Origin of the sequence: Legionella sp. 16cNR16C (genome assembly GCF_021297775.1) — a bacterium.
GTDB classification, from domain to species: domain Bacteria; phylum Pseudomonadota; class Gammaproteobacteria; order Legionellales; family Legionellaceae; genus Legionella_C; species Legionella_C quinlivanii_A.
The window spans coordinates 1,209,574-1,267,244 of the sequence record NZ_JAJTMX010000003.1 but is presented as its reverse complement, the minus strand read 5'-3'; the positions used below and the strand labels follow the sequence as shown (position 1 = coordinate 1,267,244).

Genomic DNA, 57,671 nt, shown 5'->3' with positions numbered 1-57,671 from the left:
GGCGGGCTGGAATAGGCACCGATAACATTCCTGTAGATAAGCTCACCAGACTTGGGATCCCGGTATTTTTTGCTCCTGGTGCCAATTCAAACGCAGTCAAGGAACTGGTACTTGCCGCCCTCTTAATCAGCTATCGAAATCTCGAACAAAGCCACTCCTTTCTAAGCAGCCTGGCAAATGATCGGCAAAGCGATATGCACCAGGAAATTGAATCACGCAAAAAGCAGTTTGTTGGCCGGGAAATCTACGGAAAAGCACTGGGCGTAGTAGGGTTAGGCAATATCGGTGTCAAAGTAGCTAATGCGGCACTTGCTTTAGGGATGAAAGTCATTGCCTACGATCCCTTTATCACCGTGAATAATGCACTTGCTTTAATGCCGGGTGTCGCTATCGTCAGAAGTTTGCCCGAATTGCTGGGCGCTGCCGATATTGTGACTTTACATGTTCCTTTAATGAGTAATACGACTTATTTAATCAATGAAAGCAATATTCATCTATTCAAAAAAAGCGCGATGCTGATGAATTTTTCGCGCGAAAAAGTGGTTTGCGAACAGGCGATTCTCAAACAATTGAATAATGATTTATTAATGAGCTATGTTACTGATTTTCCTACTGTAGAGCTGGCAAATCACCCGCGGGTTCTTTGCTTCCCGCATCTGGGAGCAAGCACCGTGGAGGCAGAAGAAAACTCTGCCAGCATGGTGGTTCAGAGTGTTAAACATTATCTTGAACAGGGTATTATTGAAAATGCGGTAAATTTTCCTCCCACCGTTATGCCTTCACTGGGACAAGCCGGGATTAAACGCATCTTAATTATTAATCGAAATATCAAAGGGATTATTGCCGAAGTCACCAATGTATTGTCAACCGATGGCTATAACATCGAACAGATGGTCAATACGTCCATGGGGGAGACCGCGGTTAATCTCATCGATGTGTCCTGTCAAAATGGCATGGACGGCCATCTTCATAATAAAATTCAGGCGATTGAGGATGTGATTAAAGTTCGAGTGATGTGATTATTCATGTCATTCTCTCGCGGCTTTGTTACAACTGAAAACAAATAGACCAAACCGACGTCTTTGCGAACAAAGTGAAGCAATCCAGACCAAACCTCAGGCAAAGTTAGGAGGCGGATTGCTTCGCTGACGCTCGCAAAGACTTTTTTGTGCACCTATATGTATGCAACAACGCCTTCCAGCTCAAAAATGACAGTCTTTATGCAATAAATTCCCCCCGACAAACAGATTAATTATTGCACACCGTGACCAAATAGTGGTATTATATTCACAGTTTGTTTATCAGTGAGACTTTATGAAAGCTGAATTACTTCAAATAGTCAAAAAATACAATTTTGTTCACTTTGATTTAATGGGAAAATTGTCGATTATCGTTCCAGTAACCGGTTCGGCTCAAATTTCAGAAAACTTCACAGGAGACAACGACAATCCAGTTGCACTCCACCTGTTTGGAGATAATACCTGCCAATCCGATATAGAACGCCAGAACTTTTTTGGGGGGCCAATCGATGCAAGAACAGGTACTCACATTAAGGAGCTTTCGTTTGTACAGCAGTGTAAAAAACTGATTGATGAATTACAGCCACTCAAAGAAAAGATACAGAAAGAGATCGAGTCCCACCAGGTTCTTACCACGCTTCTCAGACAAATCTTTGATGAAGTACAGCCTAGTTCGATTGAAGAGGAGAAAAAGAATGAGCTTGTTTATCTTAATCTCATAGAAGCCAGCCTTAAAGAAGCGAAAGAAAAAGCACTGAAATTCCAAGCCTCTAATCCTGGCATCGAAAACATACGAAGAGACCTGCTGCTCGGACAAAAACATTTTGCATCCAAGGGCGAATTTGTTGTTAACCAAAATCCCGACACGGTAAGATATTTTGACCTCCCTAATATCATGGCCCTGTCGAATCCAACCGCCGGCACCCTGGAGAAGATTTTAGCCTCTAATGCCATCTCAGAGCGCCTCGGTACTATTCCCTTTACCAAGGGTGACCCTGTGCAAGGGCTGGTTTCAGAGGCTGTTCGCCTTTATACCGCTCCCCATAATCCCCCAGAAATTACCCATAACCTCTCAGAAATAACTAGCAATACCCAAGCTTTCTTCCAAGGCATTTACTCAACAATCCTTGAAAGACATCCTGAGGTAATACACGAGGAAATTGACTTTGCAGCCTTGGCAGAAACTTTTAAATTAGGGTATCCGGAGGAGGACTATCCTGCTGATGGATGGGAGCTTGAGGGTATCGACTCGCCGACGTATGCTCTATTAAAGGATTTTATTAAAATCGGAGAGCAGCCGGTCACTAATTTTTTAAATCTTTTTCAGCGTTGTATGGAGCAATATATCAAGGAAGAACCTAGATATGAGACATATCAAAGGAAAACTTCTACTTATCAATTATTCATTTTGCAAACTTTTCTTTATTTGTGTAGCGTTCAGTTGCATTTGAAGGATACAGAACAGGCAAAACAGTTCCTCAATTTCATACGCTCTCAAAACAATCTGAGCGCATTGGTTGAAGCCTTATGTGAAGGCAAAACCTCAGACGAAATCCCTGAACTCCCCCTTTCACTAGTTGAATGGGACTCAGTGGTTGATGCGGCCTATAAGATTTCGCTCTATCATATTCATGCTGACCATTATGATGAATTGCGCACCGCCTGCATGCCGCAACAACCGGAAAACTCGCATTACTTCGTCATGGGTGGGCGCCTTTGCTGGAGTACAAGTCCCATCACTGAATCAGGTAATATCAATACTTTGCAGGGACAGAAACAGGCTTCAGAAGAACATTTTGAGATTTTTTATAATAATCTCGAAACACTTCGTCTACAAGACTCAATACTATCCGCAATTAATGATCTTTTGAAAAAGCCTGGTGTTGAAGAGGCTTCAATATTTGAGTGCCTTAATCAGAATTGGGAAAATTTGACTCCTGATCAACGCTCAAGCCTTTTCCCAAAAATGATTGAAAAAGGCTTTTTGCAATGTGCCCAGTATATAATTATAAATACCCCTCTTAACATAGCGCACTTGCAGCTTGCACTAAATCAAAGACCTCGCAAGATAGAAGTTATTAATCAATTTCTAGATATTAATGATCCCTACATAGACTCGATGATCCTAAGACAACTTCAAACTGCAATAGATGCTAACGATACCGAGCTTTTAGCATTGCTAATACCAAAACTACACAAGCCAGAGGTACTTAAACATTTAGATGGCAATCTTTTAATCAAATCGGTTCAAAAAGGAAATTTAAACCTCGTCGAGTTTATTGTCTCCCATCGACCTTATCTCCTTGAGTATAAGGGAGATTATGAACAGACATCTTTTCTTTGGGCTTGTGCTGCAGGTCATCCAGAAATTGTGAAATACTTAATGGATGCTGGCGCCAATATCCATGTGAAAACACGTCTACCAGAGAACCATTCATTCCACGCCCATCAAAATAGAACCGCAAGACAGTGGGCAGAAGCTAAACTGCTCACAGAGTTACATGAATCCGCAGTAGCCATATTGGCATTATTCGATAATTATTACTCGCGCCTGGAAGAAAATTTCAGAACCAATCCTTCCTATAAAGACCAATTTACTATTGATCATATCAGGCAGGCTAGTGAAAACAGGGATTTACGATTAGTTAATCTTATCTTGAATAACCATCCAGACTTAAATGCGAGCCTGGATGAAACGAATTTTCCCGGTATTAGTGAGCTTCGCGACGCATTGGAAAGAGAGCGCCTTGAACGATTGGAGCGCGAACGCCAGGAGCAGCTGGAGCGCGAGCGCCAGGCGGAGCTTGAACGCCTACGTCTGGAGCAGGAGGAACGCGAACGTCAGGAACGACTTGCTCGTGAACGTCAGGTACAGCTTGCCCTTCAACGCCAGCAACAGCTTGATCAGGAACGTCAGCAACAGCTTGACTGGGAGCAGCCGATTCTAAATGCAATTGAGCAGCGTGCAGAAGAAAGACGACAAGCTGAGCTGCGGGAACGGCAGGAACAAGAGGCAAAAAGAAGAGAAGAACAAGCGAGAATAGAAGAAGCCCAGAGAAGACAAGAGCTGGAAAGACAGCAGCAGCAAATGGTATTGCGAAGGAATATACTACCGCACTTTTCTACCTTTGATAGATTGTTAGCAGATTTTGCGGCAGAAATTAAACAAAATATGGGCAATACATCGAAAGATATTTCTTACAGCCGATGCACCATGAACCTGTTGCGCGATTTGAGAGATGCGAAACAAGAGTTTCTTAATCCCCAAAGAGAGATTAGCACCATATCTTTTGAACATTTTCAAATTAAATGTAATACAGCGATTCGCAATTCAAAAACCCTGTTAGCCGAACATCGCGGCTGGCATACCAATTCTCTTTTCTGGCGGCGAATTGCAGGTGTTCTGGCAGCGATATCGGTAATCCCGGCATTGATTGTGAAAGCAAAATCACAAAACGGCTATTATGGAACCTTCTTCGCCAGGAAAGAGGATATTAAAACCAACTCGTTAATAGCGCTGGAAAAACTGAAGGATAATTTACCGATAACTGAATTAAAGCAATCAATACCGATACGAGTAAATTAGGCAATTATAATCGCCCGGGTTAATCTTCTTTGCAGCTTGGGCGACGCGATTCAAAAGGCTAAGCGTCAATGTGTATTCCCATCTCAAGTAAATACTGAGTAGACTTTAAAATAAATTTGCATTTAAATACAATGTGCTTTTTAACTTAATCGCAATTGACCAGCCGCCTCACAGGAGTGATTAAACAATATGCTGTGCACCAGAAAGAATTTGTTTAACACTTCCCTGTCGTTATTGCTTCTTCTTATATCATTAGTAATGCCAGGCTGCGTCAACTATTCAGGGATCCGTAATAAACAGACACTGGCCACTCCAGCTACATTTCAAACAAAAAAATCACTGCCTGAAAAAAATGGCCAATGGCCTGATTTATGTTGGGCCAGGCAGTTTGGCGACCCACAACTGCCGTTACTAATTGCCGAAGCTTTAAGAGATAACCCTCAGATTCAGGCGGCTGGCGCCCGGGTGGATAAGGCACGTGCTTTGGCGTCGGGCCAAAACTCAAGCCTGTTGCCGCATGTGGACTTTCTGGGAGTCCCTGCCCTTGAGCGATTCAGCGCCAACAGCTATTTTCCGCCACCATTTGGAGGCAGATGGTTTAGTCAGGGGCAAGTGCAATTCAACTTCTCTTATGATTTGGATTTCTGGGGCAAAAATCTTTCACTGCTCTCGCAAGCCTTATCTCAGGAAAAAGCCAGCGAGGCTGCCCTGCAAGCCTCTCGTCTGATGATCGCTACGTCGGTGGCAACCACTTATAATGAGCTCGCCTATGAATTTGCATTGAGAGATGTGCTGCTTCGAACCGTACAACAACGAAAATCCTTAACTGCAGTCACCCGCAGGCGAGTGGATAATGGTCTTGATACCGATACGCAGCTCTTTCAGGCACAAACCCAGGAAGCAACAGCCAGAACGCTGCTGGTGAATGTTGACGGTCAATTATTGATTACAAGACAGCAATTAGGCATTCTGCTGGGAGCAGGTCCGGATCGCGGTTTAAGCATTACGCGTCCGCAATTAAAAGCCTCGGTTGCTCCAAAGCTTCCCAGCAATTTACCGCTGGGATTGCTCGGCAGGAGGCCGGATATTGTAGCCGCACGCTGGCAGGCAGAAGCCGCCTTATACGGTGTAAAGCATGTCAAAGCCAAATTTTATCCGGATGTGAATTTGCTTGCCAATTATGGCTATCTGTCTTTGGGATTAGACAAGTTATTCAGTAACGCCAGTAAAGCGGTTCTGGTGCAAGCGGCAATCAGCCTGCCTGTTTTTGATGCGGGTGCTTTACGCGCTGAGTTGCGCGAACAATATGCCAGTCTCGATGAATCGATCGCTAATTATAATGATACCTTAAATCAGGCGTTTGGCGATGTCGCCAAACAATTGGCTTCCATAAACTATATTGAAAAACAACTCCATGAACAACAGCTTGCATTAATTTCGGCAGAAAAAGCCTATACTCTTTCCCGCAAACAGTATAGCGTAGGTTTAACCTCGCAACTGGTTGTTTTAGATACGGAAACCCGTTATCTGCAGGAACAACAGCAGCGATTGCAATTGGCTCGTACGCGCCGCGATTTGCAAATTGCCCTGATCAAAGCCCTCGGGGGAGGATTCAATGAATGTTATTTAAGCACTCCAAGAACCACTGCTACCCCTCACTGTCATTTAAATAAGGTGTTACATGGATAAGAACGACAATCCGTTATCTGATATTGATCCGGTGCCTCCTTCAAAAACCAGGCAGAAACGCTTGCTCATTTCGCTGACAAGCCTGTTTGTCCTGCTTGCAGTCGCCTACCTGATTTATTGGTGGGTCGATTTACGCTTTTTTGTTTACACCGATAATGCCTACGTCAGTGGTAACATCATTCCCGTCACTTCACAGATCGCGGGTAACGTCATGGACGTGAATGTTGATAACACTGAACTCGTGAAAGTCAATCAGCCCATCATTGTACTGGACCCCACCGACACCTGGCTTGCTTTGCAGGCAGCAAAGGCCAATCTGGCCCTGACTCTTCGCCAGACACAACAGATTTATATTAGCGACAATGGCCTGCAGGCGATCGTTAAATCCCGGCAATCCGATTTGCAGAAAGCAGAAAAGGATTTGAAGCGGCGCGAAGCGGTGATCTCGCTTGGCGGCGTTTCAAAAGAAGATTTAAATCATGCACGTGAAGATTATATTGCCGCCCAGGCCGCACTAACAACGGCTCAGGCCAATTGGGAAGCTAACAGAAGCCTCACTCAAAATACCACATTAATAAAACACCCACAGGTTCTGCAGGCGATAGCAACACTAAGAAAAGCCTATCTTGACTACCTGCGAACCAGTATTCGCGCTTCTGCAACCGGTATTATTTCAAAACGCTCGGTACAGGTTGGAGAGCGTATTTCCCCGGGGCAGGTGCTCATGGCAATAGTACCTCTTGAGGATATCTGGGTGGATGCCAATTTTAAGGAAAAACAGCTTCGTGATGTGCGCATTGGACAACCGGCAACCGTTACAGCAGATATTTACGGCTCCTCTGTGGTGTATCATGGACGCGTGGTTGGATTTTCACCAGGAACCGGAAGCGCTTTTGCTCTTTTGCCTGCACAAAATGCCACGGGAAACTGGATTAAGGTGGTCCAGCGCTTGCCAGTACGTATAGTTCTTAACCCGGATGAAGTCAGAACCCATCCTTTAATGATCGGCTTATCAATGGAAGTGACTGTTGATACTCATAAGCAAAAGGGGCAACCCATGGAAGTCTACAAAGCCAGTTATAGAACCCCAATCTTCGATAATATGGAAAAACGGGCTGAGCGATTAATCAAGCGTATTATTCAGGAAAACATCGTTCAACCAAACCAAGCTAAGCCTGTAAATCACTTAAGTCAATCCAATGAATAATCCATCAGGAATGAAGTGCCTGTCAGGCGGTCGTCTGGTTTTGGCAACCATTGCCGTGGCTTTGGCTACTTTTATGATTGTTCTTGACTCCTCGATTGCCAATGTGGCTATTCCAACTATAGCGGGTGATCTCGGTGTTTCTGTGGATGAAGGCACCTGGGTCATCACCCTGTTTGCGGCCGCCAATGCGATTTCCATTCCGCTCACCGGCTGGCTAACCCAGCGCTTTGGTCAGATTCGCCTGTTCGTGGTTGCCATTTTGCTATTCGTATTCGCCTCCTTTTTATGCGGATTTGCTGAAACCCTGCCTATGCTGTTAGCCGCTCGCGTACTGCAAGGATTGGTGGCGGGGCCGCTCATTCCTTTGTCGCAGGCTATTTTGCTCAGCTCCTATCCGAAAGAAAAAAGCTCATTTGCCTTAGCCCTTTGGGGTATGACCGCGACGGTTGGCCCTATTGCCGGCCCCAGTTTAGGCGGCTGGATTACAGACAGTTACAGCTGGTCATGGATTTTTAATATTAATGTTCCGATTGGCTTGTTCGCTGCAGGCGTTACCTGGCTTATTTACCGCAAGCGTGAAACGCCGACCACAAAGAGTCCTATTGACAAAACAGGGCTGATTTTACTGATTATATGGGTAGGCGCCTTGCAAATTATGCTGGATAAAGGAAAGGATCTCGATTGGTTTAACTCGCCTGTTATCTTAAGTCTGGGGTTAATTGCTTTCATTTCATTCTGTTATTTTCTGGTCTGGGAACTAACTATTCCCAATCCGGTCATTGATTTACGTTTATTCACGCTGCGAAATTTTAGCAATGGCACTATCGCCATCAGTGTCGCTTATGGGGTGTTCTTTGGCAACCTGGTTTTACTGCCGCAGTGGATGCAGCAAGACCTGGGCTATCCTTCATTGAATTCGGGTCTGGTAATGGCTCCACTGGGTGTATTCGCAGTGATTTTAGCCCCTCTGATAGGCAAGTTTCTGCCCAAAATCGATCCGCGCAGGGTAGTAACGATGTCCTTTATTCTGTTTAGCTTCGTTTTTTTTCTGCGTTCTTTCTATACCACGGATGTAGATACCTGGGCATTGGTTATCCCTACTCTGCTGCAGGGAATTCCAATGGCGATGTTTTTTATTCCATTGACGGTCATTATTCTTTCCGGATTGCCGCAGGAACGAATTCCGGCAGCGGCTGGAGTATCCAATTTTGTGCGGATTTTTTTCGGCGCAATCGGTACATCAATCGCAACCACGGTTTGGAACAACAGATCTATCCTGCACCATTCTCAGCTCAATGAGCATGCCACGGCCTATACCCCTAACTTCATTGAGTTTTTATCTCAGGTGAAAACCATTTTGCCTATTGATGAAGAACAACGCTACGCCCTTTTTAATCGAATCCTTTCCACACAGGCTGATATGCTGGGTCTGAATGATGTGTTCTGGATTTCTTCCATCATTTTCCTGTGTTTGATTCCATTAGTCTGGTTAACCCGGCCTGTTGGTGGAGGTGCCTCTGCTTCAGCAGCAGCGGGTGCGCATTAGGATGAGCATGAGATTTCACTTATTCAAAAAGCGCCCTCTCCCCAACCCTCTCCCAGAGGGAGAGGGGGCAATTAGGTACATTATTAACCCCCTCCCGCGCCAGGAACTTTGATAGTATGCTGACGCCTTCCGGGAGAGGGTTGGGGAGAGGGAAATGAACAAATCCAGGCTAAAACAACGAGCTGCAATTTACGTAAAAACAGCACCGATGCCGAGAGGCATCTTTGGTATTATCTCCGAGCGAACAGACTTGGATTTAAATTCAAGAGGCAAGCTCCAATAGGTACATACATCGTCGATTTTCTCTGCTTTGAAAAACGATTGGTTATCGAACTTGATGGCGGTCAGCACATGGACAGTCAGATTTATGATATCAAGCGCACTGATTGGTTACGAGCACAAGGATTTAGGGTATTTCGTTTTTGGAATAATGAGGTGTTTCAGCAAACAGAATCTGTTCTCGAAGTCATAACATCTGCATAACTTTTCAGTACAACATCTCCACCGCAATCACAAAAAGAATAATCGCCCCAAGCACGTTAAAAACCGCCGATAATCGCTGTGGTGCTTTTTTGGCAATTCCCATCCCGATTATAGTCATAATGAAGGCCCAGGCGCAGATTGAAAGCAGATAAGGCCATAAGGCTTTTCCCGAGAGTCCTACACTGACGCCCACTGCAAGCGCATCGAGGCTGGTCGCAACGGCAACGACCAATAATTTAAAAAATCCATGAAACTTGTCAGCAGAAACTGCTTCATTTCTATTTTTATATTCAATAAATCCTTCATATAACATGTGCAGGGAAACGGCTGAAAGTAATATAAATCCAATCCAGCGAGCAACAGGACCCAGTACCAGGATAATTTGTTCACCGGCAATAGCGCCAATGAGGGCGGCGATTAACTCTGCGCCAGCAGACAATGACGCAAAATTCATAGCATCTCGGGTCTGATGGGGCTTGAGGCCCATTGCGAGAGCTGCCGAAAATGAATCAATACTTAGTATCAAACCTAATAACAGAACTTCAACAATACTTATCATTTATATCCCACATTCTTTTGATGTCATCCCAGGCCGGACCTGTTCACTTACATGACATTATTTCACAAAGTCTTTCAATGAAGTCTAATTGGCGAAAGAATTATCAGCGATCTGGCTATATTTTGTCAGATTATTCGGATCAGCTAAGGTTTGCATAGACGGTATAAAAAACAAAAGGTTTCTGAATGGGGCAATTGTTGGTAATTCTGTCCGGGATTTCTTCCGAACTATTTGCAGATCATCGAAATTTTTGTCAGGCAAACTACCCAGAGAATCACTATTTTCTTTATCCTCCGATGAGTACAGATTTTTAGCCGAATCTCTCGTTGGAGTTGATAGCTCACTACTAAAAGTGGCCGTTGACTCCAAATCATTGGTTTTTCGTTTATTCTGCAGGAGTAACGCATTATCAAAAACTTGTAGCTCCTGTTTAAAACCCTGCTTAATCGAAGTATTCTCAGGGTCTTTATTAGTTACAGGGTTCATTAATAGGACCCAATCCCCTATAAACTTTGCAAGATAAGTCGGATTCGGTTTAACACTTGAACTTTCAAGTAGCCCAATCACTTCGAGATAAGGACATCCTTTAAGGTAATTTAGCAAATCATCACCGGGTTTATGATGCTTTTGATTATTGATATTAATAGCGATAAAGCCACCAGGACTCAGCCCTTTGATTGCCTGTTGCACCAGTACAAAAAGGAATTTATTCAACCAATTTTCATAAACTGGATATCTGATATGCGATTGATTTTCACCTGGATATTTCTCCAAATCGAAGTAAGGGGGGGATGTAAGCATGAGCTGATTCGGCTGATTTTGAGGACAAAGCTCTTCCTGAGTACAATCCTCCATAGGTTTGGCATGAATGTATACATCAAAGCCCGCTGGCCTAAACTGATCAACCATATTAGAGTACCCTTCCTTTAAATTAGGATTGGGATCAGTAGCAACATAACGCTTCAATCCAATCGCACTCGCTGCAAATGCCCCAATCAACCGGTCTCCCCATCCGCCACACAAATCAAGAAAAGAAGTTACCGATGTATTGTACTTATTCTTTAAAAGCTGTACGAGAACGCCAACTTTTTTTGGGTTAAATTGATTAGCCCCCCAATTACGAACCAATTTTAATCGTACTTTGGAGGCAGAAACAGCTAAATTAATTTGAAAGTTGTAATGGTCTTCTCTCTTCCTTGCCTTCATTGTTTTAAGCCGTATTAAGGCAGAAAACACGGAGACCATGAATTCTTCTGTCCAGGCTTTAGATGGAGATGTGTATTCGCGTTTATTTTTAAGCGATTTACGTGCGCCATTACTAGTTGACAATCGCTGGTTTTGCATAAAGTAATTAGATGCAATATCTCCCTGCAACCTAATCCTGAAGGCGTTGTGTAAATCCAGTTTTCGATTGTCTTTTTTTACTTCGGCAATCAATTGTTCAAAATCAATCTTCGCTTCTTCAAATGTAATTGGGGCATAGGGAAAAGGTATATTTGAATACCGTATTTCTTTAACTAATCGAATCGCTATACATTGCGACATAAGAAATTCAAGACAATCCAGTTTTAACGTTCTGAATGTTTTATCTTTATCAGCATATTTGTCATTAAAGTATGTTTCAAGCAGTCGCAATTTTTCTACCAAGTAGTGATGTGGTATAATAGTTTCATTAGTAAAAAATTGAAAATTATCCAAATGCAAGATACCAAAAAGTAACTGGTATAATTTGGAATTGGACTTAACTTCATCGACGTCAATTACAAAATCCTCCCAGTTAACTTTTCTCAAGTTTTGTTTGAGATAAACAAGTCTCGGTAGCTTCTCAAACTGAAACTCGTGTTTTGGATCAAAACTTGTTTCCTCGGAAAACACTTCAACAATTGTAGATATCTCATTTAGAAAAACTTTTCCTGTTTGTTGAACACGATGTACTTTTGATTTCAAAATACTAACCTTGCAATAAGTTAACAATAATGGTCAAAATGTATCATATTTGGTTTTAAATGTAAAATTATTGATCAACTTAAGTGATTGAATTTGCTATTGCCGGTGGTCAGGGGGGAGAAGATATCCTTTTAACCTTCTTTGACACAGTGCTCCCGGCAGAATAGCCAGAAGCACCTGGAGCTTGTTATACCCGCTTCATTACTTCAGTGGCCACATCGGATTTAATATCGTCTATCCGACGGTGAGCGATAGTTTCATTGCCCAGACCCTGTCTTGAGAAGCGAACTTTAACATCGTTCAGCCTGGAGCTGAAAAATACACCCTGATAACCATCTGAAAAATGTTTGGGTAAGTTCATGTTAAATTCCAGACGAAGGTCCCTTAAAGCCTCAACAACTGTTTTCTTTGCAGCGGTCATCAGCCGGTTTTTCATTGCATCGTCAAATGCCGGGCTATACCAGTCCTTAGATTCAGGAGCATCAATTTTGATAAATGATTCCGGCTGTGCATGCCCCAGTATTGAGGGAAGCCAGTTTTTATCCACAAACTGTTCTTTTGAACCAATTTTTTGCTGACAAAAATTACGCTGCAATACACTAACGCCCGTTCCATCATTCGCTTTTCTTTCCATGATGGTTAATTGTCTATCACGGACTACCAAGCCGTCAAACTCCTGGGTAAACTTGCCATCCGGAGAGCTCACCTCAAATGATTTGTAGAGGATTGCTGACAACTCAATCACATAATCATAAATGCTGCGTGTGAGCAAATCATCCTGTTGTGGCGCGGCTTCCTGATCGTCAATCTCCTTTCCTTTATCACGGGGATCCAGAGCAGGTGTTGCCGGTGGCAGATGATTCATCATCGCATCAGTTATATTTTCAAGCGTTTCCTGCTCATCATACTCTTCAAATATAAACTTCACTGGACGTACATCTTCACCTTTAGGAGGCTCATATTTCAAGGGTGAAAGCGTTTTGAAATTACCCAGATTATTAAGCCAGTGCTGCAAGCTCTCTAAATCTTCATCGCTTGCCTGAGCTTCTTCATGTAATTTGACATAAAAATCCTGATAAGCGCGGTAATCTATATCTTCAATTTCGCGCTCTACACTAAGCCTGCTTGAATCAATAAGAACTGATAGCTTGTTCATGTAGGAAACTAACTCAATCGCCAGCTCGTTTTGTTTGATTGATGCGTTAAGAAGTTCGTGTTTATACTCCTGCTCTTTTCCGGCCCGAGCTTTCTCAGACTGTTCTCTCTGCGCTTGCTCACGATTTTTAATTTCGAGACTAAGGGAACGGCGCATTTCTGAAAAACTCTGTGTTTTGGACTTCTCAATAATCAGGTTAAAGAAAAATGCGTAGTGATCGTCTGAAGCTATCTTTTTAAGTTCTGCACCAGCCTCTGCGCTCAGACTCACATAATCGTCCATTGCCTTTTCATAAGCAGCGGTTATTTCCTCTCTGACAGCTTTTTGATTATGTGCTGGCAGATTTTTTTTGCTGGTTTCTAATTTCAGGCATTGATCTCCGTATTCCTTCACTGCTTCGGGAAGGGGCGGCAATTGCAGAACAGGCTCGACTCGCTTACGAATTGAATCCAGCGCTCTCATGGCTAATTTCAACTCGGCGTCATTTTTCTCAAAATGGGCAGTTTCTACTTGCAGAGCAAGCTGATCTGATTCAGCCAGCCTTTTTATGCTGTTTTCAATAGAAGGAATTATTGCAGTCATCCTGTCTATCTTATGATTAATTACCAAAGATAAGGAAAATAGTAAATTTTGCTCGTCGGTTTTTGCTTCGCTGGTCAATAAACTGGCGTAAAGATTTTTCAATTCGTTGCGGATAATAGCCTGGCCTTGCGATTGCAGCGCATCAATATCAACCGCCAACTGTCGCTCAAGTTCCACAGTTCCGTGCTGGGCAAGCACATCATTCCAGTCATGGTCTATTTGTACAGGTTCTTTGACGATAACGCGATAACCTGCCCCTTCAAATAGTTCCAGAGCTTTTTGAAAATCATTGCTTGCAGACGAACCAGGCTGGTCATGATCTTTGAGCAGGATAATCGTGGTATCTCTGGAGTAATGCGTTCTGATATAGCTCAGTGTCGCAGGTAATTCGGTTACTCCAAGCGAGGCCAAAATACTGTATTGCTCACGAATAGCGGGAATTGCTGCAATACTGGCGGCCGTCTCAATTCCTTCGGCAATAAACACAGCATCCTGATTTTCAACCTCATTAATTACCGCTGCCTTGCCTGGTAAAGCTGCCTTTACCGGACCCAAATACATTTTGCAGTAATAACTTTTATCCGCATCAGCAGGCATCGCTTTGTTGCCTTCGGCATCGAGTTGAACAATCTGCAGACCAATGAGTTCGTCTTTCAGATTAAAAACAGGCGCAATAAGGTAATCATCAAAGCCGTATTGATCCAGCTTTGGGATTCCCAGTTTGCCTTGCACATACTTAAACTGTAAGCGGCTGGCAACACTAGCAGGAATTTTTCTGGTTGATACCAGATAGCTTTCAGCGGGTGTTCCTGTGATTGGCGTTCCTCGGTTCCATAAACTTTGGGCCAAACGAATACTTGCAAGGTTTCTTGATTCGTTATCAATATTGCTTACAGTGTTCTTAGATTTCATTTACCACTCCTCATCGTTCAATCAATAAAACAATTGTACTTATTTTGAGCAGCTGTGAGAATATACCAATCTGGAAAGAAGTTTTTTCTATCCTGGAATTGCATTTCACATCAGTAAGCAATGAAAGGAATAGAACGAACAAATTTTATACAAATTTGTGATATAGTTAATTGTGAGTCTATCAATCGATAAAGGATTGCAAGCTGTGTCATCTGATAATCCCAGGAATTTATTTCGCAAAGAAGCCCTCTCCCATCTCTCAGTTCCTGAGCAATTAAATCATGCAATTGTAATAACCGGCAGCAAATCCTGGATTTTATTAGGCAGTTTGAGCCTGCTTGCACTGGGTATTGCACTCTGGTCCATTTTTGGAACGATCAGCACCCGGGTTGAAGGCCAGGGCATTATCCTCCCTAATAATGAAGGACTTTACAATGCTGCCGCACCTGCCGGTGAAGCTTATGTCAGTGATTTACTGGTCAAACTGGGAGATTCAGTGACAAGCGGTCAGCTGCTGGCTACACTGAGTAATCCCGCTTTAAAAGAGCAAATTGCAACCCAGCAGCAAACACTCTCTCTTATCGAGCAAAAATATCAGAATCTGTTGAAAGAGGCGCAAGCGGCTACCAAAAACCGGCACCAGCAGGTTATAAAACAGAATGACTATTTACAAAATGTCATTAAACAGCAGAGTGAAAATTTAATTTATGCCCAGGAATTATTGGAAATTCGCAAAGCTGCGTTCAAAAAAGGCCTGATCACCAAGCAGGAAGTGGTTGCCAGCTGGCAGCAGTTTTATGATACAAAGAAAAATATCGAAACGACTAAAAAAGAGTTATTACAAAATGATATGAACGAGAAAGCCTATCTCGAAGAATGGCAGGAAAAAATCCGTGCACTGGATTTAAAAATCAAGGACAAAAAGCAGGAACTCGATGTATTGAAATCTCAATATGAAACAGGCCTGCATGTATACAGTCCAACGAAGGGAACAGTGACTAATATCCAGGTGCAGCTTGGCGATATGGTCAAAGACGGCATGCCGGTTATGAGTATCGCACCCTCGCCAGAACAGCTTGAGGTCATTGCCTATGTTCCTGCGGATCAGGGTAAAAAAATTACAACCGGAATGAAGGCGTTAATTACCCCAACGGTGATTAAAAAAGAAGAATACGGCAGTATACTCGGTAAAGTGCAGTATGTGTCACCCTATCCCAGTAATTCAGACAGCATGAAGGCTGTTCTGAAAAACACTGAACTGGTGCAGCATCTCACTGAAAAAAACCTTCCCATTGAAATCAGAATTTTATTGGAAAAAGACCCTGAGACGCTTAGCGGTTTTCAATGGACCTCTGCCTCAGGCCCTCCGCAGATCATCACCGCCGGAACAATGGTAGAAATCAATATTATTGTTCGCAAGCAAGCGCCGCTGACTTTGTTTCTGCCCGCTTTGAAACAATTAATCGGAAGTGATTAGAATGAAGCGCGCAAAAACCCCTACCATATTGCAAATGGAAGCTACCGAATGCGGAGCAGCAGCTTTGGCGATTATACTCGCCTATTATGGACGGCATATTCCTCTGGAAAAAATGCGGGTTGACTGTGGCGTATCACGCGACGGTTGCAATGCAAGCATGATGCTAACCGCAGCCCGCCAGCATGGCTTAACTGCTCAGGCGGCTAAAGTAGATTCTATAGCCAGCCTGCAGGAGCTGAAAGCCCCCGTTATTTTATTCTGGGAATTTAATCACTTCGTAGTTCTTGAAGGAATTTCCAAAGAAAAGATTTATATTAACGATCCCGCCTGCGGCCCAAGAACTGTCAGCTATCAGCAATTTGATCAAGCCTTTACCGGTGTACTGTTATTGTTATCACCAGGCACTGACTTCATGGCTCATGGCAGACCTGCCTCCCTTTATTCGGCCTTAAGAAATCGTCTGCAAGGTCTGGAGAAAGAATTGTTTTTTGTCTTTATCGCCAGTCTCGCTTTAGTCGTACCTAACCTGATGATTACGGCATTGGCCAAGGTTTTTATCGATAATATTCTGGTCGAAAAATTAAACTCCTGGATACTGCCTTTTTTTAGCGTTTTTCTGGTTATGATTGTATCAATCGTTTTATTAAGCAGCCTGCAAAATTATTTCCTGTTGTTGATAAAACTAAAATTAACGCTGATTAGTACGATTGGTTTTCTATGGCGGATTATGTATCTTCCCATTCAGTTTTTTCAACAGCGTTTTGCCGGCGATATCACAGAGAGGGTTTCTGCCAATGATCGAATTGCCAATCTCTTATCCAGTGAAGTAATGGCTTCTCTGGTCAGTCTGGTAACTATTGCTTTGTATGCTACGATCATGTGTATTCTAAGCTGGCCACTGGCTCTGCTTGCTTTTACCGCTATGGGCTTCAGCCTTCTTGTCTATCGTCAGGTACGCCGCCAATTCGCAGATGTCAGCCGTAATTTTTTACAAAAAAATGGAAAGTTGCTTGGTTTGCAGATGCAGGGGCTTGGTTTAATAGAGGATTTAAAAGCCAATGGCCGGGAGAATGATTTTTTTCAGCGCTGGGCGTCGGCACATGCGGAAATTATTTCATTACAGCAAAAACAGGCTATTTATAATCAAATATTAACCGTCATCCCTGCCTGTACCCAGTTAATCGCTTATTCGATTATTACCGGATTAGGCAGTTGGCAGATTATTAATGGGCAATTAACCATTGGCAGTCTGATAGCCTTTCAGATGCTCTGGTATCAGTTTTTCGCACCACTGCAAACCCTGCTTGGCTTGGGGGGAGAGTTACAAAAAATCAGGGGCGATTTGGCGCGTCTGGATGACATTCAGAATCACGATCTCGATCCGCGTTTTAATATAATCTCTGGCGAACACTGCCCGGAAGCGTCCATTCGATTGGATTCGGTATGCTTTGCTTATACTGCGAACAAACCCATGTTAAAGGAGTTGAAACTCTTTATTCCTGCCGGGGAAATGATTGCGATACTAGGTAAATCTGGCGAAGGAAAATCCACCATCGCCCGCTTAATCACCGGCTTATATCAGCCTACAAGGGGTAGCATTCATATTGGCGGCACTGTGTTATCGCAGATAAGCCCGGAAATCTCCGCCCGATTAATCGCTTATGTCGAGCAGGATGTTTTCCTTTTCCCGGGAACAATCAGAGAAAATATTTCGTTCTGGAACCCGGCGATTAGTGATCTGGCCATCGAAAAAGCGCTCCATGACGCCTGTATCTATGAGGAAATTATGCAGCGCGGCGGTCTGGATTATGTGGTTTCGGAAAATGGCGTGAATTTTAGCGGTGGTCAGCGGCATCGAATTGAAATTGCAAGGGCACTGGCCCAGAACAGTAAAATTCTTATTCTGGACGAGGCAACGTCCAATCTTGAAGCGGAAACTGAAAAACGTATTCTTAAGAATATTCACGAAAAAGGCTTAACTACTTTAATTATTACTCATCGGGAAAGTGCTCTTGAATATTGCAGGCAAATTTACAAACTTGAACAAGGCTCATTGATTCCTATTGATAAAGAGTTGATATGACTGATCATAATAGACTGGATATTTCAGAAATTCTGGTATTGCTGGAAAACAAAGAAGCCGAAACCGCTCAGCACGATTTTTTGACTGTTTGCGCCATCGTAGCCAACAGTGCCAACATAAAACTTAAGTTTCCGGCACAGACTGGCGATGAAAGCAAAACCAGGTTTGATTTACTGTCTGAAATAGCCAATCTTTCACAATTTCGTTTTCGTGAAATTCAGTTACCTGAAGAATGGTGGAAATATGATAATGGTCCATTGCTGGCGTTTACGGTAGAAGGAAATGCCTGTGCACTAATACCCACAGGCAGGGGTTATCAATTGCATATTCCGGGGCAGGAGGCTTTAGCGATTGAAGAAAAAAATGCAGCGATGGTATTGAATCAGGTCTTCTATTTTTATAAGCCGCTGGCCGGCGGCAAGATAGGTGTGAAAGAGGTGCTTCAGTATATCTATCAGCAAAGCGGTTCCGATCTCAAACGCTTGTTGCTGGTACAGATTGTATTAGCCGCCCTCGCCTTGATTATTCCGCTGGGTACGGGCTATTTATTTTCTGTAGCGATTCCTTTTGCCGATATCTCGGCTATAACCCAGGTGATTATCGCTTTTATAATAAATGCCTTTATAACTGCCAGTTTACAACTCGTAGAAATAATCAGTTTATTTCGCATCAAATTAAAAGCCAATGCTAATATACAGGCAGCTATCTGGGATCGCGTCCTTCGATTTCCGGCGAATTTTTTTAGCCGCTTTCAGATTGGTGATTTAAGCAATCGTATTTCGTCCATCGATATCATCCAGCAGGAATTAACTCTTAGCCTGCTTGTCTCGCTTTCAAATACTTTGGTTTTCGTTTTCAGTTTGATTCTTCTATGTTACCTTCTGCCAGTTTTCAGCCTTTTGCTTATTCTTTTTCTGGTGATAGCAAGTTCTATTTCCTTCTTTATCACCCTGAAGCAATTGCGTTTTCTGCGTGGTTATTTTCATGTCAGCGGTGAAAATCAATCTTTATTGTTACAGATTTTTACGAGCATCAATAAGATACGCGGTGCCCATCGTGAAGAGTTAATTCTCAATCTTTGGCTGCGTAAATTCATTGAAAAAATGACCCTTTTTTTTAAAAGCAGTAAATTGACTGTAATTGATAAAATTATTAATCTGGCTTTCAGTTTATTGAGTACTTTTTTTCTTTATCTTTTTGTGGTGAACATGGACAGCTCACTAAATTTAGGCCTTTTTATTTTATATAACGCGGCATTCTCACAACTGTTCATTGCATTCATCGGCCTCTGGAATAGCATCAATCAAATGGTGAGGATCATTCCTGTATTTGAACGAACCAAGCCTGTCTTTCAGACTGAAACCGAGAACTATCGAAAAGAAAATTGTAAGCTCAATCTTAAAGGTTCTCTTGAATTACGTGATATTCAATTTAAATACAGTAAAAATGAGGGCGTTATATGCGACGATTTGTCCTTTAAAATGGAGCAAGGTGAATACGTCGGCATTCTGGGAAAATCAGGCGTCGGCAAATCAACCCTGCTGCGTTTACTTCTCGGATTTGAAAAACCTCAAAAAGGCCAGGTTTTATTTGATGATATGGAGTTATGCCGTTTGAATTTACAGCATTTACGCAGCCAGCTCGGGGTAATTTTGCAAACCAGTGCCTTAATGCCTGGCAGTATTCTCAGCAATATTATCGGCATTAATTCAAGCCTGACAGAAGAAGATGCCTGGCGAGCAGCTCAGCTGGCAAATATTGCCAGCGATATAGAAAAAATGCCAATGGGGATGCGGACCGTAATTACCGATCGCAGCGGTGCTGTATCCCTGGGCCAACGGCAGCGTATTTTAATTGCCCGCGCTTTAGCCAAAAAACCACGGGTTTTGATTTTGGATGAAGCAATGAGCGGCATGGATGATGAAACATTAAGCCTGCTCAAACACTGTGTTGAATCCCTGAGCATAAGCCGTTTGGTAATAACCCATCGCCCCGAGTTTTTAAGCGGAGCCGATACAATTTATATTTTTGAGAAAGGACAACTTCATAATGCAGGAAGATTTGAGGAATTATGCAGCTCGCAGGCATTTAACAAATTCAGGGTGTTAAAGGCCAGTTAAGACAACCGGCCTTATCTTTCTCGATACTTAGGGGTTGATGCCCACTGGAACAATATTAACGCCAGGAATGTCATTACCGGGAATTTGCCCGATTACTTTTGCGAAAACTGCACCAGTTTGCAAGGCAGCGGTTACCTCGACCGTTCCACCATTATTGGTTAGTTGATAATTAATGCCAGGACTTGGGGCTCCGCCACAAATAACTTCAACATCCTTGTCTTCCAAGAGAGAAATACTCATTGCTCGATCTCCAAAAAGACAATTTGCTTTTAAAGTATAGATTGAAGAATGATAATTACCTGCTGCTGTAACATTTAGTTACAAAAATTAATAGATAATTCATCCTGACGCCCAATCTATAGTCCTTGCGAACGAAGTGATCCAGATCGAAGCCTGAATAAAGTTACAATTGCTTCGCTAACGCTCGCAAAGACGGTTTTTTCTGCACCCTCTTCTAGGGATTAATAGGATTAAATTCTGGCTCAGGAAGGGTCAGCAATCCCGCTAATTCCTGTTGTCGCAAACGGAATAAATTCTCCAGGGTGTCGCGGTCTTTTTTTGCATTACAAGCTTGAGTCCAGGGCATAAACAAAGCACCGACAGCACTCTCGCCGCGAACAATACTTAAATCCTGGCCAAGGAAGGCAAATAATCGGCTTATATTAATATCCCCTTCATCCTCAAAATAACTGAGATATTGCAAAGGCGGCCTTGTGCTTGTCTTTATCCCTGAATCTGGCACTTGTCCCCAAAGAGGATCCTGGCGAAATATTTCTAATAAAAGATGTCGCGGCGCGTTTCTTTGTTTCAGACCCACCTCATTAAACGATTGCGTTAAAACATCCTCTTGTATCTGCCCTGTTTCGGAATGATTTTTATGTATTTCTTCACAAATGAGCAAATACTGATCATAAGCATTCAGGAGCGGTCCTATGTCATATAATTCGTTTTGCTCTTCGTTTTGCCGTTTAAACAATTCCAGACGCCTGGGATCCTCTTTTATCAGCTCATAAAACATCGACCACATATGGCTGTCATAATTTTTAAACGCCAGTTTTAATGGACTGATATACTCAGGACACACCTCTTGATAAATTGCTTTGTATTTCTCACCAGTTATCGGAAGAATTAGCTGATTCTCAGAGTCATAAATCACATGCTTAAACATCAACTCCGGATTGACTTTAATTATCTTCTCAACACCGTCGTAATCCGATTCGGCAACCAGTTCGATCAGCCGATAACTGTCTGTTGCCTTATATTGTCTCTCAAAGCATTTAAATTGTTCAGTCAAATCGGGTTCTACTACTTGCTTAAATAGCGCTAGCATACGTTGGTTATTGGTTTCCAGAGCATATCGGAGAGGACTGGTATACAGAACGCAATGCTCTTTTTGAGAAAGGGTAAACCGATAATTAACAGACCGAAATATCGCAGAGGGACAGGAGTGAACAATTTTATCAGCGCGAACATAATCACCAAGCTCAAAACAATGAAGCAGTTCATAAACATGGCCAACAGAGTTTTCACCCTGACTATTCGCTCTGAAGAACCCAAACCATTGACAACTTCTGCTTAAACTATGCGCCGCATCCCAATCCAGAGGTGTATTGATTAAAAATGACTCCAGAGGCAGCTGCAGTAATGGGGAAATAGCTTCATCCACCACTTCTGTTTGTTTTTCAATCAAATCATTCATAATTCAGTGCTGAATAGCTTGCCGAATCTAAGTTAGGCTCAATTGTATATTAAACTGTCATCCTCGTGAAAGCGGGCGTTGCTGCGCAATAGAATTAATCACCTAGCCTGTCGTCTTTGCGAACGAAGTGAAGCAAGATCGGAACTTGAACAAACCCAGGATCTGCTTCGCTAGCGCTCGCAAAGACGTTTTTTTGTTCATCTATCTTATTTACGTAACTACCCCTCAGGAATGACAAAAAAGTTTCCAGAAAGAATTACGGTCAATTTAAACTATGGAATCGATAACATCCGCAAAATATGACGGTGCTTCTGTCCTCGCATACCAGGCAAGGACGAGTTTATTCTCATAATACTGACCTGAGTTCAGAGTGATTAATTGTTCTTTCTCCAGAAAAGGCTGACAAAGTTCGGCTGATAAAACGCCATAACCATAGCCCTCAGTAAATAAACAGAGCAGTGATTCGTTAATATTCACAAAATGACGTTCTGATTGAGTATATTCAAGCAGATTATAGTGTTTCAGATAATTGAGCGTCATAGGATCTGACTCATCAAAGTCGATAATTCGCTCTGTTTGCAGAATATCTTTCAGATCACGTCCAGCCCAGGCCGCTGTAGCCACCAGGACATAACGCTCTGGCTGAATAGCTTTTACTTGCATTTCTTTAAAAAGATGCTGTGGTTCAATAATTACAAAATGACTACTGCCCGTTTGCAGCGAGGCAATTCTCTGCTCAGAATCATTAATGTGGAAGGTAATAAGTAAGTGAGGATATTTTTTTAATAAAGGCCGACAGGCAGGAATTATCCGTGAGGACATGATACTGGTGGGGCCGCTAATGCACAGTCGAACAGTCGACTCCACCCCGGCTCCATGAATATTCGATAAGGCAATGCCTTCGAGTTCGGACGAAGCCTGGCAATAACGGAGCAAAGCCTCTCCTTCTGAGGTCAGCAACACACCATGATGGCTGCGTATAAACAGGGTTGTCCGTAATCTGGTTTCCAAAGCACGTATACGTTGAGTAACAGCGGTCTGGCTTAAGTGCACCGCTTTGGCTGCCGCATGCATACTTTTATGCTGGGCAACAGCAACGAATACCTGTAATTGAGGATCCAGTAACTTCATTTATCCTTTCTCGAAAATAATGTCTTTAAGCCTGCTATCCCGAATAAAATTCATCCCTCTTGTATTCGGTAGAATATGTTTTCCAATTTCTACCAAATAAAACTGCTCCAGGCCAGGAATAATATATTTCACACAATGAAATCCACTATCAAGTTCAGCAAGATTAGTCTTATAAATAGAAAAATTCTGCTTGCGAATACTTTGAATAATGGTCTCTAATTGCTGGTTTAGCGAAGAAGCTCCCTTATAATCAGGAAGCGAATCAAAATGCTTTATTTGAAATTGAGCTGACAGACTGGCAATATCCGCCTTCGCACATTGGGCCAATAATGGTTTTTCTGCGAGATTACTTAGGGTTTTCTGCTGATTTTCCAGCAAGTGATCATTAAATAAATGCAAAGGCTGTAAAGATTCCAACAGCGCACGCTCCAAAGCATAGTCCTTATAAAGCGAAGTACCACAACCAATGGGTTGAATAGGCATCGATTGTTTAGTCAGGCTGACCAGAACGCTTGGGATACCTATGTCGCTGGTGATATCCACGAGAAGAAGTTCCTCCTTATATTCCTGCTCAATCTGATTGATCATTTCTTTTAAATACTCAGGCACTGAGTTTTTGTCGATGATAGAAACAGCCCCCTGCAATAGAAACGCCTGAATGAGGAACAAAGAGTAAGCGTCACGCTCTATCCCTTCATTCAGGGCATGAATACTGGCCTCCTCCTCATTGGTTCCCGAAGCGATGCCCGAATCACAGGCCTGCCAGGAATAAGGCTCATAATTAAATGTATCCTTGGCAGCCGGACTTTTGGCATAGCGCGGATCGATTAAATACAATGGGTAATACAGTATTTCACCAGTTGAAATTTCCTCAAATCTGGCAAAGGGCATTTCGACTGTTTCCTGATATATTGGAGGAGCTAACAGTTGATGCGTTTTCAAGGGATTTGCAATCAGAGGATCACTTAAGGAAAAATAATTATTCTGATGTTTTTGACAAAAATCGAACACCGCATAATGTTCAAGTGCCTCAAAACAGGCGCTTACCATCGATTGAATCCCGATTCCTTTACCGCAACCATAAAAAATGGAATGGGATTGATCATCAATTAATTTGCAATGAGAGGTTTTAATCTCAGTGCCATATTGCTGGAAATCCGCCTGTAAATTCAATAGATTAAGCGTTGACTTTGCTTTTTCCAAAGCCATTTGGGATGGCATTTGCCTTTCATAATTCATTTAAAATACTCCTTGCCCGCTCCTTAATCGCCACACATTTTGCATCGCGTATTAGACTGAAATTTTCAAGTTCGGGAATTAAGGTATAAGTAATCGCCACACCGGTGGATGACTGGTAAAGATCAGCGATATAAATATTCGCATGACAGGCCTCTAGACGTTCGACCATCAATTGAATTTGCTGACTCAAGTTGTTCGGCAAACAATAGGAAGGAATCTCATCCCAATCCATCTCTACACTGATTTTATTATCCACCAGCACTTGCAGATCGCCGATCATCGCCTTTAACAGCAAAGGACTATTCTCAAAAAATCTGGCATTCTGCTCACGATAAGCCCTGGCATTGTCATTAAATCGCTCTTTATACTGTACTGATTCATACAGGGCTTGTTTCAATGCCGCCTCTTTGGAAAGTGAAGCGCCAAACCCCTGTGGTTGCAGCAGCATTGTCTGCCGGGTAAAACTGACAACGAAGGCTGGAATAGAATTATCGCTTGTGATATCCATCACCAATATATTCTCATCATAATGCTGCTCAATAGCCGCCATGATTTCGGTGATGGATGGAGGCAAGGTATTCTTTCGGATCACCCTTGCTGGAACTGGATTGTGATGAAGCACTGTTTTTAACAGAAACAAAGAATAGGCATCCCGCTCTACCCATTGATTAATACCGTGAATGATTGCCTCTTCGCGGGTCGCACCAATAGCAAGCCCGATATCATTACTAAGTGAAGCGATGTGCTCATCAATAAAAGTATAAATTAAAGCCAATGGGTAATATAGGCTGCTTTTATTGTTGAGATGGTGCAATTTAACCCAGGGATAAGGTTTTTTCTGGTAGCTTTCTTCCAGTAAAAGTTTGGGCATTAGTTGATGCTTAGTCAGAAAACTCGTGGATGGCGAATTCGCGGTGGAAAATAAATACTGGTTGAGTAAATTATTTTTATACAGACGGATGCCAATTGATTTTTCTAATGATTCAAACAAGGCTTTTACTTTAGCCTGTGGCTCGCTGCCGCTTGCTCCGCCCAGAGAGGATAGTTTCAACTGATTGTTATTGGCAGCACAAAGATAAGTGCTTAAATGAATCCTCTCATGTTTCAAATTGCCTATACATTGAAAAGCCGGCGTAATCTGATTTTTCTCGGCTTCATCAAGGCCAATTAATAATGCATCATCGAGGTTGTAAGCGCGCTGTTCAACCTGTAAATTATTCATAATAACTTCCTTATTTCCCGTGAGCCTGGCTTACGGACGAACTCCCATTAAATTAAGAATTAGTAGGTTGGGCCCTTGGCCTAACGAACGGGTCGCACTCCAGAACTCAATGTTGGGCCAAGGGCCCAACCTACACGCAAGTGCACCACCCGGGAAAATTTAATTTGCAGCTTTCAATCAACCGTATCAGGATTTAACAATTCCTCGAGCTCTTTATACTTTTCCATATCAAACTCGCCGTAACCAGGACCCGCAAATTTTGTCCGTCCATAGTCTTTATCCAGGGTTTTATAAACGGTGATCGTTTCTAAATTACTATTGTTTTCAAATGCGTCCATTATATTCTCCTTATTGTTTTTTATGTCGCCCGAGAATAATAAGCAAATCAGAACGCTTACTAATAATGAAAAGAATCAATTACGTGATAAGAGATTTTGATTAGTCAATCACCGAACTCCGAGCAAAGTAAATCTATTCCCGAGAGTCTTCATCAAACTGTGTCATGCCATGCCATGCCCTGTGAGTAAGGACACAGTTTAATGGCTATGCTAAGCTCTAGTGATAAAAGCCGGAGAAAGCAGTGTTTCGTCCACTAATTGATGATTGTATTGACTGCATCATTTTTATCGCCGCTGGGTATGCGCTTGTAGAAATTTTTCATTATTCAGTCACAGAACAGTGGTCGGTAGTGGGTGCGGCAAATCAAAGTTTTTTATTAGTAGCTATTATGCAAGCTCTGTTTTCATTAACGGCAGGAACCCGCTTTGATAAAATCCTGGTGCAAGAGGCCATTCAAAGTCCTTTCATTTCTACCAGAAATTTAAGAATATTTCGTTGCTCTTTGTATATGTTCTGTATTCTTTTAAAAAGCAATTTAAAATCCGGCATTTTGGCACCTCGCTATCGTAAAAAAGTGGGTACAATTAACTTTCCTAAATACGCCACATTATCCGATAAAGTGATCTCCTTTTTTTATGTGTTTTTTACCTGGCTGTTTATTATTTTATTTCTTTTCTGGGGCCTCATAGAAAATCCAGGCTTCTCCTACGAACATGGTAAATCCTATTATATGGATAAATGGTGGCAGGAAACAAAAGCTCCATTTTAGGAATCTGGCGGACTGGCTTTCTCTCCTTCCCGCTGCAGCCTGATAGATTTTGCAGCCGATTTGTCAGACAGCCGCAGTATATGCCGTCAAACAATCGCCTGCTTCGTTATTGAAAGACGCGCCTCTGGAATCCCAGAATCCGTAATATCCACCTGTAATCCAATGCGTTACAAGATTTTTTATCCCCACTGTCAATATTGAAAATAAAACATTTAAAAATCGTATACCGGCCCCATCCCTGTGCTCAGCAATTGTATTCTGCCGGTTTTCTTCATTATAGCGTTCGGCAAATTGATTAATACGGCTATTGTTATCAATACCAGGACCACAGACGTGCAAAGACTCATACAACTCATAGACCGCTTTGTATTTATTGATCAGCTTATCATCCGAACATCGGTTTTGCGCAACTAAAGTAGCGGGTAATGGATAATCAATAAACAGGCCGTTAACATTCATCTTATTTAATAGATGCTGCATGTATTTTTCGCATGCTTTGTTCAGTTTCGTAAGCATCACAACTGATTCAGCGGTATTGTGCTCGGGAGTCATCGACGATAAGAAAAAACCTGGAGCCGTTACTTTTTTAGCCTGCTCAAAAACGTATTTTCCTTTTTGGGGGTGGAGAGGCTGGGTGATAGATTTTTCTACTCTATGCCGCAAATCCTGTTCCATTCTATGCGCTATGCAATTGGTTGCAGGATTAAAAATCCTGAATTCTTTGTTACTTCCCACATGATATTCAAGTAACATATTCAGAATATCCATCCCCCAAGAATGCATGCAGGCATCTTCCGGATTACTAATCACATCAGAGAGCCGCACATTTCTATGAGGGAAAGGGGTATAATAACCCCGCTCAATCATTGACTTATAATCCAACTGCTCCCTCAGATTGCCCACTGTGGGTATCCATTTAGCTGGAAAATACAAGTAATTTCCATCGCGATTGCGCATTTTATAAACTGTTCTGTTAGTAATGAATAAAGAATAAAGCGCATCTCGTTCTTCAACTGGAAGATCAGCCACTTCCTGGTAAAACTCTGCAAGCCTCGGGCTATGATTGGCTTGAATTATATTTAATAAAGTACCTTTTCCAGCCTTCTCATCCTGAATATTTAACACCTCTTCTACATAAGTTTTTAACAACTGTATCAAGTGAGGATATTGGTCCAAAATATAGGCATTATAATGAACGGCATTTTCTTCAAAATGTATCGCTGCCTTAAACTCGGGAATCTGATTCAGAATATCCTGTCTTGTCATTGGATCGGTCAAACGACAATAATGACCTGATTTAAGCTGTTCCTGAAGATCGGAGAAAAGATAAACCCTTTTACCTCCATCAGCATCAGTAATTAAAACCAACTCGTCTTCACCAAACTCATGTAAACTTTTGAAGTCTGTAAAACTGATACAATCCGCATTCCGGATCTCATTCTCTTCAAATAGTCTGCCATAGCGATCTTTCATTAACTCACTCTGCCCAAATAGATCAAAATATGGTCATTATAACATTTATACGAGCAAAAAGACACAAACCGATCATTCCTGCGCATGTTTAATCTGGTTGTATTTCTCAGCCCACTGCCTCAGCTCTTTGCGATTAATTTTACCTGTAACTCCATAGGGCATCTGATTCACAATCTCAACATGGTCAACCTGTTTTTCCCTGGGTAAGGATTGATTGGCAAAATCAAGTAATGAGTCAGCAGCATGATCCGAAACTCCGGCGTTCAGCAACACGAAAACAATAATTTTGTCGTTTTCGACTCCTTTCAGAGCGACTGCAGCCGCTTCTTTAATCTCAGGATCCTTATAAAACAGATTTTCAATCTCCAGAGGAGATATCAGTAAACTGCTCCGTTTGATGATGTCTGCTTTTCGACTAACAAACCAATAGCAACCCTCGGCGTCGTGATAAGCCAGATCGCCGGTGTGAAACCATCCCTGCTTAATAATTTGCTGAGTGAGTCCTTCATTATGCCAGTAGCCAGCAGTCATGCTACCCGTTTTAACAATAACCTCTCCAATGCTATGGGATTCAACCACGGCAAGCCCTTTTTCATCAATCAGCCGCATTTCAACATTCACAATCGGAAAACCAATTGAACCGAGCTTTTTCTTCCCATACGGCGGATTCATGCAATAAATCTGTAATTCAGACATGCCGCAACCTTCAGTAATTTCTATCTTAAAAATATCTTTGAATCGTTCCTGTAGGGCAGGAGCTATCGCCTCTCCTCCCGAGAAACAGAAATTAAGAACATTATTCGCAACACAATCTCTATCAGCTTGAGACAGCAATTCCAGATACAACTTTGGAAATCCATACACTTTAGTAATTCTGTTTTCTATAATACTTTTCAACGCCTTTTGCGGGTCAAAGGCTGACAGCAATACTATTGTCGCTCCCACTTGATGAAATGGAAGAATCTGCGAACCTAATCCAATCAGGTAACATAAGGGAAACATGACCAGAGTACTATCATTCACATTAATCTGAATCTGTTCAATCTGATTGTTCGTGCCCTGCATCAACCCTCGATGCGTGTGCAGCACTGCTTTGGGCAAACCTGTGGTTCCAGACGTATAATAGATCAACGCCGGATCGTCCTCCAGTAACTGAGGAAACTGAATGGATGGCGATTTAAGAATCAGATCTTTAAAATCTTTGGTTTCTGGATAATCACTCGCATCCTGAATCAGAAAACAGTGCTCAATACCTTCAAGTGCTTCCTTATTTTTTATCAGTCGTTGATAGAATTCTGCGTTCGTGATTAAAACCCTTGCCTTGCAGAAGGCTAGTACTTGATTAATCATCGCATCATTGAAATTGATATTAACAGGCAGCGCAATAGCGCCCATCGTAAAACAGGCGTAATAAGTCAATACGATTTCCAGGCAATTGGGTAGTAAAAAGGCAATACAATCCCGTTTTTTGATCTTTTCTGCCATAAATGAGCTAGCTAGCCGATTTGATAATAGATGTAATTCAGAATAAGTAACTTGTTGCTGTTCAGTGATTAATGCGATCTTGTCAGGAAATTTGGCTGCCGATTGAATTAAGAGAGTGCCTAGCATACATGCCCCAGATAGCAAGTCCTTTTGTATTACAAGTATAGAGCACATTGGTATACGCATGACCCAATTAACTGCATCTGCATAACCCAAGTGTCATTTTCGCGAAAACGGAAAGCCAGCTCATCATTCATTCAATATAGCCACAGCCCTGGTCCAGCCTGCGGAAGCATTTTTGATTTTCACTGGAAAACAGGAAATTAGAAAACCATGATCCGGTAAAACCTCCAGATTATGTAATTTTTCCAAATGACAATAACTGATTTCCCGGCTTGCTTTATGCCCTTCCCAAATTAAAGAAGCATCCTGAGTTGCTAAATACTTTTCGCGCGTAGCAATGAGCAGCTAAGCACTAACAAAATCATGATCATTAGCTAACTTATTAAAGCAAAAAATGATTTATCAAGCCAAAAAAAGACCATATAATAAGCCCTTACTAATCAGCATATTCCTAAGGCTGTCCATGCCATCACCCGTAAAAACCGCAGTTACTGATAATCTTCGGCTTCTCCTTGGAACGAGAGGGTTGGGCGCAAATGTCGAATTTTATTATAAGCTAATGCAGGATCAGCAGCGGGATGACCAGCATGATTTTATTTTTCTATGTAACGCATTGAAGGGAGCGTATCTGCTGCCGGGTAATAGCCGGCGTACCAGGGCATTTAAAAAAAGTATTACTCTTGAAGTTCTCAAATATTTGTCAGGCTGTGTGATGGCATTTAATGCAGGCTTTTTCGCAGCATACTTTTTAATCAGCAGTTCGCCATTAACGGCCTGCCCTTCATTCTTATTAGGAGTATTAAGAAATGGCTCAGTAATGCATTTAATCGAACATCTGCAAAAAGTACTCCTCCAGAAACAGGATTTAAGCCCTGCGGATGTGATTGCAGAGATTATGAACGTCCCTGATTATTTTAAGAGGCCTGGCTTTTTCTCCGTGATCACCACTAGCTTGACCAACACAGAGGCAGTTATAAGCGGCAACTGCCATTTTTTCTTTCCAGCTTTGCGCAGTAACAATACTCCTGCCCAGATTGAAACAGAAAACAGCCCAGCGGCTCAAATTAGATAAATGCTTAATATGCATCAAAGAAAAAGCTATAATTAAAACTAATATTTATTTGAGAATATTATGCCCTTATTGTCTATAAAAGTTCCAGCATATGTCATGGGAAACATCTCCCCGGATGTGCACGCTCAGGTAAAACAGATGCAGGGATATACCGAGAAAAATTTGCATATATCGATCGCCTGTATCGATTATAATCCTGCGAATGAGGCATTAATTACGGAATTTATCAGCAAAACCGAAGCTGTTTTGCAAAATGCAATTCCTGAGAGAATTACGCTTCAGGCGCCTGCATTGTTTAATAATTTTTATTTTGGATACTCCCTTAGGAAGGCCAGTAATGAGGCCCTCGAGGCCATTTACATTCATCTAAAAGACATAGTTGCTGAATTAAGCCAGAAGTATGGTAATAACGAAATCAGGATGATTGACTGGAAACCCTATCAAGCCCATTTAACGGTTTTTGGCCAATTGACCGAGAAAATCGCATTGACTTCGGCAGATCTGGTCCTGGCTGAACCTTTTATTCCTGGCGCTGTCGTGCTGCGAAACAATGAAACCGTGCTTCATCAATTTAAAGCGGGAAATAACAGCGAAGCCTTAAAGAAAACTGCAGATGAAATTTTGCAGTCGTCAAAAGCTGATTTTTCAGCCTTTGAATTAAACCAGGGAAATATTAATTTTTTGAGCCTGCGCAATCAGTTTGACCTTGCCGAATACTATTATAAGAATCTGGACCAGCCTAATGAACGCCTGGAGTGCTTAATAAAAGGCGGGCAATTAAATGAACTTTATTGGCAAAGAACATTTAACAGTAAAGGATTTCACTCTCCAGATCCTGAGCGCTTTAATTATCGGATTCGACGCGTCAGTTTTGCACTGGAAATTGTTCGCACCCTCTCTGCGCTGGATGTGAATGATCTGACAATAAACTCAATTACAGCGCCGGTTCTGAAAGAAGCTCAGTCCTATCTGGAAACAACCCTAAAATTTTTAAATTCAGTCAGGAAAGATTCTAACTATCAGCAGGAACTGAAAAAAAACGATCTTGATGATGCTCAGGAGTTAATCGAAGCGACTTTATTTAAATTAACAGGTGAGGATCCCTCTGCTACCAGATGCCTGATCATGTGATCAGGCAAAAAGTATTTTGCCCGGCACACAGCCAAACCAATTAATTATCAGATAGATAGAACAAAAAATAGATTTGAAAATAACAACGCTTAAATGTCAAGACTGTTTCTTCAGGAAAAAAGAAGGTAAAATGCGTTTTCTGCAAAAAACTATCCACCGCAAAGTTTGTGGATAAGTTTATTTCCTATTCTAATTAGCCCCCTCTTTACTAATCATTAATCCGATGATAATCCCTTGTATTTAAAGGCTTATCGTATTTAAACCGAAACTTTGTTTTTTATAGATTTATCCACAAAATCTGTGGATAACTGTGTGAATAGCTTGGTTAAAACCGTTCATTCTGAATTGCATTATTCATTACCACACAATTACGACCGCTTTCTTTAGCCTGGTAGAGTTGAATGTCCGCCAATTTGACCAGTTTCTCCGGAGAAATGGCTGGATTATCCGGCTGCCAGTATGAAATGCCGCCGCTGCAGGTCACAACATTCTTGACCGAGCCATGCGTGAGAGTATCTGCCAGACGGCTGCGTACTCGATTAGGTAAGAGTGCGGCATCATCAATCGACACATGCGTTGACAAGGTAATGAATTCCTCTCCCCCATAGCGAAAAAAAGAGTCATTGGCACGCAGCTCGGAGCGAACGATATTGGCAAAAGACTGTAATACCTCATCTCCGCCATGATGGCCGAATCGGTCATTAATGCTTTTGAAATGGTCGATATCATAAATACAGCAAATCACATTGTATTTTTCGCGCTGCGCGCTGGCCAGTTCGTTCGCCAGGTGCTTCCACAGAAAGCGGCGATTGTAGCAACCAGTCAGCAGGTCAATTAAACTGTTTTTTTCAAATTTACTGGCCATTGACATCAGCGTTGCATTCAAATGCGCTTTGGCTGAAACATCCTGAATCACCACCAGAGCCATTTGTTCCTCTTCCTGATGAATCGGTAAAATTTCAACATTTTGCTGCATCATATCGAGATCAAGATAAGCTTCTTCATTTAAAGGGATCGGAATAATAAATTTATTAAGAATATTGGATAAAACCTGCGGATGTTCATAATTTAGTACTTGATCCAGGGCCCAATTGAAACGAACACTGATTTGATCCTCATAGAAGGATTCCAGAGTCTGGCCGATTGCTTTTTCAGAATCAATATTGGTTTTGCGTTCCATCCATTGATTCCAGGCATGAATCCGACGATCCTGGCCAAACAGAATTAATCCAATGGGAATGGCATCAAAAATCTCTCTGAATAGTAGTCGATTTGCGTTCTCACTAATCATTAATCAACTCCTTGATGCTCCTTAACAGCTTGATTACTGAGTCTTCAGTTAAAATAATAAATAAGCTGCCGGATAACTTATCATTGGATGTTTCCAGTTTGGTAGAGATTGCAATGATATTGCTTGTTGATTTTGAGATTTGCCTGCAAAGATTTTGTAATAAATTATAAAGATTATTTTCATTGTAAACAGGCAGACTTAATTTTACCGTTTGTGACAGCATATTCATAATGACGCTTAAACAGGAACTAATAATAATATTGCCAATTTCCAGCATGGCTTCCTGCTCACAAGCCCGAACTTCTTCCTGGGTGAGTTGGGGTGCTTCCCCTATAACGGTAACAGTCAATACATTCGCCTGCTCGCGCTGGAATACTAAAGCGGCAGAGCCTTCCAAATCCTGTGAGATATTTTGATAAACATAAGAAAGTACTTGTTCATCATTAAAATCATTGTCCTCTGTTAATTCATTGATATTAATGAACGTAATTTTGGGAATGGAAATTTTAATCGTTGAATTTAATAACAGAGACAATTGTTTCGCGGCTTTACTCATACCAATATTACCAATTTCAATCAGCGCGTCTTCCTGCTCTGCTGTCAGGCTTATCATGATAATCTCTCTAGTAATGCATGCACTTCTTCCGTTGAAACCGGCTTTTCCAGTACATCAAAAAAGCCCAAAGCCTTTACTTCATTAATTATAGCCTGTTGGGTATTGGCGCTTAGCAAAACATAATGGGTATCGATACCGCGATCCATCATAATTTTAGCGATTTCACTACCGGATTTTTCTGGCATATTATAATCCAGCACAATCAAAAACGGCTGTTCGGACTCCGCTTTTTCAACTGCATCCTCCCATTGGCTGGCCTGAATCACTTCATAATCAGGATCACCAAAAAGACAGGCTCTAAACAGTGCTCTGGCTGTAGCACTGTCATCAACAATCAGAATTTTTTGACCCATGACATTTTCCCTCCCTCATAAGAGTTTAGTTAAAAATTCCGGAATTTTCTCCAAATCGATAGATAGGTCAGTGGCCTTGATAGAAAGAGCTACGGCAGGCATGCCAAATACTACGGATGTTTCTTTTGATTGGGCAAATGTAATACAGTTAGCCTGGCGCATTTCTAAAAGCCCTGGCGCACCATCACCTCCCATGCCGGTTAATAGTCCGCCAACGGCAGTTTCAGGATAATTCTTTGCCAAAGACGAAAATAAGGGTGTAATGGATGGTCGAAAATGCCCTATCGGTGGCGAATTTTCTAAAATAGCGATGGGTGCCACTTCTCGCCTAATGAGTAAATGATGATTATCCGGTGCAAAATAGACATGACCTGGAAGTAATTTTTGATTATTTTCAGCAATCTCCAAAACCAATGACGTCTTATGTTGCAGCCAATGAACCAGACCTGGTAAAAATCCTTCAGTAATATGCTGGGTGATAACCAATGGAACAGGAAAACTTGCAGGAAGCGCGGAAATAATATAATTGAGCGCCTCAGGGCCTCCCGTCGAGGAACCCAGCGCAATAATCCTGATAGCTGATACAGTGGTATCTGTTGACTTAATTCTGGGCTCTGCAGGTGGTGGGGAACGACGAGAAACCACTTTTACTTCAGATAATGCCCGCACTGAATTGACGATATGCTTTTGAAGCTTGTCAAAGCCCTCATTGAGAACCCGCTGCGGCTTTTCAATGATGGAAAGCGCACCCGCCTGAAGAGCACTAAATGTTAATTCGGTTTGCCGCTCACTGGCATGAGAGCTGATGATGATGATTGGAGTAGGACATTGCTGCATGATGGCACGAGTTGCCTCAACCCCATCCATAACGGGCATATAAATATCCATAGTGATTAAATCAGGCTTCAATTCTTTGACGAGTTTGATTGCCATTTGCCCATTTTGAGCGCAACCAACCACCTCAATGTCTGTTTGAGCGCTGAGAATCGCATACAATAATTGCGTGGTCACTTTGCAATCATCCACAATCAGAACCCGGACAGGCTTTTTCATAAGAGTGATTCCATGACGTCAATCAGTGAATGCGTGTCAAATTCACTTTTAACCAGAAACGCATTAGCACCTGCGTCCAATCCACGCCGCTTGTCTTCCTCGGAATGAAGTAATGAGACAATAATTACCGGGGTATGAAACAGCTTCTCACTTTTTTTAATTAATTCTGTCAGCTTAAAACCATCCATTTTTGGCATGACAATGTCGGTGATCACTGCATCAAAGGATTTATTCTGTAAAAGTTGCCATGCTTTCTGCCCATTATCCGCACTAACAGTTTCATAACCTGCTGCTTCGAGAGCATTAGTACACAAACTACGGGTTGTTAATGAATCATCAACTATCAGGACTCTCTTTTTTGAGACCTCTCGCAACTCTTTGCTTTGTGGGGCATGTTTAAACCAGCTTTGTTCATCGGCCTGAGCCCGCTGCATTAATTTTATCGGATCAAGCACTAGAACCAATTCGCTCTCTCCGGTTAAAGTCACTCCGATGAACTGTTCCAATTTGCTTAGGGGGTAAGGCAGGGGTTTGACTACGCAATCCTGTTCATCAAGAATGGCATCCACTAATAAAATCAGCGGCTTATTATTAAAATTAAGCAAGAGACCATAGTATATGCTATTGCGGTCAATCACTGCCTTTTCAGCATAAAGGAGATCCTGCAATACTTTGATCGGAATAGGCCTGTTATTTACTATCAGCACGGATTTGTTATCAACCTGCTGAAGCTTATCCGGCTCAATTTCATAAAGCGCATCCAACGAAAGCGTAGGCAGCATGAAAGTCTGCTCATTACTTTTAAAAAATACACCACGAGTAGTCGCCAGAGTTAGCGGCAAATTAAATATAAAACAGGTTCCATGACCTGGTGTAGTTTTAACCTGAATCGTTCCCTTGATTTTTTCGATGGCACTCTTAACCACATCCAGGCCCACACCGCGCCCGGACAATTCTGTTATTTGCTTTTGTAAAGAAAATCCCGATAAAAAGAGACAATCAAGAAGCTGTTCTTCATCAAGACTGTTTACTTCATTCTGACTGTAAAAGCCCGACTCTACCGCATGTTTTCTAATCTTATCAAGATTAATTCCCTGTCCATCATCACAACAGCTTAGCTTGATTTTTCCCGCACTTTGAGTAACCTGAATTGATAAAATCGCAGGATACGGCTTATTTAATTCTTTTCGCTTTTCATCCGATTCAATGCCATGATCAATCGCGTTTCGGATCAAATGAACCAAAGGCTCTCTGATGGCATCAATAATAGTTTTATCCAGCTCGATATCTCCACCCTGCACCCGCAATTCAACCGTCTTATTCAGACTGGCAGCCACATCTCTTACCGTTCGATTTAAAGGAACCAGCAGATTGGATATGGGCAACATACGCATCGCCCTTAAGTCATCCTGTAAAGACTGAACAGCCCGACTAAACTCCCCTAGAAACTGCCCGCTGTCTCTGGAAATGGTGCCCAGTTTCTTCAGTAAGGGAGCCAGATCCAAATCGGTTTCATTGAGTTTACTTAAATGATAATCAATACTCTTAAACCAGTTCATCAGTTTTAATCGGTAGGTTATAAATTCATTCGCTTTTGCACTCACCCGTTCCAGCCTTGCCAGAGGTAATTTGATTAACTCACTCTCCCCCGTGTCCGTATGACTATGAATGGTTTTTTTACCCGATAAGGGTTTCAGATAATTCTCAATATCAATCGCTTTCGCATTACAATGATCCTCAAGGGCCAGAAGTGTATTGTCAGCGACCTCAAGGCAGGCATTAATCTGGCTAATGTCGGGGATATGATGAGTTTCTCGCCATTTACTGAATAAATCCTCCAGACGATGCGCCATTGAAGCAATCGCATCTACCGATGAACAGGCAGCCGCCCCTTTCATATTATGTGAATAGCGAAACAGTCTTTTTAAAATCTCCTCTACTTCTTCGGCGCTGTGCGCTTTTTCCAGTGAAAGCAGGTCATTGATCATCGACTGATGAAGTTCCTGTAACTCCGTTTTAAAAGTCTCCAGTAACATCTGGGCTAGTTTGGGATCTATAGGCATCACTGCCTCCCTATTCTTTATCGTCTTTCTGATAAATTCTTGCTGTATCGTTAAGTGAATTGGCCACTTTACTGAGCCCGATTATCGCTTGTTTGGTTTGTTCGGTCGCAGAAGTGAAGGAATGAGTCACCTTATTGATTTCGCGAACACTGATATCGACCTGTTCGATAGCGACCGATTCCTCACGTACTGCCGAGACAATCTGTAAAGAAGCCAGAGAGCTTTCTTCAATCACATTCCCGAGGGCATTGATAATATTGCCAGTGCTTCGCACTTGACGAATATTTTCATCAACGCTTTTATTACCTTCTTCAGTGACCATTACCGCTCTTTCAGCAGTCTGCTTGATATCAAGCAGTATCTTTTGTACGCGCTCGGTCGACAGTTTTGATTTTTCAGCTAACTCTTTCACTTCCCCTGCCACTACGGCAAATCCCTTTCCGGTTTCCCCTGCCTTGGCAGCTTCAATGGACGCGTTAAGCGCCAGCATTTTAGACTGCTTGGCAATGTCGGCTACCACCTCGGTAATTTCACTAATCTGCTGTGATTTATCATTGAGACTGAGAATAGTGGTGGAAATCTGTTTCATTTTCTCTTGCAGTATTTTCATTGACGCATGCATTGCTTCAATCGCTGATCGCCCGTTTTCACCTTCCTTTCTGGTTGCTGTTGCAGAATCGCCCAGCTGTTTTGCCTTCTCTAATGTGTGCTGGGTGGTTGCCTTTATTTCCTCCAGTGTCGCACTAATTTGCGTTACCGAACTGGCTTGCTCAGAGGCGCTGGCGGCTTGAGAGATGGCAGAGGCTTCAAGCTGATTGATCCCTACAGAAAGTTCATTGCTATTGGACAGGATTTCCTGACCGACATCCTGCAGATTCCTGGTTAATGCAGCCAATTGTTTGTCTTTGTTTTTCCGTTCCGTTATATCAGTTGCCACCTTAATTACTTTAACTGCTTTTCCTTTTTCATTTAAAACAGGATTGTATGAGGATTGTAACCAGACTTCTTTTCCATTTTTTCCTAAACGTTTGTATTCGGACTGATCATACTCTCCCTGATTTAATTTCCTCCAGAACTCTCTGTATTCGAGGCTGTCCCTATCTCCTGGCTCAACAAATAGACTATGATGCTTTCCTTTGATTTCATCCAGCGAATAATTCATGAGATCGAGGAACTTCTGGTTAGCATCAATAATCGTTCCATCCATGTTAAACTCAATGATGGCCTGTGATTTGGAAATGGCATCAATTTTCGCTAACAAGGCCTGATTTATATGGTTTTCATATTGACTATTCCTCTGCCACAATAATAGAGATAAGCCATTGATCAGCAAGCTGATAATTAACAAGGCCTCTAATAGTTGAATATAAGATTCAATTTTTTCTAAATCAGGAGAGCTGTCATGTAGCCTGCTCAGAACAAATATATTCAACAACATACTGATTAACGAAATTAAGAAGATCATGATAAGTATTAGCGAAAAACGTTTTCTAAACTGAAACTGATTTTGCTCTTCCATTGCTATTCCTTAAAGTTAATTCCATTCCACTTTTTCCAGATTAAGCAGATCAATAATCGATTTCTCATCTAAAATTGCTATGTTATTTTTATAGATGCCACGTACATAAGACTGCCCGGTTTCACTCAATGTCAGCTGAACTAATTCAACTGTTTCATCATAACTGATTTGCCCAACGATAGTATCCGCACTCAAGGCAATGCGATAATGATCCTCGCTTAATAATATGAAGTGACTGAATGATTTTGCAGGCTTTCCAATTAACAGCTGATGTAAATTGACTACTACCCAAGCCTCGGTATTATGGTATAAAAGACCTGAAAACAAAGGATTTACTCCTGGTACAGGTGTAATTTTATGGCTTGGGATAACTCTATCAATCGATTCGTAAGCCAGGGCATATTGTTGTTCTTCGCCCACACAGAATACTAATAAATTACTTGTAGCGTTTGCATTAAGATCCCTCTCCTTCCTGGCCATCAGCGCAGCTCGATCTGCCAGTATTTTTTTTGCTTTTTCATCCAGAAAAGGCTCATTCATCATGTTGTCCTCGATAATATGAAATGCTTGCCTGAATTGCGTTAATTAAATGGGTTTTGGGCTCATTCGTATAAAAAATTAATTCATCATCATCTTGTGTGCTGGCAGAACGCAATGCCTGATTTAACCATTTTATTCCTTGTTCATTTTGTTTCATCTGCAAATGAAGCAAGCCAAGATGATAAGCGGCCTCCGGGAATAAGGGTTTAATATAGAGCGCTTTCTGAAACGAAATGAGTGCATTTTTATTTTCTTTTTGATCGACTTCCACCAGGCCAAGTAAAAAGTGACTCATGGCATCCAGGGGGTCAATTCTAATGGATTTTTCAAGCGAAACCTGAGCAGCATTGATATCACCCAAAGCAATCAATGCCTGAGCCTGACAACGGTAAAGCAGTGCTGTTTCTCCTTTAAGAAACAAATTATCAATTTTATTTAATGCCTCTTTATAATGGGTATTGGTTAATAACTCCTGAATAAGTTGAAGCGAATGAGTGCTTTCCTGGGAGCTGGCCTTGTATGAGAGAGTCTCTTTCTCTGTTTTCGCCACAGCTAAACCAGCTTTCTTCGGCTGCTCTTTTATCTGGGTTATTTTTTTTAACCGGTATACTCCTTGAGTCATTTGTACAGAAAAATGATGCTGGCAATGGGTTACTAAATCGGCAGGCCCAAGAAACAAAATACCTTCTTCAACCAGATGCTCATAAAAAAACTGGAGAATATTTTCCATATGGCTTTTTGAAAAATAAATAAATACATTGCGGCAAAAAATTAAATCGAAGCTCTTAAATAACTTAACTGGTTTACGGAGATTGAAATATGAAAAACTGACCCGATTTTTAATTTCTTCATTCAAATAATATAATGAATCGCGTTTGATAAAATATTTTTCTCGCAGCTTATCTTCGGTAGCGCGCAGCCTGGACTCATTAAATACTCCAGATATCCCTTTTTCAAGTGCGCTGTAACTTATATCCGTAGCTGCAAGTTCAATAGTCCAGCGATTAATATCGGGAAGCAGTTCATTCAATAAAATGGCAATTGAATAGATTTCTTCGCCTCTGGCACATCCAGCACTCCAGATACGAAGGCTGAGTGTTTGCTTCATTCTTTTTTCATTAATTAATTGTGGGAGCAATTCGTTTTTTAAATAGGAAAACAGGGGGGAGTCACGAAAAAAATAACTTTCCTGCACCGTTAAAATATCAATGGTTGACTTAATGAGCTTGTCATCTCCTGCTTGTAAAGCATTAAGATATTCTGTTTCACTCAAATTTAATGAATCCATTAAGCGTCTGATCTCCTGGACACCTGACTCCATCTGCTGCTCAGATAAAAGAAGGCCAGAATGAGCAGCAACCCATTCTTTCAGAATAACAATCCACTTATTCATGAGCACGTTCCAGGCAAGATTGAGGCCAGTGCAATAATTGCTCCAAATCCAAAATCCAGGCTGATGACGTTTCATCCTTGATAATTCCTTTGACATAAGACCAGGTTTTAGGCGGCTGTTGTATAAGCTGTTCATTGATATCACAGACTTCCATCACTTCAGAAACAAATAAACCGACACATTGAGAAGATAAAGAACACAGAATGATAGGGGTGTCCAAATCGTAAGCGACTTTTGATGCTTCAAGCAGTTCGTATAAATGATACACAGGAACCGCTTGTCCATGATAGTTAAGAATACCTGCCAGAGCGGAATGCTGTTGAGGAATGTGTTGCAACTGTGCGATAGGCAAAATGAGATAAACAAAATCCAGAGAGACTAAAATAATCTGCTCCCCTAACCTGAATTTAAGGTAATAAGATTCCGGCTTCTCGCTCATCCCTGGCTCCGCTCTTTCTATAAAGAATAGCCCAAGCCGCCATCTTTTACATTATCTGGCATAAACCACAGGGAGATCCGACCAGCGAGTTGTGTAGCAAGGGGACATTAATTCCCGCTTCATCGCCCAATCTTTCCGAAAGCCTTCAGCAGCCAGCCTTACAGTTCGTGAACCGTATTTGGCATTGATGCTATCCATCAACTTCATCAAGCTATGAGAACGTTCCAGCTCCTGGTCAGAGGGTTGATTAAACAAATCGGGCTGATAATGGCTTTTACTTATTAAATCAGAAAGCAAAACACCTGACTTCTGATAATAAACTCCTTTACGGTAAATCTTTTTCAGACAATGTTTTGCCCATTTAGTGATAACACGCACATCATCTGTGGGATTTATCAAACGAAATCCGATCGAATTTGAATACTGTTTCAAATCTTCGCGAAATGGGCTTGAGCGAATGAAAACCGATAAATAATGCGCCCTCAAGCCTTGCTTTCTAAGCTTGGCTGATGCAGTCGCCGAGTGATGGCTAATCGCCTCCTGGATTTGCTCATAATCGGACTGAAGCCCCCCGAAAGAGCATGATGTCATAATGGACTGCCTGGGTTCAGGCTCCTCCAATTCAAGGCAGGAAACGCCATTCAATTCTAAAACCGTACGTTGGAGGACGACACTAAATTTCTTTTTAATTAAAAAGTGATCAGCCTTGGCCAGATCTTCGGCTGTATAAATGCCTATCTGATTCAATCGTTTCCCTAATTGGCGCCCTACTCCCCAAATCTCTCGCGCATCCATTTGTTTAAGCCATAAATCTGCACTGCCATTAATTGAGTAAACCGGCGTTTTGAGGATCTTTTTTCCTACATGATTCGCTGCTTTTGCCAGGGTTTTAGTCGGCCCGATTCCAATCGAAACAGGAATACCAACCCATTTAAAAATAGTTTTTTGTAAATTCTGACAGAATTCTGTAACCTGAGACGCAGGCAGCGTGCTCAAATTTAAAAATGCTTCGTCAATTGAATAAATTTCCGTGTCCGGCCAATGGTCTTCGATGACTCTCATTACGCGATTGGATAAATCCCCGTATAAGGCATAGTTTGAGGAGAATACCTGAACCCCCATTTTCTTGCATAGACCCTTGACTTGAAAGTAAGGTGCCCCCATTGCAATGCCGAGTGCCTTGGCTTCATTGGAACGCGCAATCACGCAGCCATCATTATTACTCAGAACAACAATTGGAGTGGTTTGTAAATCAGGGCGAAACAGCCGCTCACAGCTGGCATAAAAGTTATTACAATCGATGAGTGCAAACACAGAGCCACCTCTTTAATGGTTAACTCCAATCCTTATGGGCATTTTGAATTTTGTACATAATTCAAATGTAGTCTAAATCTTCTATCCTGTAAACTGAAATTATTGTAATAACCATGCCGGCATCTCTGTGGCGCTCATCCCGCTTCCTATAACCAGGAACACCCCCTCCCTAGCGGCTAATTTCAAGATTACATGCAAAAATGAAAACAAATACCCTAGTAAACAGCATGATCGAATTGCTAAAAGAGGCCACGTTTGTCTCATATCGAACAACCAAAATCCCAATTACACAAATAATAAATTTAAAGTTTTAATTTTAACCATATATCATATATAATGATCGGTTTTTATTAAGATAAACCACTTATGCAACTAATTACAAAACTGACTCCATTTCAAATCGATGCGGCTGCCTTGTGGTGGAGACTGCATTTGCAGGGCATTTTGAATGACGATAATCCTAATCTGGCAAGCTCCAAAATGACTTTGGAATACCAGAAACTGAGAAAACAATTTACTGACAAAGCAAATAGTGTTCGTAAAGACTGGCCAGCGCTTTTTGAAGAAGTGATCCGTGACTTATTAAGAAAGCAAAATGAAGAAGGAGACGCTCATTTATGTCTCCTGGATTTAAATTCCAAAGGGCTTCAGCGCTCTAGTTTTTTGGTCAACGTGATTAGAGAACTTAAAAGCAGATATGATATTGAACTCAATATTTTTATGTTTCCTATCCAGAATATTGAAATGAGGTTCATTGATAAGCATTTCATTATGATTAATGAGCAACGAAGCCACGCTGCTTCATTTATTCAGTCCTGCATGGCAGCAGAATTAATGCATCGGATTTTAACAACTGACAACATTAATCTGTCTGAGTTAAGCAATGAATTAAAGAAGAATAAACACTATTCTGCTTTTACCCCTGCAGGCCGCATTTTCAAACACTATGAACAACTTATAACCGTCTATGGTCACAGTCAGCAGGAAGCCGTTAAGTTAGAAATGATGCGCTATCGAAATGAGGTTTTATTTGCATTTGATTCGGTTTCTGTCCATCGTTATGCCAATGAAACTGCTGACGAGTCGATGGTTCAATTTTACACAAGAGCCCCTGGATTTGGTCATAGCCGGGTTACCATACCCTTTTTCAAACCCGCCATAATTGAAAATACCGCATCGCAAGCTATTCCTGGCAATACTATAAAGCCAGCTATATGGTTCTCAGAAGAACATTATGCCTCAGATGATAATCTTGCAGTCCTGCGTTCGTCGCAATGATAACTGTTGGTAAGCGACCCGCTTCAAAAGCGATCTCCCTATACAAATAACACATTAAAAGAACATGTTGTTGATATGATGCATTGACATGTTCTTTTTGATTGAATATTATCCAATTTTCATTAACAGAGATTAATATGAAAAATCCAATGGCTTTTTTTGCAGCCACAGCAAAAGAATTAGATCGTCTTGAGAGATTTAAAACTCCAGCTAACCACTTTACAGTAGACGATTATCGCCAGACTGCAGACCTGTATACATCGGCAAGGGAAATATCAGGAGACTGCCCAGAAGAGGTTAAGGCTGACATTGAAAAAGCTAAAGCCGAGTTATTTGAATCCATATTGGAGATTATCAATCTCAAGTTTGTTGATGCGAATATTAAATTGACAGAAGCTAATAAAATAATGGATTGCTTAAACGCTTATCTTAAGGACAACAAAAATCCTGACTACTCATACACTCAATCTCAATTTAAGCTGGCAAAGGATATAGGAATCGAAGGACTTAAGATTGAATCGGAAAAAATCGATTTCAAAAATCAATTGTTCAATGTAAACGCTGAACTTTTATGCAAGCCAAGTGATTGGACGAGGGCCGTATTAGCCGAAGAATTATCAATATCCAGTTGCTTAAGCCCGCTCTGATAATTGTCTATTAAATCTTCAATTGATTAAGAGGAATGCAAGACGTTAAAAACATTACCGGCTGGCATCTCCTCTTTAATTTGGAGATTATCATAAAAAGTTTTTAATATCGCATATCAATGAAAGCTTGCAACTGAATTATCTGTTTAGCACATCAGACCAAAAATAAATTTATAATTATTTCATATAGATATGATAAAAATGAATCAAAATAAAGCAGCGTTAGGATGTCAAGACTGGTTCTCTCTAAAAAAAGAGGTTAAAATGCCTTTCCGCAAAGCCCTATTCAGGATGACAATTTTGTGGATAACTTATTCTCCCTATTTGCCATCTGGTTGTTCAAACTCCCGAACTGCTCTCAAAACCCTTATATTTTAAGGCTTCTATTACTCATTAATATCTATCGGCTTAGCCCAGTTACCCCCAAAAACTGTGGATAACTGTGTGTATAGAGGCAATAAATTGAAAATGAAACAAGTGATTTTCGTTTATTCGATTTAGGATGTTGTCATTCCCGCGCCAGGCGGGAATCTATTCGTGATTTGGCACTGAGCCAGGATTAGATTGCCTGGCTAGTGCTAAAGCGTGTTATCTCTGATGTTGGAAAAACAAATTATTGTCGCCATACTCAGAGGCCAACAGTTCGCTTTCTAACATTAGGCTGCCTACATGATATTCATTGCCCTGGTATAGACCATAAACTTCGTAGATAGGGCCGATAGAGACTTGTGACAGTGAAACTCTGAAGTCATCGCGTGAATCAGCTGGAATGATATTTTGCACCTCAGTGGCCGGTTTAAAATAAATTCTCTCGGGATAAACCGGAATTCCCGCAGGTTGACCATCCCTATCCCATGCCGCTAAACGCCATAGACCCAATTCATTGGCAGGATCATGAGTCCATTCAAAAATTAACTCAATTGCCCGAAGGATTTTACCTTTAGAATGCTCTATTTTATTTGAGAAATCCTTCGCAAAAAAGTTCCAATCGCCGCCCTGGCCTTCCAAAGAATTAATGGCATGGATATTTACGGATGCATGCTTATCAATTAAAAATTTAACCGCCATTCCTGGAACAAAACTGGTATCACTCGCAGGCATCGCCATAGATAAGCGTGCTATTCCAATGGCTCCTGTTTTATAAATCCCTGTGAATGGATGATCGTTTGTTGGAATAAATCGGATTTTTCCTACCGAACCATTTGAATGAAGAATTTTTGCCCTTCCTTCAGGCTCTTCATCACTTTCGTGATCAAAAGAGGGTCTTAAATTGAAAAATCCTTTAATGGTAACAAGCAGTTGTTTAAAGCTATTCTCTGTAAGTTTGGGTAACGGATTACTCGTGTGACTTTTACTCACTTCGCTCCACAAGAGTTCCTGTTTTTCTTCAGCAGATAAGCTCTGATAATTAGTAGGTAATTGAGCAAAAGATATCGAGTTAATAAAAAAAAGGCTTATAAAAAAATACAATAAACGACCACGCATTACTTCCTCCTTGAGACAGGATCCTGGTTCTGCGGGGATAAACCGCAGAACATAGAAAAATCCTAGAGTAACCGAACAAAAAGAATAAAGAAACCAGAAGATCCTTCCTGCTTTGTCTAATCCAGATTAATTGTATAGGAATGAGAACCCGTTCCATCATAAATCGTATCGATATAGCGAATACCCGTACAGGACGCCTTAACCGTTGGATGATTAATAAACGGCCCATCCTTGATGTCTAACAAACACCAATGATGACTATCGTATGCAACCGTGACATGGGCGAAACCGCTTTGACATTGTGAGCCATCCTGTATTTCAAAACTGCGTGGTCCAACTGGAGTTAAAACCACCTCTTCATCATGATGAGTCTCTACAATAGCAATGCCTGGATGACTGATATCACTTAAACGAAAGTAATCTTTATAGTTACACCAGGTCAGTTCTCCAGCATGAGCAGTGGTCATTAGACTGCTGGCAGCAAGTATTAGCCATTTCTTCATTGTAAATATCCTTATTGGTAAAACAGATTGGGATTATATTGGATACACTTGTGGAAACAAGCAAAGATTTCTGCGGGATAAATTTGAATTTGAGGAGGCCGCTTATCAAGACATTGAGTAGTCTCGATAAGCGTGAAGGATCTGGTTTATTTAACCACTTGTATTTGCATTAAATCCTTGTCTGATGATTTATCCTGAACTTCTTCTACACTTGCTTTCGATTTGGCTTTGAAGAATGGCAGGCAGCTTAACAAAGGATTCGATTTTTTCTTTTCAGGTAACTCTGTTTTTTCCTTTTTCAGTTCAGGCGGTAAATCCAGCTTGCCAAATTTTTTTGCATCTGAATTTTGCAGTAACAGATTCTGAATTTTGTAAGAGTTTGGAAATAGCTCCTGTGAATTAACTCCCCTCTTAAGCGATACCATTACCCAGTTTGAGCCGTCAGGGGAACGTAATTTATCGGGGGAACCAGCGGCGGTTAAATTATATTCACCCTTAACTATGTGCTTTTTCTTGGAAGCACGTAATTCATCTTCAAAAAAATCCAGGGTGTTGCCGCTCAACAATAAGTAGTTAACATTGTCAGGAGAAATCGGCTTCCCTTTATGTAAACCTGACTGATAGTAATTCTCTACTGATTTATAGAGAGCACTAAAAGCTTCTGCTTCTTCCTGTGTTTTAAATAAAACCCCTTTGCGACCCTCTGTTTCTTCATCCGTACACAGCCAGAATGTGCTCTTTTGGTGGTCTGAGAATTCCTCAGCGCCGATGGATGACTTGAATTGGCCGTGTTTTCCAGCCCTGATTTCTGCACTAACCGCCAATTTTATACTGTCAAATTTATCTGATTTTTCAACTACCAAAGGAAGTGCGGTACTTGGCCCAGCTACTAATATTGACTCCTTGGGAGCTTTTGTTTCCACCTGTGGCAAAGTTAATCTAAGCGCTGTATTTTCTTGCAGCCATTTATCGGATACTGAAACGGGTTTTATAAACATAGATATCTTTCCAAAATTACAAAGGCACCCATTATATCACCAAAAAGAGCAAAATATCTACATCATGGTGATTTAACATTCCAATGCACCATTTATATTTAAACCCCGCTCGTAAGTCCCCACGTCATCCTGAACGAAGTGAAGGATCTCCTGAATCTGGCTCAGTTCTAAGCAGTTTGAGATCCTTCGCTACGCTCAGGATGACGTACCTGGGTAGTAACGTTTTTTCGATACTGAACTCTAGCCTGATTAATTTAATAATAACTTAAGCATTTAATTCTACAATACCAATTTATTCATTCAGGTAAAGTTGTGCAGACAAGAATATTATGGCGCTCAGATACTCGTCCTTTTGCTGAGAATTTTGATGGGTTTTATCCCAGGGAAGCGATCGATGAGCAGTTTCATTCCAGATGGTGGTTAAAATCCATACGATCAAGGTCTGACGCAGATACCTATCCTTATGCCTATTCTGTTGAGGCAATTCAACAAAAATGTGTGTGCATGAGTTTCAATATGAATAGTGCCGCGATGTTCCCTTTAGGAAATGCTAAGGAAAGAAAAAGTTATTTATACGCTATTGTAATGCCAGAGCCGATGAAATTGGCTATGAATTGCATGCCCATTACGAACCAAAGCATTTGTTATCCTATAGTGAATAATGCACTCGATCTACATTCCTTTCAGACGCAATTAGCTATTTATAATTCGACAAATACAGAAATACCTCCTGATTACAAAATGGCCTCCTGCCAAACCCTTTCGGCTTATGAATGTATCGCCACGCATGTGCCCGCTTCAAATATTGTTTGCGGGGTTGAAATCACACAGCATAAGCCAATAAAAGAAACATTCGGGTTTTCAACGCTGGTTACAAGCAGTTTCACGACTAATGGAGAAATTGTATTTAATCCAAACTTCAGGCAGGAACAAAAAATAGTAGTCTCTGATTTAGAAAATAAACCTGCCATAGAAGTTATCGATTATTCCGATGACGTTAATACAATCACCTCTTGCATTAAAGACGCTCAGCGGCAATTATTTTTCACACCTAAAACCATGTATTCCCTGGGAGGGAAAACGATTAAAAATTTAAATTTTATTCCAGAAAAAACCGATGAAGAGGACCGTGAGAGATATCGCTTGCTAGAGCTCTGATTAGCTTCCATCGCGTGGGATCAACTCTCTTAAACCAGGATTAGGCTACCACCTCGCGCATTCCTATTTTATACTATTGAGCTTAACGCTTATTTTGACTATAACTTGCGCAGGAAACACAATGACCGGTCAATCCGATACCCCTGAACTTCTTAAAATACCCAATTCTTTCTATGTACAAAATGTTCCTTTCGATCTAGAAACCGTTCGGACTCTTGCACATACCTGTAAGAAATTTTCTATTTTTCGACAAAAAAATTCTTACAGGGATGCCTATGCTCTAATGAATTGTTTTGTTGAGGGAAATTATGATAGAGCAGAAAAAATTGTAATAGAAAATCCTGATGCAATGTTTACGCAGGTTAATTTTCATTTTAAGCTTCGAACTGATAATAAAGAAGCTCCTGATTTGGAAAAATCCGTGTCCTGCTCTAAATATACCAGCCCCTTGCAATATGCTCTGGAAATTAATCATGAGCGCATGCTGGCTATTTTTGAAAGCCACACAAAAGATAAGCCTGAAACCAAGGAAAAATTTGAAAATTGCAAGAAGCAGTTTCCACCATTAGATATCTATCGACTACTGGATCGAGTCGCGCATGCGGATTACGCAGAAGCGGAAAAATTAGCCAAAGCAAACCCTGATTTAATCTTACAACATGCTATTTATTACAGCAACACGCAAATTATAGAAGAAATCCCTGAGGGATCTGATCCCAAATTCATTTATGGACCTGCAACGGCAGAATATATCAGCCCATTAAAATTAGCTTTTAAAAACTATGATAGTTATATGTGGACAATGTTTTCGACATTGACAGACAATCATGAGCAATTTAGCCAGCAAATAAAAGAACAACAGGAACATTATAATATTCAGCCTTTATTAACAGCTTATGACAATTACTTAGCTCTCTTTGGCGAATACGTTAAAGCATGCAGCAACGGCAATCTGCAAGCAGCAGAAGAAGAAGAGTTCTGCAAAAGATTGAATAGTGCATTTAACAAGGTGGGCGAAGAGCAAAAGAAAATGCCTCGTCATATGTTATTAGAAATATTTCGCCCTACACTTCCAGAAGATGACGCAGTTGAGGATAACGCTGCAATAATTTTTTCCCCCTCTTTTGTTTGGAATGCGCATCACGATTTTAGCATCACAAAAAATGAGCGCCCTCCTCTTCAGTATATAGGCTTCTTTGAACAGTGCTTTACCGAAATGGAGCGAGCTCTGCCTTTTCTTGGCATGGGGGCTAGCATTGCTAGAGGAGACAGGATAGAGGGTGCGTTCCTATGTGAACGGTTTTGGCCAGCAATTACCGATCGCAATAATTTCTCAAGACTATACGATACAAGAGTTAAAGAATTCGAGGATGAATTATTAGCGGCTTTAGAAAAGACTGATTCTTATTCTTTACTAAGTTTGAACATGAGGTAACTAATAAGAAGCTGTTTTTGAAGCATTTTAGTTCAGGCTCTGCTTTAATTTAAATAAACTGAAAGGCATTATCGTTTCATATAAGGGAATGATATGGATATAGTTATTGTTGGAGGCGGCGCATCCGGTATTGCCGCTGCTTTCACTTTAGCCAATGAAAACCACAACGTGACTATCATTGAAGAACTCGAGCATCTGGGTGGGCATTGCTTTGGAGTGAGAGTATCTGATAAGCAGGGCCAGTCCTGGGTTCTGGATGCCGGTGTGACTGATTTTAACCAGGATCAATTTCATCATTTCAAACAATTTATCGATTTTTTCAAGATCCCTTATCATCCTATCAATCAAAGCTTATCGATCATAGATGAACGCAATAACCTGGTGTTTGCCAATATCGACGGTACGGTCTTTATCCGAAAAGATTGCCCTCTTGACCAGGAAGTCTATTTAAAGGAAATCAATCGTTTCCGCATGGAAAGTCTGGAGTTTCTATTGAGCAATCCAGATTCAGAAATTTCCCTGGGTAATTATCTTAAGAACCAATCTTACAGCAAAATTTTTAGTGAAGAATATATTTATCCAAGAGCAACAGCCTGCTTTCAGGTTCCCAATAGTAATCCGGAAAATTATCGTTTGATTCCATTACTTCAGTTTTGGAAAATTCATGGGATTATTGGTTCCACTGGGAAACGAATGGCTTTAAATGACGGGATGTTTAGTTATACTGAAGTATTCAAAGACTGGTTTATTAAAAAAAACAGCAATAATCGGATCATGCTTAATAAACGAGTTCTCGGAATTGCTCGTCATGGTCATAAAATTTCTATTCGGGCAAGCAGTAACTCCGGAGAAAATATATCACTGACTTTTGATCATGTAATCATCAGCATTAATCCATACCACGCCATCAGTCTTTTTGAAGATGCGAAAAAATATGAAAAGAATTTACTAGTCAATTTTCCCTGGCAGCGGGCGACATTCACTATTCATAGCGATAGCAGTATTATGCCAAAAGAAAAAGCGCATTGGGGAGGATATAATTGCCTGTATGCTCCAGAGTCCTCGACTCTTTTAAGACCCACTATTACTTTTTATATTAATAAAATTAAAAATCTCCCTGCACAGATTCCAGATGTTTTCCTGACACTTAACCCATTCAAACAAATTGATCCAGATAAAATCTATCAGCAGAAGTTTTATATTCACCCATCGATGATCCATTCCAGCCAAATCAGCAGGCAGTATATAAATGAAATTCAAGGTGAAAATAATACCTGGTATTGTGGTTCCTATCTCATACCTCCCCACGTACATGAGTCTGCATTTATTAGTGGAATTGAAGTAGCTAACAAGCTCTTGCAAAGCGTAAAAAGCCCATCAGACTTAACAAATAAATCCAGCTATAATTCATTATATTTTAGCGATTTCATTGAAAAATTAACTGTCTTTTCTGGTCTTGATCCGATTATATTTCATGATATTGGTCTAATATCAACGATTGAATCATTTCCAGCGAACACTTGTATATTTAAGCAATATACCCCAGCAGATGGAATGTACATCATTATTACGGGTGAAGTTACGATTGCAGCTCAATCCAGTATGAAGGTAGTTGCAACCCTTGGCGCGGGAGAACTATTTGGAGAGCTTGGCATTTTAGCCAATATACCAAGAACGGCAAGTGCCATTGCCAAAACCGATAGCCAGGTATTTTTTATTCAAAAAAATATCCTGGATGCGATTTTCAATCATTCCAACTATTCAGCATTTATATTCACCCAAAGAATCATCAACTATGTGGCACAGCACATTGAACAAACCTGCTACAAACTTAATTTCACCCCCATAATAAACAAGGAATCGGGGCGCCCAAAGGCATTTGATGATCTGAGCAGCAGACAAAAAGCCCGCGTTGTGTCTTTTGATATATTTTCTTTATTACCCGAGCTTAATAAACAAGATTATTTAAAAAAAATCAGCTTTTACTATTATGATAAAAATTCCTATCTACCTATAACAATTACTAATCAATTCTTGCTGATAATGATTGAGGGAGAGGCACAGATTTTAGTAGATAAGGACAATCAGGAGACATCAATTATTAAAATCAGCTCTGGAGAAATAATAAATCCCTGGGTTGTTTCGGATATCCACATAAACTGTTTTAAAATAATCCCAACTAAAAAAATCTTTTTTGCAGCCCTTTCACCAGAGTGTCTCGAATATTCTAAATTCACAGACCTTGTTATTTCAGTTTATAAAAAAATCAAAATTAAACTCGCCGAACTACAAAATCGCATCAATGAATTGTAAATATATTTAACCATAAAATTTATTTTTTTAAAATTAACCAATTAAATCTCACAAAATATTTATTCTTAATAATTTCATAATATCTGTGGTAGTATAATTCTCAAAAGCTATTTGATGCAGCTGAATACATAGTGTTACAAAACCAGCATTTAACCCCGGTTTTAAATTATAATGGTCACCTAAATTTTTTGAGAATGAAGTATGAGTAAAACAAAAGTAGAAATTTACTATATTGGAGATGAATCAGAGCGAGAATCAGCGCTTAAGCTTCATGAAAACCTGGCTAAACATAGTAATAGAAGTACAAATGAGATTGCCTTACTTCAATTTAGTAGCAGAAGCAGGGAGATACCAGACGAAATTATTTTGATGGCTCATAGTGATGTTACACGGCAATATATCGGCGATTTAACACCAGAAGAACTATCACAAAAACTCGCCGCTCAATTTAAAGGTAAAGACTTGTCACGGCTTAAATCCATTAAATTAGTGGCTTGCGAGGGAGGATTTGGAACTCGGCCTTTGGCACAGCAAGTAGCAGAAGCCTTGTATAAACGAGGGTTTAAACAGGTTGTAGTGAAAGCAGCTACCCATCCTAAGGAAAGTAAAATTGGCGGCTTCGTTTCTGTAACTACCCGGATGGGAACCTCTATGCTGACCGGTAATGAGGATGGGATGGTATCCGCGATCATGTACGGCAATCAGAAGACCGCTGATTACTTAGAATGGAATAAATTAAAACGTATTCGTGGACGGACGAATCAGCAGGAAAGCCAAATGCGTGCTCTTGCTGCCCAGTATCATAATTTTACCGAATTCAATGAACAATCTGCCGACTTCTGCCTTATCAAACTCCTGAATAATATTGAGGATCTGGATGCTCCCCAAAATTGCTATACTCATAGGGGCGTGCAGGCAGTAGCCAGCCTGGATGCAGTAATTGCCCTGGATTTCTTAAGATCAAGAAAACGTCTGCACGCAATTCAGAATCATAAAATCGAAGTGGGATATTATGCTCAGTTAATCAGGCAAATTGAGAATGATCCCTCACAGAAGCAAGCAGCAATTCTGGCTTTATTGGATGCCAAAGTGAAGGGTGTAAACTCCAGCTGGAGAAAGGGAATTAAAAATGAGCTCAGCAGATTCCTAAACGCTAAAAATGCGGCAATGAATCTGTCTCAACCTGCATCCAGAACAGAATCCCTTGCACAAAAAATCGAGGGAGACGAAGAGTATTTAGCCAGAATGCTTCAAAATGATAGCTTTTTCGAGAAAATCTGGCGGAGCATTTATGGGGCGGAAGAGTTTATAAACGAATTACGCATCGGTTTAAAACATTATTCTACTGAGATGCTTTATGCGAAAGCAGAACGCGAAGACATTATAGCTCTCATTACAAGTCAGCAAGAGAAAGATACAGAAGCTGGCAAGTTGACCGAAACATCAACTCATATGAAATTTAGCAATATCTTAAGCACTAATAAGAAAGTGATTCAGGAGCAAAGTCATGATACCCCGCTCAAAAAATTATATGCTGAGTTAGAGACTTATTGTGACAAGCCAAACCCAACAGCAGCAGATTGGAAACAAGTGAATGAGGCGAAAAATATCTATTCTGCAACCCAGCCTGCAGAAAAGAAAAGCAAAGAACTGGAAAATCTGATAGGAAGACTTGACCAGAACAATAAAAAAATTAGTGACTTGAAAAATGGCGCAGGCATTATAAAAAATAAAGTAAATACTGCTATTAACAGCTATTTACAAAAGTTTGATCGCGGTGACAAGACAGATGTTATACATAAGCCCAAAGTGGCTGTGATGAGGGCCATGCAAAAATATGCCAGTGAACCAAGTGAAAGAAACTGGGAAGCACTGGAAACTACGGCAAAGAATAACGCTGGCTGGGACAAAGGTTGGTTTTCAAAAGTCAGATTTTTTATGCATGAAGTCAAAGTTTCGCGTAAAGAACAACCAGAGAAAACAGAAGGTGTTACCTCTGCATTTACTCTGAATACCTGAGAACGACCAGGTTCTAACTTGGGGTAGACATTGAGTTTTCATAGTCTTCCTCAGGTTCACTGCTGATACTAATCAGCAAGCATTTCTCCCATGGCAAGAATTTAAAGCCTGAGCATTACCTTTCAAATTATGCACTTGAAGATATTGGGGCGCTCATCTATTCTTAAATGAGCAATATTTGCTCAAATGGAGATTGACATGGATAAAAAAGGTCTCATCATTGCCACTGCAGCAGCAGCCCTTTTTGCATCTGGCCTATATGCTAGCCCAAGCAACTCAGGATACGGGGGAACAAATAACAGTCAGGGAGGTTACGGGGGAGATTCAAAAAATAGCGGTTCCAGTGGCGGTTATGGTGGATCTGGTGATTCGGGATACGGTGGTGGAGGCAAAAACTCCTGCAAGAGCTCGAATAGCTGCAAGAGTCAAAACAAATGCAAAAGTTATGACAAGTGCAAGAGCTATAATAACTGCAAAAGCCATAACAATTGTAAGAGTTATAACAACTGCAAAAGCTATAACAAGTGCAAGAGTTATAACAACTGCAAAAGCTATAACAAGTGCAAGAGCTATAATAACTGCAAAAGCTACAACAACTGTAAGAGCTATAACCAATGCAAGAGCTATAACAAATGCAAGAGTCATAACAATTGCAAAAGCTATAACAATTGTAAAAGTTACAATTCCTGCAAATATAAAAACTCTTGTAAATATAAAAATAACTGCAAGAGCTACTAATGCAGTAAATTGCATAAAGGGAATGAATAATTAATGGAAAAACATGACTCAGCCTATACCTCCGGTATGGGCTTAGGTTTGCGTCCCGATCACTATCAATATATCCTGGAACGGCTTCCAAACATTGATTGGTTTGAAATCCTGACTGAAAACTATCTGGTAAACGGTGGACGACCGCTCTATTTCCTGGACAAAATCCGTGAACAGTATCCCATGTGTATGCATGGCGTTTCTTTATCCATCGGGAATTTGGATCCTCTCAATGACAACTATTTAAAGAAGGTTAAACAGCTAGCTGATCGTATTGAGGCGAGCTGGATTTCTGATCATCTCTGCTGGACAGGAGTGCATCAGCGTAATATGCATGATTTGTTACCATTACCCTATACCGAACAAATGATATCTCATGTGGTTGAACGCGTTAAATATGTGCAGGATTTTTATCAGAGACAAATATTACTGGAAAATGTTTCCAGTTATATTAGTTACCAGTCATCAGAAATGCCTGAGTGGGAGTTCCTGACTGAAATTGCTAATCGTGCGGATTGCCTGATTTTGCTGGATATCAATAATATTTATGTCAGCGCTTTTAATCATGGCTTTGACCCGCTGACCTATATCGATTCCATTCCTGTAAACCGGGTGCAACAATTTCATCTGGCAGGTCATTTGAATTGTAAAGATTATATTATTGATACGCATGATCACCCCGTTATCCCGGAAGTATGGGAACTTTATAGAGCGGCGGTTAAACGCTTTGGGGGTATTCCTACAATGATCGAGCGCGATGATAATATTCCACCTCTCGAGGAATTGATGCAAGAATTAGACTACGCCAGGGCGATTAAACAAAACTCTTTATTCCCGATAAAAGCGAGCCTAGAGCATGAAATTTGAGGAACTCTCAGAATTACTGCAAAACTCCATGCTGACCTTGGAACCTGTTGTTAAGCCTCATCTTTGTCAGCCCCCGCGCGGTTCTATTGAGGATCGCATTTCCATTTATGCGAATGGATTTTACAATCGTCTCGAAGAAGCACTGATGGATGATTATCCTGCACTGGTTACAGTAATGGGAGAGTCGAATTTTCATAATATGAGCCGAAAATACATTAATGCGTATCCTTCCTCTCACTATTCGCTCGATTTATTCGGTCAACAGCTTCGCCAATTTCTATTGGAAACAGTGCCTTTTAGCAGAAAACCTTATTTGAGTGAAATTGCTGCTTTTGAATGGGCGCGATCTACTGCGATAACCAGCCATGATGCAACCCTCCTTTATGAGGCTGATTTACAGAAATTATCTCCCGAAGAATGGCTAAATCTGAAATTTTATCTTCACCCTTCCTGTGAAGTTATTGGCATGCACTGGAATAGCCTGATACTGGCTGAAACCGCAGGACAGGGTCGTTCAATCCTTAAGCCCAAAAAACTTAAAAACCCACAATTCGTGCTTATTTGGCGGCGACAGCTTGAAGTATGCCATCATAAACTTGATCATCTTGAATTACTTTTGATAAATGCAATCCGGGCAGGGGCGACATTTATGGAAATCTGCGATCAAATTTCTTATAAAATGACAGAAGAAAATGCCGCAGCTTACATCGTGCAAAAACTACATTTCTGGTTGCATAATCAATTACTCGTAAAACCGGAATAAGTATTCCCCCTCAGGATTCAATCATTTGATTATCCTGGCGAATAAAGCGAAGATAGGCGATTTGATTTAACAGGCAGGCAAATGAATCCAGTGAAAATAGCAGATTACAGAACCCTGGCTCAAAGCCGGCTTAAAGCGGATATCTTTGACTACATTGATGGCGGTGCCTGCGATGAAATCAGCAAATCGAATAATAGAAAATCCCTGGATGAAATCAGCATACGCCCTTATTGTCTGCGCGATGTATCGAATATAGATATCTCAACGACGGTACTGGGTTCAAAGCTGGCCTTTCCTTTATTGATCGCTCCTATGGCTTTTCATCAGCTGGTTGAGGCGAAAGGCGAGCTTAGTACCAGCCTTGCGGCTAAGGCTTCGGGTATTAATCTGATAGTCAGCTGTATGTCTAATCGTTCTCTTGAGGACATTGCAGGCTCTGCTGGTAGCGATCACCTGTGGTCGCAGTTGTATATTTTCAAAGACAGAGCCTTAACGCAGTCATTAATCAAGCGGATAGAGAAAGCCGGTTATAAAGCCATTGTTCTAACAGTTGGAGTACCAGTTGGCGGGAAAAGAGAGCGTGATCTTCGTAATCAGTTCTCTCTTTCAGATACGCTGAGCATTGGTAATTTCAAAACGGCAGTTGATAAGCAAACGATTTATGATTTTACTGCCACCCACCTCGATCCCTCCTTAACCTGGAAAGATGTAGAATGGGTGCAATCGCAAACCAGACTGCCCGTTATTCTTAAAGGTATTCTCAATCCTTTAGACGCTGAAGAAGCCTGCCGACGTAACATTGCAGGA

The 57,671-nt window shown here is 41.1% G+C and carries 45 protein-coding genes and 1 pseudogene (2 of these 46 only partly in view); 22 read left to right on the top strand and 24 right to left on the bottom strand.

Annotation, left to right across the window (positions count from 1 at the left end; all coding sequences use genetic code 11):
* From LXA66_RS15700 to LXA66_RS15675, 6 genes and pseudogenes are all read left to right on the top strand, one after another.
* Positions 1–1,019, top strand: the 3' portion of a protein-coding gene (locus LXA66_RS15700; RefSeq protein WP_233013915.1) for a 3-phosphoglycerate dehydrogenase family protein. The gene continues 163 nt to the left of window position 1, outside the view; 1,019 of the gene's 1,182 nt are visible here — the last part of the coding sequence; its start codon lies off the left edge, out of view; the stop codon is at positions 1,017–1,019.
* Positions 1,020–1,314: 295 nt separating this feature from the next.
* A complete protein-coding gene (locus LXA66_RS15695) occupies positions 1,315–4,605 on the top strand; it encodes an ankyrin repeat domain-containing protein (protein WP_233013914.1) in 3,291 nt (1,096 codons plus the stop codon).
* 189 nt (positions 4,606–4,794) lie between these two features.
* On the top strand, positions 4,795–6,294 hold the full coding sequence (locus LXA66_RS15690) for an efflux transporter outer membrane subunit (protein WP_255665401.1): 1,500 nt from the start codon (positions 4,795–4,797) through the stop codon (positions 6,292–6,294).
* Positions 6,287–7,501, top strand: a complete 1,215-nt coding sequence (locus LXA66_RS15685; protein WP_233013912.1) for an HlyD family efflux transporter periplasmic adaptor subunit — start codon at positions 6,287–6,289, stop codon at positions 7,499–7,501. The genes LXA66_RS15690 and LXA66_RS15685 overlap by 8 nt, the downstream gene beginning before the upstream one ends.
* On the top strand, positions 7,494–9,047 hold the full coding sequence (locus tag LXA66_RS15680; protein WP_112219197.1) for a DHA2 family efflux MFS transporter permease subunit: 1,554 nt from the start codon (positions 7,494–7,496) through the stop codon (positions 9,045–9,047). The genes LXA66_RS15685 and LXA66_RS15680 overlap by 8 nt, the downstream gene beginning before the upstream one ends.
* A gap of 154 nt (positions 9,048–9,201) precedes the next feature.
* Positions 9,202–9,530: pseudogene (locus LXA66_RS15675) on the top strand (endonuclease domain-containing protein).
* Between the two features lie 4 nt (positions 9,531–9,534).
* Here LXA66_RS15675 and LXA66_RS15670 read toward each other — a convergent pair.
* The 3 genes from LXA66_RS15670 to LXA66_RS15660 all read right to left on the bottom strand — a co-directional run bounded on the left by LXA66_RS15670 (position 9,535) and on the right by LXA66_RS15660 (position 14,686).
* On the bottom strand, positions 9,535–10,089 hold the full coding sequence (locus LXA66_RS15670; protein WP_233013911.1) for a manganese efflux pump: 555 nt from the start codon (positions 10,087–10,089) through the stop codon (positions 9,535–9,537).
* Between the two features lie 84 nt (positions 10,090–10,173).
* Positions 10,174–12,036 (bottom strand): site-specific DNA-methyltransferase, encoded by a 1,863-nt coding sequence (locus tag LXA66_RS15665; RefSeq protein ID WP_233013910.1) that lies wholly within the window; start codon positions 12,034–12,036, stop codon positions 10,174–10,176.
* A 187-nt stretch (positions 12,037–12,223) separates the two neighbouring features.
* Positions 12,224–14,686 (bottom strand): toprim domain-containing protein, encoded by a 2,463-nt coding sequence (locus LXA66_RS15660; protein ID WP_233013909.1) that lies wholly within the window; start codon positions 14,684–14,686, stop codon positions 12,224–12,226.
* 205 nt (positions 14,687–14,891) lie between these two features.
* Here LXA66_RS15660 and LXA66_RS15655 point away from each other — a divergent pair, with 205 nt between their 5' ends.
* Genes LXA66_RS15655 through LXA66_RS15645 form a run of 3 tightly spaced genes read left to right on the top strand, consistent with a single transcriptional unit; the run spans position 14,892 to position 20,366 of the window.
* Entirely contained in the window at positions 14,892–16,163 is a 1,272-nt protein-coding gene (locus LXA66_RS15655) for an NHLP bacteriocin system secretion protein (protein ID WP_233013908.1), read from the top strand.
* A 1-nt stretch (position 16,164) separates the two neighbouring features.
* Positions 16,165–18,246, top strand: coding sequence for a cysteine peptidase family C39 domain-containing protein (locus LXA66_RS15650; protein WP_233013907.1), 2,082 nt, complete (start codon positions 16,165–16,167; stop codon positions 18,244–18,246).
* Positions 18,243–20,366: an ATP-binding cassette domain-containing protein gene (locus LXA66_RS15645; protein WP_233013906.1), complete on the top strand. Its 2,124-nt coding sequence runs from the start codon at positions 18,243–18,245 to the stop codon at positions 20,364–20,366. Before LXA66_RS15650 ends, LXA66_RS15645 begins: the two co-directional genes overlap by 4 nt.
* Positions 20,367–20,393: 27 nt before the next feature.
* On the opposite strand, the gene LXA66_RS15640 is transcribed toward LXA66_RS15645, so the two are convergent.
* From LXA66_RS15640 to LXA66_RS15615, 6 genes are all read right to left on the bottom strand, one after another.
* A complete protein-coding gene (locus LXA66_RS15640) occupies positions 20,394–20,606 on the bottom strand; it encodes a hypothetical protein (RefSeq protein ID WP_233013905.1) in 213 nt (70 codons plus the stop codon).
* Positions 20,607–20,820: 214 nt separating this feature from the next.
* Positions 20,821–22,065, bottom strand: a complete 1,245-nt coding sequence (locus LXA66_RS15635) for a hypothetical protein (RefSeq protein ID WP_233013904.1) — start codon at positions 22,063–22,065, stop codon at positions 20,821–20,823.
* A 267-nt stretch (positions 22,066–22,332) separates the two neighbouring features.
* Positions 22,333–23,196, bottom strand: coding sequence for a LysR family transcriptional regulator (locus tag LXA66_RS15630; protein WP_233013903.1), 864 nt, complete (start codon positions 23,194–23,196; stop codon positions 22,333–22,335).
* Complete coding sequence (locus tag LXA66_RS15625) at positions 23,197–24,435, bottom strand: YcaO-like family protein (protein WP_233013902.1); 1,239 nt, start codon at positions 24,433–24,435, stop codon at positions 23,197–23,199.
* Positions 24,425–25,657 carry a YcaO-like family protein gene (locus LXA66_RS15620; RefSeq protein WP_233013900.1) on the bottom strand — a complete coding sequence of 411 codons (1,233 nt, stop codon included), beginning with the start codon at positions 25,655–25,657 and terminating at the stop codon, positions 24,425–24,427. Before LXA66_RS15620 ends, LXA66_RS15625 begins: the two co-directional genes overlap by 11 nt.
* A 173-nt stretch (positions 25,658–25,830) precedes the next feature.
* Positions 25,831–25,995: a hypothetical protein gene (locus LXA66_RS15615; RefSeq protein ID WP_233013898.1), complete on the bottom strand. Its 165-nt coding sequence runs from the start codon at positions 25,993–25,995 to the stop codon at positions 25,831–25,833.
* Between the two features lie 242 nt (positions 25,996–26,237).
* On the opposite strand from LXA66_RS15615, the gene LXA66_RS15610 reads away from it, so the two are divergent.
* Positions 26,238–26,765 (top strand): hypothetical protein, encoded by a 528-nt coding sequence (locus LXA66_RS15610; RefSeq protein ID WP_233013896.1) that lies wholly within the window; start codon positions 26,238–26,240, stop codon positions 26,763–26,765.
* 63 nt (positions 26,766–26,828) lie between these two features.
* Here LXA66_RS15610 and LXA66_RS15605 read toward each other — a convergent pair whose 3' ends face one another.
* Entirely contained in the window at positions 26,829–28,238 is a 1,410-nt protein-coding gene (locus LXA66_RS15605; RefSeq protein ID WP_233013895.1) for a hypothetical protein, read from the bottom strand.
* A gap of 72 nt (positions 28,239–28,310) precedes the next feature.
* Positions 28,311–29,849: a class I adenylate-forming enzyme family protein gene (locus tag LXA66_RS15600; protein WP_233013893.1), complete on the bottom strand. Its 1,539-nt coding sequence runs from the start codon at positions 29,847–29,849 to the stop codon at positions 28,311–28,313.
* A gap of 460 nt (positions 29,850–30,309) precedes the next feature.
* Between LXA66_RS15600 and LXA66_RS15595 the strand changes: the two genes are divergently transcribed.
* Positions 30,310–30,918: a hypothetical protein gene (locus tag LXA66_RS15595; protein ID WP_233013892.1), complete on the top strand. Its 609-nt coding sequence runs from the start codon at positions 30,310–30,312 to the stop codon at positions 30,916–30,918.
* 96 nt (positions 30,919–31,014) lie between these two features.
* A complete protein-coding gene (locus LXA66_RS15590) occupies positions 31,015–32,049 on the top strand; it encodes a hypothetical protein (RefSeq protein ID WP_233013891.1) in 1,035 nt (344 codons plus the stop codon).
* A gap of 325 nt (positions 32,050–32,374) precedes the next feature.
* On the opposite strand, the gene LXA66_RS15585 is transcribed toward LXA66_RS15590, so the two are convergent.
* From LXA66_RS15585 to LXA66_RS15540, 10 genes are read right to left on the bottom strand one after another with little or no spacing between them, the layout of a single operon-like run.
* On the bottom strand, positions 32,375–33,340 hold the full coding sequence (locus LXA66_RS15585) for a sensor domain-containing diguanylate cyclase (protein ID WP_233013890.1): 966 nt from the start codon (positions 33,338–33,340) through the stop codon (positions 32,375–32,377).
* Complete coding sequence (locus tag LXA66_RS15580; RefSeq protein WP_233013889.1) at positions 33,333–33,953, bottom strand: chemotaxis protein CheC; 621 nt, start codon at positions 33,951–33,953, stop codon at positions 33,333–33,335. Before LXA66_RS15580 ends, LXA66_RS15585 begins: the two co-directional genes overlap by 8 nt.
* A complete protein-coding gene (locus tag LXA66_RS15575; RefSeq protein WP_112219215.1) occupies positions 33,950–34,309 on the bottom strand; it encodes a response regulator in 360 nt (119 codons plus the stop codon). Before LXA66_RS15575 ends, LXA66_RS15580 begins: the two co-directional genes overlap by 4 nt.
* Before the next feature lie 15 nt (positions 34,310–34,324).
* A complete protein-coding gene (cheB, locus tag LXA66_RS15570) occupies positions 34,325–35,362 on the bottom strand; it encodes a chemotaxis-specific protein-glutamate methyltransferase CheB (RefSeq protein ID WP_233013888.1) in 1,038 nt (345 codons plus the stop codon).
* A complete protein-coding gene (locus LXA66_RS15565; RefSeq protein WP_233013887.1) occupies positions 35,359–37,425 on the bottom strand; it encodes a response regulator in 2,067 nt (688 codons plus the stop codon). The genes cheB and LXA66_RS15565 overlap by 4 nt, the downstream gene beginning before the upstream one ends.
* A gap of 10 nt (positions 37,426–37,435) precedes the next feature.
* Positions 37,436–38,944, bottom strand: a complete 1,509-nt coding sequence (locus tag LXA66_RS15560; RefSeq protein WP_233013886.1) for a methyl-accepting chemotaxis protein — start codon at positions 38,942–38,944, stop codon at positions 37,436–37,438.
* 15 nt (positions 38,945–38,959) lie between these two features.
* Positions 38,960–39,487, bottom strand: coding sequence for a chemotaxis protein CheW (locus LXA66_RS15555; RefSeq protein ID WP_233013885.1), 528 nt, complete (start codon positions 39,485–39,487; stop codon positions 38,960–38,962).
* A complete protein-coding gene (locus LXA66_RS15550) occupies positions 39,477–40,877 on the bottom strand; it encodes a CheR family methyltransferase (RefSeq protein ID WP_233013883.1) in 1,401 nt (466 codons plus the stop codon). The genes LXA66_RS15555 and LXA66_RS15550 overlap by 11 nt, the downstream gene beginning before the upstream one ends.
* Positions 40,870–41,316 carry a chemotaxis protein CheW gene (locus LXA66_RS15545; RefSeq protein WP_233013882.1) on the bottom strand — a complete coding sequence of 149 codons (447 nt, stop codon included), beginning with the start codon at positions 41,314–41,316 and terminating at the stop codon, positions 40,870–40,872. Before LXA66_RS15545 ends, LXA66_RS15550 begins: the two co-directional genes overlap by 8 nt.
* Positions 41,317–41,367: 51 nt before the next feature.
* Positions 41,368–42,630, bottom strand: a complete 1,263-nt coding sequence (locus LXA66_RS15540; protein ID WP_233013880.1) for a Y-family DNA polymerase — start codon at positions 42,628–42,630, stop codon at positions 41,368–41,370.
* A 366-nt stretch (positions 42,631–42,996) separates the two neighbouring features.
* Here LXA66_RS15540 and LXA66_RS15535 point away from each other — a divergent pair, with 366 nt between their 5' ends.
* The gene (locus tag LXA66_RS15535) at positions 42,997–43,908 is read left to right on the top strand and encodes a hypothetical protein (RefSeq protein WP_233013879.1); all 912 of its coding nucleotides are present in this window, start codon (positions 42,997–42,999) and stop codon (positions 43,906–43,908) included.
* A 137-nt stretch (positions 43,909–44,045) separates the two neighbouring features.
* Positions 44,046–44,555: a hypothetical protein gene (locus LXA66_RS15530; RefSeq protein WP_233013878.1), complete on the top strand. Its 510-nt coding sequence runs from the start codon at positions 44,046–44,048 to the stop codon at positions 44,553–44,555.
* A gap of 588 nt (positions 44,556–45,143) precedes the next feature.
* On the opposite strand, the gene LXA66_RS15525 is transcribed toward LXA66_RS15530, so the two are convergent.
* From LXA66_RS15525 to LXA66_RS15515, 3 genes are all read right to left on the bottom strand, one after another.
* Positions 45,144–46,040: a hypothetical protein gene (locus LXA66_RS15525; protein ID WP_233013876.1), complete on the bottom strand. Its 897-nt coding sequence runs from the start codon at positions 46,038–46,040 to the stop codon at positions 45,144–45,146.
* 116 nt (positions 46,041–46,156) lie between these two features.
* Positions 46,157–46,543: a hypothetical protein gene (locus LXA66_RS15520; RefSeq protein ID WP_233013875.1), complete on the bottom strand. Its 387-nt coding sequence runs from the start codon at positions 46,541–46,543 to the stop codon at positions 46,157–46,159.
* Between the two features lie 146 nt (positions 46,544–46,689).
* Positions 46,690–47,541: a hypothetical protein gene (locus LXA66_RS15515; protein WP_233013874.1), complete on the bottom strand. Its 852-nt coding sequence runs from the start codon at positions 47,539–47,541 to the stop codon at positions 46,690–46,692.
* A 312-nt stretch (positions 47,542–47,853) separates the two neighbouring features.
* On the opposite strand from LXA66_RS15515, the gene LXA66_RS15510 reads away from it, so the two are divergent.
* From LXA66_RS15510 to LXA66_RS15475, 8 genes are all read left to right on the top strand, one after another.
* Positions 47,854–48,699: a hypothetical protein gene (locus tag LXA66_RS15510; RefSeq protein WP_233013873.1), complete on the top strand. Its 846-nt coding sequence runs from the start codon at positions 47,854–47,856 to the stop codon at positions 48,697–48,699.
* Positions 48,700–48,820: 121 nt separating this feature from the next.
* Positions 48,821–50,134 carry a hypothetical protein gene (locus LXA66_RS15505; protein ID WP_233013872.1) on the top strand — a complete coding sequence of 438 codons (1,314 nt, stop codon included), beginning with the start codon at positions 48,821–48,823 and terminating at the stop codon, positions 50,132–50,134.
* A gap of 93 nt (positions 50,135–50,227) precedes the next feature.
* Positions 50,228–52,447 carry a cyclic nucleotide-binding domain-containing protein gene (locus LXA66_RS15500; protein WP_233013871.1) on the top strand — a complete coding sequence of 740 codons (2,220 nt, stop codon included), beginning with the start codon at positions 50,228–50,230 and terminating at the stop codon, positions 52,445–52,447.
* 201 nt (positions 52,448–52,648) lie between these two features.
* Positions 52,649–54,466 carry a hypothetical protein gene (locus tag LXA66_RS15495; protein WP_233013870.1) on the top strand — a complete coding sequence of 606 codons (1,818 nt, stop codon included), beginning with the start codon at positions 52,649–52,651 and terminating at the stop codon, positions 54,464–54,466.
* Between the two features lie 193 nt (positions 54,467–54,659).
* A complete protein-coding gene (locus tag LXA66_RS15490; protein ID WP_233013869.1) occupies positions 54,660–55,238 on the top strand; it encodes a hypothetical protein in 579 nt (192 codons plus the stop codon).
* Positions 55,238–56,101, top strand: a complete 864-nt coding sequence (locus LXA66_RS15485) for a DUF692 domain-containing protein (RefSeq protein WP_233013868.1) — start codon at positions 55,238–55,240, stop codon at positions 56,099–56,101. Before LXA66_RS15490 ends, LXA66_RS15485 begins: the two co-directional genes overlap by 1 nt.
* Positions 56,091–56,864 carry a DNA-binding domain-containing protein gene (locus LXA66_RS15480; RefSeq protein WP_233013867.1) on the top strand — a complete coding sequence of 258 codons (774 nt, stop codon included), beginning with the start codon at positions 56,091–56,093 and terminating at the stop codon, positions 56,862–56,864. The genes LXA66_RS15485 and LXA66_RS15480 overlap by 11 nt, the downstream gene beginning before the upstream one ends.
* Positions 56,865–56,945: 81 nt before the next feature.
* A protein-coding gene (locus LXA66_RS15475) for an alpha-hydroxy acid oxidase (protein WP_233013866.1) crosses the window boundary here: on the top strand, positions 56,946–57,671 show its 5' portion. The gene runs 339 nt beyond the window's last position; only the first 726 of its 1,065 coding nucleotides appear in the window; the start codon lies at positions 56,946–56,948; the stop codon falls past the right edge of the window.

Bases quoted from the DNA above. Each gene is read 5' to 3' on its own strand.
- LXA66_RS15695 (WP_233013914.1), top strand. From the start codon at position 1,315: ATGAAAGCTGAATTACTTCAAATAGTCAAAAAATACAATTTTGTTCAC.
- LXA66_RS15690 (WP_255665401.1), top strand. From the start codon at position 4,795: ATGCTGTGCACCAGAAAGAATTTGTTTAACACTTCCCTGTCGTTATTG.
- LXA66_RS15685 (WP_233013912.1), top strand. From the start codon at position 6,287: ATGGATAAGAACGACAATCCGTTATCTGATATTGATCCGGTGCCTCCT.
- LXA66_RS15680 (WP_112219197.1), top strand. From the start codon at position 7,494: ATGAATAATCCATCAGGAATGAAGTGCCTGTCAGGCGGTCGTCTGGTT.
- LXA66_RS15670 (WP_233013911.1), bottom strand. From the start codon at position 10,089: ATGATAAGTATTGTTGAAGTTCTGTTATTAGGTTTGATACTAAGTATT.
- LXA66_RS15660 (WP_233013909.1), bottom strand. From the start codon at position 14,686: ATGAAATCTAAGAACACTGTAAGCAATATTGATAACGAATCAAGAAAC.
- LXA66_RS15650 (WP_233013907.1), top strand. From the start codon at position 16,165: ATGAAGCGCGCAAAAACCCCTACCATATTGCAAATGGAAGCTACCGAA.
- LXA66_RS15645 (WP_233013906.1), top strand. From the start codon at position 18,243: ATGACTGATCATAATAGACTGGATATTTCAGAAATTCTGGTATTGCTG.
- LXA66_RS15640 (WP_233013905.1), bottom strand. From the start codon at position 20,606: ATGAGTATTTCTCTCTTGGAAGACAAGGATGTTGAAGTTATTTGTGGC.
- LXA66_RS15635 (WP_233013904.1), bottom strand. From the start codon at position 22,065: ATGAATGATTTGATTGAAAAACAAACAGAAGTGGTGGATGAAGCTATT.
- LXA66_RS15630 (WP_233013903.1), bottom strand. From the start codon at position 23,196: ATGAAGTTACTGGATCCTCAATTACAGGTATTCGTTGCTGTTGCCCAG.
- LXA66_RS15625 (WP_233013902.1), bottom strand. From the start codon at position 24,435: ATGAATTATGAAAGGCAAATGCCATCCCAAATGGCTTTGGAAAAAGCA.
- LXA66_RS15620 (WP_233013900.1), bottom strand. From the start codon at position 25,657: ATGAATAATTTACAGGTTGAACAGCGCGCTTACAACCTCGATGATGCA.
- LXA66_RS15615 (WP_233013898.1), bottom strand. From the start codon at position 25,995: ATGGACGCATTTGAAAACAATAGTAATTTAGAAACGATCACCGTTTAT.
- LXA66_RS15605 (WP_233013895.1), bottom strand. From the start codon at position 28,238: ATGAAAGATCGCTATGGCAGACTATTTGAAGAGAATGAGATCCGGAAT.
- LXA66_RS15600 (WP_233013893.1), bottom strand. From the start codon at position 29,849: ATGCTAGGCACTCTCTTAATTCAATCGGCAGCCAAATTTCCTGACAAG.
- LXA66_RS15595 (WP_233013892.1), top strand. From the start codon at position 30,310: ATGCCATCACCCGTAAAAACCGCAGTTACTGATAATCTTCGGCTTCTC.
- LXA66_RS15590 (WP_233013891.1), top strand. From the start codon at position 31,015: ATGGGAAACATCTCCCCGGATGTGCACGCTCAGGTAAAACAGATGCAG.
- LXA66_RS15585 (WP_233013890.1), bottom strand. From the start codon at position 33,340: ATGATTAGTGAGAACGCAAATCGACTACTATTCAGAGAGATTTTTGAT.
- LXA66_RS15580 (WP_233013889.1), bottom strand. From the start codon at position 33,953: ATGATAAGCCTGACAGCAGAGCAGGAAGACGCGCTGATTGAAATTGGT.
- LXA66_RS15575 (WP_112219215.1), bottom strand. From the start codon at position 34,309: ATGGGTCAAAAAATTCTGATTGTTGATGACAGTGCTACAGCCAGAGCA.
- cheB (WP_233013888.1), bottom strand. From the start codon at position 35,362: ATGAAAAAGCCTGTCCGGGTTCTGATTGTGGATGATTGCAAAGTGACC.
- LXA66_RS15565 (WP_233013887.1), bottom strand. From the start codon at position 37,425: ATGCCTATAGATCCCAAACTAGCCCAGATGTTACTGGAGACTTTTAAA.
- LXA66_RS15560 (WP_233013886.1), bottom strand. From the start codon at position 38,944: ATGGAAGAGCAAAATCAGTTTCAGTTTAGAAAACGTTTTTCGCTAATA.
- LXA66_RS15555 (WP_233013885.1), bottom strand. From the start codon at position 39,487: ATGATGAATGAGCCTTTTCTGGATGAAAAAGCAAAAAAAATACTGGCA.
- LXA66_RS15550 (WP_233013883.1), bottom strand. From the start codon at position 40,877: ATGAATAAGTGGATTGTTATTCTGAAAGAATGGGTTGCTGCTCATTCT.
- LXA66_RS15545 (WP_233013882.1), bottom strand. From the start codon at position 41,316: ATGAGCGAGAAGCCGGAATCTTATTACCTTAAATTCAGGTTAGGGGAG.
- LXA66_RS15535 (WP_233013879.1), top strand. From the start codon at position 42,997: ATGCAACTAATTACAAAACTGACTCCATTTCAAATCGATGCGGCTGCC.
- LXA66_RS15530 (WP_233013878.1), top strand. From the start codon at position 44,046: ATGAAAAATCCAATGGCTTTTTTTGCAGCCACAGCAAAAGAATTAGAT.
- LXA66_RS15525 (WP_233013876.1), bottom strand. From the start codon at position 46,040: ATGCGTGGTCGTTTATTGTATTTTTTTATAAGCCTTTTTTTTATTAAC.
- LXA66_RS15520 (WP_233013875.1), bottom strand. From the start codon at position 46,543: ATGAAGAAATGGCTAATACTTGCTGCCAGCAGTCTAATGACCACTGCT.
- LXA66_RS15515 (WP_233013874.1), bottom strand. From the start codon at position 47,541: ATGTTTATAAAACCCGTTTCAGTATCCGATAAATGGCTGCAAGAAAAT.
- LXA66_RS15505 (WP_233013872.1), top strand. From the start codon at position 48,821: ATGACCGGTCAATCCGATACCCCTGAACTTCTTAAAATACCCAATTCT.
- LXA66_RS15500 (WP_233013871.1), top strand. From the start codon at position 50,228: ATGGATATAGTTATTGTTGGAGGCGGCGCATCCGGTATTGCCGCTGCT.
- LXA66_RS15495 (WP_233013870.1), top strand. From the start codon at position 52,649: ATGAGTAAAACAAAAGTAGAAATTTACTATATTGGAGATGAATCAGAG.
- LXA66_RS15485 (WP_233013868.1), top strand. From the start codon at position 55,238: ATGGAAAAACATGACTCAGCCTATACCTCCGGTATGGGCTTAGGTTTG.
- LXA66_RS15480 (WP_233013867.1), top strand. From the start codon at position 56,091: ATGAAATTTGAGGAACTCTCAGAATTACTGCAAAACTCCATGCTGACC.